Origin of the sequence: Halomonas sp. KG2, from assembly GCA_030440445.1 — a bacterium.
Lineage (GTDB): Bacteria > Pseudomonadota > Gammaproteobacteria > Pseudomonadales > Halomonadaceae > Vreelandella.
Genome location: CP098528.1, coordinates 2,126,671 through 2,184,341, shown reverse-complemented (window position 1 = coordinate 2,184,341; position 57,671 = coordinate 2,126,671). Strand labels below are relative to the sequence as shown.

At 51.4% G+C, this 57,671-nt stretch carries 53 protein-coding genes, 1 tRNA gene and 1 pseudogene (2 of these 55 only partly in view); 22 read left to right on the top strand and 33 right to left on the bottom strand.

Going from position 1 to position 57,671, the window contains the following annotated elements:
* A protein-coding gene (locus NDQ72_10145; protein WKD30277.1) for a TetR/AcrR family transcriptional regulator crosses the window boundary here: on the top strand, positions 1-559 show its 3' portion. It extends 83 nt beyond the left edge of the window; 559 of the gene's 642 nt are visible here — the last part of the coding sequence; its start codon lies beyond the left edge, outside the window; it ends in the stop codon at positions 557-559.
* 14 nt (positions 560-573) lie between these two features.
* On the opposite strand, the gene NDQ72_10140 is transcribed toward NDQ72_10145, so the two are convergent.
* The 6 genes from NDQ72_10140 to nfuA all read right to left on the bottom strand — a co-directional run bounded on the left by NDQ72_10140 (position 574) and on the right by nfuA (position 8,429).
* Entirely contained in the window at positions 574-1,917 is a 1,344-nt protein-coding gene (locus tag NDQ72_10140) for an LLM class flavin-dependent oxidoreductase (GenBank protein WKD30276.1), read from the bottom strand.
* Positions 1,914-2,726: an ABC transporter ATP-binding protein gene (locus NDQ72_10135; protein WKD30275.1), complete on the bottom strand. Its 813-nt coding sequence runs from the start codon at positions 2,724-2,726 to the stop codon at positions 1,914-1,916. The genes NDQ72_10140 and NDQ72_10135 overlap by 4 nt, the downstream gene beginning before the upstream one ends.
* Positions 2,726-3,793: an iron ABC transporter permease gene (locus NDQ72_10130; protein WKD30274.1), complete on the bottom strand. Its 1,068-nt coding sequence runs from the start codon at positions 3,791-3,793 to the stop codon at positions 2,726-2,728. Before NDQ72_10130 ends, NDQ72_10135 begins: the two co-directional genes overlap by 1 nt.
* On the bottom strand, positions 3,790-4,947 hold the full coding sequence (locus NDQ72_10125; protein ID WKD30273.1) for an ABC transporter substrate-binding protein: 1,158 nt from the start codon (positions 4,945-4,947) through the stop codon (positions 3,790-3,792). The genes NDQ72_10130 and NDQ72_10125 overlap by 4 nt, the downstream gene beginning before the upstream one ends.
* 5 nt (positions 4,948-4,952) lie before the next feature.
* Positions 4,953-7,148, bottom strand: a complete 2,196-nt coding sequence (locus NDQ72_10120) for a TonB-dependent siderophore receptor (GenBank protein ID WKD30272.1) — start codon at positions 7,146-7,148, stop codon at positions 4,953-4,955.
* A gap of 669 nt (positions 7,149-7,817) precedes the next feature.
* A complete protein-coding gene (nfuA, locus tag NDQ72_10115; protein WKD30271.1) occupies positions 7,818-8,429 on the bottom strand; it encodes a Fe-S biogenesis protein NfuA in 612 nt (203 codons plus the stop codon).
* Between the two features lie 287 nt (positions 8,430-8,716).
* Here nfuA and metH point away from each other — a divergent pair, with 287 nt between their 5' ends.
* The 4 genes from metH (at position 8,717) to NDQ72_10095 (ending at position 16,057) form a co-directional block, all read left to right on the top strand.
* Positions 8,717-12,412 carry a methionine synthase gene (gene metH / locus NDQ72_10110; protein ID WKD30270.1) on the top strand — a complete coding sequence of 1,232 codons (3,696 nt, stop codon included), beginning with the start codon at positions 8,717-8,719 and terminating at the stop codon, positions 12,410-12,412.
* Positions 12,412-13,728 (top strand): MATE family efflux transporter, encoded by a 1,317-nt coding sequence (locus tag NDQ72_10105; GenBank protein WKD30269.1) that lies wholly within the window; start codon positions 12,412-12,414, stop codon positions 13,726-13,728. Before metH ends, NDQ72_10105 begins: the two co-directional genes overlap by 1 nt.
* Before the next feature lie 138 nt (positions 13,729-13,866).
* On the top strand, positions 13,867-15,525 hold the full coding sequence (locus tag NDQ72_10100; GenBank protein WKD30268.1) for a nitrite/sulfite reductase: 1,659 nt from the start codon (positions 13,867-13,869) through the stop codon (positions 15,523-15,525).
* A complete protein-coding gene (locus NDQ72_10095) occupies positions 15,512-16,057 on the top strand; it encodes a DUF934 domain-containing protein (protein ID WKD30267.1) in 546 nt (181 codons plus the stop codon). The genes NDQ72_10100 and NDQ72_10095 overlap by 14 nt, the downstream gene beginning before the upstream one ends.
* A gap of 117 nt (positions 16,058-16,174) precedes the next feature.
* On the opposite strand, the gene smrA is transcribed toward NDQ72_10095, so the two are convergent.
* Entirely contained in the window at positions 16,175-16,765 is a 591-nt protein-coding gene (smrA, locus tag NDQ72_10090; GenBank protein ID WKD30266.1) for a DNA endonuclease SmrA, read from the bottom strand.
* Positions 16,766-16,886: 121 nt separating this feature from the next.
* On the opposite strand from smrA, the gene NDQ72_10085 reads away from it, so the two are divergent.
* The 3 genes from NDQ72_10085 to NDQ72_10075 are packed head-to-tail and all read left to right on the top strand — an operon-like array spanning position 16,887 to position 18,420.
* Entirely contained in the window at positions 16,887-17,357 is a 471-nt protein-coding gene (locus NDQ72_10085; protein WKD30265.1) for a gamma-glutamylcyclotransferase, read from the top strand.
* Positions 17,358-17,404: 47 nt separating this feature from the next.
* Positions 17,405-18,031 (top strand): NAD(P)H:quinone oxidoreductase, encoded by a 627-nt coding sequence (wrbA, locus tag NDQ72_10080; GenBank protein ID WKD30264.1) that lies wholly within the window; start codon positions 17,405-17,407, stop codon positions 18,029-18,031.
* The gene (locus tag NDQ72_10075; GenBank protein ID WKD30263.1) at positions 18,028-18,420 is read left to right on the top strand and encodes a DUF2069 domain-containing protein; all 393 of its coding nucleotides are present in this window, start codon (positions 18,028-18,030) and stop codon (positions 18,418-18,420) included. Before wrbA ends, NDQ72_10075 begins: the two co-directional genes overlap by 4 nt.
* 29 nt (positions 18,421-18,449) lie before the next feature.
* Here the strand turns inward: NDQ72_10075 and NDQ72_10070 are convergent, their stop codons facing one another.
* On the bottom strand, positions 18,450-19,142 hold the full coding sequence (locus NDQ72_10070) for a cytochrome b/b6 domain-containing protein (protein ID WKD30262.1): 693 nt from the start codon (positions 19,140-19,142) through the stop codon (positions 18,450-18,452).
* Positions 19,143-19,379: 237 nt separating this feature from the next.
* Between NDQ72_10070 and pdxH the strand changes: the two genes are divergently transcribed.
* A complete protein-coding gene (gene pdxH / locus NDQ72_10065; protein ID WKD30261.1) occupies positions 19,380-20,024 on the top strand; it encodes a pyridoxamine 5'-phosphate oxidase in 645 nt (214 codons plus the stop codon).
* A 116-nt stretch (positions 20,025-20,140) separates the two neighbouring features.
* Here pdxH and NDQ72_10060 read toward each other — a convergent pair whose 3' ends face one another.
* Positions 20,141-22,888 (bottom strand): bifunctional acetate--CoA ligase family protein/GNAT family N-acetyltransferase, encoded by a 2,748-nt coding sequence (locus NDQ72_10060; protein WKD30260.1) that lies wholly within the window; start codon positions 22,886-22,888, stop codon positions 20,141-20,143.
* Between the two features lie 106 nt (positions 22,889-22,994).
* On the opposite strand from NDQ72_10060, the gene NDQ72_10055 reads away from it, so the two are divergent.
* Positions 22,995-23,936, top strand: coding sequence for a histone deacetylase family protein (locus NDQ72_10055; GenBank protein ID WKD30259.1), 942 nt, complete (start codon positions 22,995-22,997; stop codon positions 23,934-23,936).
* A 117-nt stretch (positions 23,937-24,053) separates the two neighbouring features.
* Positions 24,054-24,686 carry an XRE family transcriptional regulator gene (locus tag NDQ72_10050; GenBank protein WKD30258.1) on the top strand — a complete coding sequence of 211 codons (633 nt, stop codon included), beginning with the start codon at positions 24,054-24,056 and terminating at the stop codon, positions 24,684-24,686.
* Positions 24,687-24,725: 39 nt separating this feature from the next.
* Here NDQ72_10050 and NDQ72_10045 read toward each other — a convergent pair whose 3' ends face one another.
* The 8 genes from NDQ72_10045 to NDQ72_10010 form a co-directional block, all read right to left on the bottom strand.
* Entirely contained in the window at positions 24,726-25,076 is a 351-nt protein-coding gene (locus NDQ72_10045; protein ID WKD30257.1) for a TusE/DsrC/DsvC family sulfur relay protein, read from the bottom strand.
* Positions 25,077-25,078: 2 nt separating this feature from the next.
* Entirely contained in the window at positions 25,079-25,366 is a 288-nt protein-coding gene (gene tusB / locus NDQ72_10040) for a sulfurtransferase complex subunit TusB (protein WKD30256.1), read from the bottom strand.
* Between the two features lie 36 nt (positions 25,367-25,402).
* Positions 25,403-25,768: a DsrE family protein gene (locus NDQ72_10035; GenBank protein ID WKD30255.1), complete on the bottom strand. Its 366-nt coding sequence runs from the start codon at positions 25,766-25,768 to the stop codon at positions 25,403-25,405.
* A 53-nt stretch (positions 25,769-25,821) separates the two neighbouring features.
* Positions 25,822-26,211 (bottom strand): sulfurtransferase complex subunit TusD, encoded by a 390-nt coding sequence (tusD, locus tag NDQ72_10030; GenBank protein WKD30254.1) that lies wholly within the window; start codon positions 26,209-26,211, stop codon positions 25,822-25,824.
* An 81-nt stretch (positions 26,212-26,292) separates the two neighbouring features.
* On the bottom strand, positions 26,293-26,973 hold the full coding sequence (locus tag NDQ72_10025) for a Bax inhibitor-1/YccA family protein (GenBank protein ID WKD30253.1): 681 nt from the start codon (positions 26,971-26,973) through the stop codon (positions 26,293-26,295).
* A 221-nt stretch (positions 26,974-27,194) separates the two neighbouring features.
* Positions 27,195-27,371: a hypothetical protein gene (locus NDQ72_10020; protein ID WKD30252.1), complete on the bottom strand. Its 177-nt coding sequence runs from the start codon at positions 27,369-27,371 to the stop codon at positions 27,195-27,197.
* 115 nt (positions 27,372-27,486) lie between these two features.
* On the bottom strand, positions 27,487-28,491 hold the full coding sequence (locus tag NDQ72_10015; GenBank protein WKD30251.1) for an aldo/keto reductase: 1,005 nt from the start codon (positions 28,489-28,491) through the stop codon (positions 27,487-27,489).
* A gap of 22 nt (positions 28,492-28,513) precedes the next feature.
* The gene (locus NDQ72_10010; GenBank protein WKD30250.1) at positions 28,514-29,575 is read right to left on the bottom strand and encodes a hydrolase; all 1,062 of its coding nucleotides are present in this window, start codon (positions 29,573-29,575) and stop codon (positions 28,514-28,516) included.
* Positions 29,576-29,876: 301 nt separating this feature from the next.
* Here NDQ72_10010 and NDQ72_10005 point away from each other — a divergent pair, with 301 nt between their 5' ends.
* Both NDQ72_10005 and cydB read left to right on the top strand, forming a co-directional pair.
* Positions 29,877-31,289 (top strand): cytochrome ubiquinol oxidase subunit I, encoded by a 1,413-nt coding sequence (locus NDQ72_10005; protein ID WKD30249.1) that lies wholly within the window; start codon positions 29,877-29,879, stop codon positions 31,287-31,289.
* Positions 31,286-32,284, top strand: coding sequence for a cytochrome d ubiquinol oxidase subunit II (gene cydB / locus NDQ72_10000; GenBank protein ID WKD30248.1), 999 nt, complete (start codon positions 31,286-31,288; stop codon positions 32,282-32,284). The genes NDQ72_10005 and cydB overlap by 4 nt, the downstream gene beginning before the upstream one ends.
* Before the next feature lie 117 nt (positions 32,285-32,401).
* Here cydB and NDQ72_09995 read toward each other — a convergent pair whose 3' ends face one another.
* From NDQ72_09995 to NDQ72_09985, 3 genes are all read right to left on the bottom strand, one after another.
* Entirely contained in the window at positions 32,402-33,571 is a 1,170-nt protein-coding gene (locus tag NDQ72_09995) for an alpha-hydroxy-acid oxidizing protein (GenBank protein ID WKD30247.1), read from the bottom strand.
* 171 nt (positions 33,572-33,742) lie between these two features.
* A complete protein-coding gene (locus tag NDQ72_09990; GenBank protein WKD30246.1) occupies positions 33,743-34,045 on the bottom strand; it encodes a helix-turn-helix domain-containing protein in 303 nt (100 codons plus the stop codon).
* Positions 34,042-35,388 carry a HipA domain-containing protein gene (locus NDQ72_09985; protein WKD30245.1) on the bottom strand — a complete coding sequence of 449 codons (1,347 nt, stop codon included), beginning with the start codon at positions 35,386-35,388 and terminating at the stop codon, positions 34,042-34,044. The genes NDQ72_09990 and NDQ72_09985 overlap by 4 nt, the downstream gene beginning before the upstream one ends.
* Before the next feature lie 194 nt (positions 35,389-35,582).
* On the opposite strand from NDQ72_09985, the gene NDQ72_09980 reads away from it, so the two are divergent.
* Together NDQ72_09980 and NDQ72_09975 are read left to right on the top strand one after the other, a co-directional pair.
* On the top strand, positions 35,583-35,900 hold the full coding sequence (locus NDQ72_09980; GenBank protein WKD30244.1) for a hypothetical protein: 318 nt from the start codon (positions 35,583-35,585) through the stop codon (positions 35,898-35,900).
* Between the two features lie 175 nt (positions 35,901-36,075).
* A complete protein-coding gene (locus NDQ72_09975) occupies positions 36,076-36,855 on the top strand; it encodes a transporter substrate-binding domain-containing protein (GenBank protein WKD30243.1) in 780 nt (259 codons plus the stop codon).
* A gap of 272 nt (positions 36,856-37,127) precedes the next feature.
* Here NDQ72_09975 and NDQ72_09970 read toward each other — a convergent pair whose 3' ends face one another.
* The 7 genes and pseudogenes from NDQ72_09970 to NDQ72_09940 form a co-directional block, all read right to left on the bottom strand.
* Entirely contained in the window at positions 37,128-38,405 is a 1,278-nt protein-coding gene (locus tag NDQ72_09970; protein WKD30242.1) for an IS3 family transposase, read from the bottom strand.
* 209 nt (positions 38,406-38,614) lie between these two features.
* A pseudogene (locus NDQ72_09965) lies at positions 38,615-38,698 on the bottom strand (hypothetical protein).
* A gap of 57 nt (positions 38,699-38,755) precedes the next feature.
* Complete coding sequence (locus tag NDQ72_09960) at positions 38,756-39,253, bottom strand: hypothetical protein (GenBank protein WKD30241.1); 498 nt, start codon at positions 39,251-39,253, stop codon at positions 38,756-38,758.
* Positions 39,254-39,594: 341 nt separating this feature from the next.
* On the bottom strand, positions 39,595-40,002 hold the full coding sequence (locus NDQ72_09955) for a hypothetical protein (GenBank protein ID WKD30240.1): 408 nt from the start codon (positions 40,000-40,002) through the stop codon (positions 39,595-39,597).
* A 90-nt stretch (positions 40,003-40,092) separates the two neighbouring features.
* Positions 40,093-40,386 (bottom strand): hypothetical protein, encoded by a 294-nt coding sequence (locus tag NDQ72_09950; protein WKD30239.1) that lies wholly within the window; start codon positions 40,384-40,386, stop codon positions 40,093-40,095.
* Positions 40,387-40,872: 486 nt separating this feature from the next.
* A tRNA-Ser gene (locus tag NDQ72_09945) sits at positions 40,873-40,963 on the bottom strand.
* A gap of 58 nt (positions 40,964-41,021) precedes the next feature.
* Positions 41,022-42,728, bottom strand: coding sequence for a potassium/proton antiporter (locus NDQ72_09940; protein WKD30238.1), 1,707 nt, complete (start codon positions 42,726-42,728; stop codon positions 41,022-41,024).
* Between the two features lie 147 nt (positions 42,729-42,875).
* On the opposite strand from NDQ72_09940, the gene NDQ72_09935 reads away from it, so the two are divergent.
* Entirely contained in the window at positions 42,876-44,036 is a 1,161-nt protein-coding gene (locus NDQ72_09935; protein ID WKD30237.1) for an ABC transporter substrate-binding protein, read from the top strand.
* 12 nt (positions 44,037-44,048) lie between these two features.
* Positions 44,049-45,434: an exonuclease domain-containing protein gene (locus tag NDQ72_09930; protein WKD30236.1), complete on the top strand. Its 1,386-nt coding sequence runs from the start codon at positions 44,049-44,051 to the stop codon at positions 45,432-45,434.
* 28 nt (positions 45,435-45,462) lie between these two features.
* On the opposite strand, the gene NDQ72_09925 is transcribed toward NDQ72_09930, so the two are convergent.
* From NDQ72_09925 to NDQ72_09915, 3 genes are all read right to left on the bottom strand, one after another.
* Positions 45,463-46,269 carry an alpha/beta fold hydrolase gene (locus NDQ72_09925; GenBank protein WKD30235.1) on the bottom strand — a complete coding sequence of 269 codons (807 nt, stop codon included), beginning with the start codon at positions 46,267-46,269 and terminating at the stop codon, positions 45,463-45,465.
* Positions 46,270-46,323: 54 nt separating this feature from the next.
* The gene (locus tag NDQ72_09920; GenBank protein ID WKD30234.1) at positions 46,324-46,992 is read right to left on the bottom strand and encodes a 7-cyano-7-deazaguanine/7-aminomethyl-7-deazaguanine transporter; all 669 of its coding nucleotides are present in this window, start codon (positions 46,990-46,992) and stop codon (positions 46,324-46,326) included.
* A gap of 162 nt (positions 46,993-47,154) precedes the next feature.
* Entirely contained in the window at positions 47,155-49,071 is a 1,917-nt protein-coding gene (locus NDQ72_09915) for a propionyl-CoA synthetase (protein WKD30233.1), read from the bottom strand.
* 284 nt (positions 49,072-49,355) lie between these two features.
* Here NDQ72_09915 and NDQ72_09910 point away from each other — a divergent pair, with 284 nt between their 5' ends.
* Positions 49,356-49,676 carry a metalloregulator ArsR/SmtB family transcription factor gene (locus NDQ72_09910; GenBank protein ID WKD30232.1) on the top strand — a complete coding sequence of 107 codons (321 nt, stop codon included), beginning with the start codon at positions 49,356-49,358 and terminating at the stop codon, positions 49,674-49,676.
* Between the two features lie 31 nt (positions 49,677-49,707).
* On the opposite strand, the gene sohB is transcribed toward NDQ72_09910, so the two are convergent.
* Positions 49,708-50,754 (bottom strand): protease SohB, encoded by a 1,047-nt coding sequence (gene sohB / locus NDQ72_09905; GenBank protein WKD30231.1) that lies wholly within the window; start codon positions 50,752-50,754, stop codon positions 49,708-49,710.
* A 139-nt stretch (positions 50,755-50,893) separates the two neighbouring features.
* Between sohB and NDQ72_09900 the strand changes: the two genes are divergently transcribed.
* Positions 50,894-51,205 carry an SCP2 sterol-binding domain-containing protein gene (locus tag NDQ72_09900; protein WKD30230.1) on the top strand — a complete coding sequence of 104 codons (312 nt, stop codon included), beginning with the start codon at positions 50,894-50,896 and terminating at the stop codon, positions 51,203-51,205.
* Between the two features lie 23 nt (positions 51,206-51,228).
* On the opposite strand, the gene nudC is transcribed toward NDQ72_09900, so the two are convergent.
* Both nudC and dnaQ read right to left on the bottom strand, forming a co-directional pair.
* Complete coding sequence (gene nudC, locus NDQ72_09895; protein WKD30229.1) at positions 51,229-52,008, bottom strand: NAD(+) diphosphatase; 780 nt, start codon at positions 52,006-52,008, stop codon at positions 51,229-51,231.
* Positions 52,001-52,774 (bottom strand): DNA polymerase III subunit epsilon, encoded by a 774-nt coding sequence (gene dnaQ / locus NDQ72_09890; GenBank protein WKD30228.1) that lies wholly within the window; start codon positions 52,772-52,774, stop codon positions 52,001-52,003. The genes nudC and dnaQ overlap by 8 nt, the downstream gene beginning before the upstream one ends.
* Positions 52,775-52,979: 205 nt before the next feature.
* On the opposite strand from dnaQ, the gene NDQ72_09885 reads away from it, so the two are divergent.
* The 3 genes in view from NDQ72_09885 to NDQ72_09875 are tightly spaced (each overlapping or abutting the next) and all read left to right on the top strand, a layout consistent with a single transcriptional unit that may run on beyond the window.
* Positions 52,980-54,095 (top strand): site-specific integrase, encoded by a 1,116-nt coding sequence (locus NDQ72_09885; protein WKD30227.1) that lies wholly within the window; start codon positions 52,980-52,982, stop codon positions 54,093-54,095.
* Complete coding sequence (locus NDQ72_09880) at positions 54,088-55,719, top strand: site-specific integrase (protein ID WKD30226.1); 1,632 nt, start codon at positions 54,088-54,090, stop codon at positions 55,717-55,719. Before NDQ72_09885 ends, NDQ72_09880 begins: the two co-directional genes overlap by 8 nt.
* A protein-coding gene (locus NDQ72_09875; protein ID WKD30225.1) for a hypothetical protein crosses the window boundary here: on the top strand, positions 55,719-57,671 show its 5' portion. It continues 117 nt past the right edge of the window; 1,953 of the gene's 2,070 nt are visible here — the first part of the coding sequence; its start codon is at positions 55,719-55,721; the stop codon falls past the right edge of the window. Before NDQ72_09880 ends, NDQ72_09875 begins: the two co-directional genes overlap by 1 nt.

Below are 57,671 nucleotides of genomic sequence, written 5' to 3'. Positions count from 1 at the left end.
TGAGTTAATGAACGCTGCAGAAGCGCTGTTTCTAGAACAGGGCGTTCAAGCAACCACTATCAACGACATCGTCAAAGCCGCAGACGTGGCCAAGGGCACGTTCTACCATTATTTTTCCTCCAAAAATGAAATCCTGGTAGCGCTTGGCAATCGCTACACGGAAAACTTCCTTGCTCAACTGGAGAAAGCGCTTGAGGCCTGTGACGAAGGCGACTGGGTTGGACGGCTTCGCGCTTGGATTCGGGCAAACGTCGAAACCTACGTCGACACCTATAGAACACACGACATCGTCTATACCAATCACCATCACCATGATCGCTCCAACCAGGCTAAGAACGCCATTCTTGATCAGCTATTGAGCATCATTGAGGGGGGGCGGTCCGCGGGCCTATGGGCACCTAAAAACCCAAGAGTGGTAGCGCTATTGATCTATTCCGGTGTCCATGGCGCTACGGACGACATTATTGCGTCTCAAACAAGAGACTGCTCGCCCTTTGCCAATAGCGTTTCGGATGTTTGTCTAAACATGCTGACGTCCCCTGCAAAGAATCGTCGGTGAGGTTGACGTCGCGTTTACTCATAATCACTTCCGTTAACACAACGGCGTGAGTAACCATGCGGTGGCGTTTCCAGCCCGAGGTTTTCCCGGAACGAGCGCCCCTCATACCGTCTTCTGAGCAAACCGCGTCTTTGTAGCTCAGGTACCACCTGTTCAACGAACTCAGTTGCCCCACCAGGCAAATGTGAGAACATGATATTGAAACCGTCTGCCGCACCACCCTCGAACCACTGCTGCATTTGGTCCACGACCATCGTCGCCGTTCCAACCATTTCGAGACCCTGATACCCACACACGCGTCGCGCCAACGCAATGATACTCAGGTTTTCTCTTCGAGCGAGCTGGATGACCCGGTCACGGCCACTTTTACTGGCATTACTTTCGGGAATCTCGGGGAGCAGACCGTCTTCATCATACTGGGAGATGTCATGTCCAAGCGCGATAGACAAGGTTGCCAGGCTGCTCTCGTCATCAACTAACCGATCCAGCTGGTGTCTTTTTTCCTGCGCCTGCTCCAGAGTATCTCCCAGCACAACAAACACTGCTGGAATAATTTTCAAGGCACTCTGGCGCCCCGCTGCACGCGCCCGACGCTGCATGTCGGCATAGAACTGCCGAGCGGCCGGAAAATCAGTCTGATAAGTAAAAACCACCTCGGCTGTTTCGGCAGCAACCTGTCGTCCAGCCTCTGACGCACCGGCCTGAACCACCACCGGCCGCGTCTGGACGGGGCGCTCGACATTCAGCGGCCCACGTACTGAAAAATGAGGGCCCCGATGATCAAGCGCATGCACTTTGCTTGGATCAAAAAAGAAGCCACTTGCCGCATTCCGGCAGAACGCATCTTCGTCCCAGCTCTCCCACAATCCGTCCATCACCGAACAGAATTCCCGCGCCCGCCGATAGCGGGCACTATGCTCCATATGCTGCTCGACGCCGAAATTCGCCGCTTCGTTGGAATTACTAGATGTCACTAGGTTCCAGCCCGCCCGGCCACCACTGATGATATCGAGCGAAGCCAAACGTCGCGCAAGCATATAAGGCTCGTTGTAGGTCGTGCTGGCGGTGGCAATCAGGCCGATATGCTGTGTCACGGCAGCCAGTGCAGGCAGCAGCGTCAACGGATCAAGCGTAGCGACACTGTGCCCCCGCGCCAATGCCTCAATCGGCGCTGCCCGAACGGCCAGAGAATCGGGCAAGAACAGCCCATCGAAACACCCTTGCTCCAACGTCTGGGCAAACCATTTCATCTGCTCGAAGCTGGATTGAAAATCTGGCTGAGCGCCAGGGTAACGCCACGCTCCCGAATGGATACTGGGCATCGCCAGCAGAACTATCGACCTCTGATCTCCGTTCATACCGCAGCCTCCTCTGCCTTCGACAACTCCGCCCTATCTCTGACCGAACGATCCACGACCAGAAATGGATACCCTTGGGAACAGTACTCTAGACGCGTCATGACACCGTAGACCTTTTGCATCAGCCCCGGCGCCAAGACTTCACGTGGCGAGCCGGTCGCTTCAACTCTGCCCTGATGGAGAACCACCACATGATCGGCAAAACGCAGCGCATGATTGATATCGTGTATAGCCAGAATCACACACATGGAGCGCTCATGGGCAAGCTGACATAGCAAATCAAGCACCTCAAATTGATTCTGCAGATCGAGGGCGCTGGTCGGCTCATCCAGCAACAGAACCCGAGGCTCCCGAACCAGCGCCTGGGCAATGGATACCAATTGCCGCTGACCACCGCTGAGTGCGGCTAGTTCGCGATCTGCCAAGGCCTGAATACCCAATGCCTGTAGCATGCGGATAACAACATCCATTTCATCGTCATCCACCCCCCAACCGCTACCTTGCTTACTCGCCAGCAGCACGGCTTCGAATACTCGCAGTGACGACACCATCGATATATCCTGGGGGACATGGGCTGGACGATTGCTATGGTATGTCGGCCAGGACTCAACCTCCTGCCCAACCACCTCAACTTTACCCGCCCCTCGCAACTCACCGGCCATCCGGCGCAGCAACGTGGACTTTCCCGCCGCATTGGACCCCAACAATGCCGTAACACTGCCCGCATGCAGAGGGCCAAAGTCCAGATTTTGCAATATCACGCGGGTATCGAATGCAACAGACACTCCTGATACGTTGAGCAGCTCCATCACCGTTTCCTCGACCGTAAGATCAATGCAAAAAACATCGGCACACCAACCAGTGAGGTGACAATACCTATAGGTATGGCTTGCCCCTCCACCAATGTTTTGCTCAGTACCGAAGCAGCAGAAAGCATGCAGGCGCCACAGAGGGCCGAAGCAGGCAGCAGGAAACGCTGGTCTTCCCCCACCAGCATCCGGGCGATATGAGGTGCCACTAGGCCAACAAATCCGATGGTTCCGACAAATGACACGCAGACCGAAGCCAGCAAGCTGCCCAACAGGATTCCCTGTAAACGCAACCGGCCCACGGGAACACCAAGACTTGTTGCTCGCGCATCTCCAAGGCGCAACGCCGTAAAGGCCCAGGCCTGGCGAGCGAAGAACACCGACACAAAGAGCAGAATGGCACTCAGGATGGCCAACTGCGGCCAGCTGGTACGCGACAGGCTACCCATCATCCAGAACACCACGGCGGAAAGCGCCTGATCGGGCGCAATGTACTGCAGTGCTTCCAGTAATGCAGTAAACGTAAAGACCAGAGTGGTACCCAGCAGCACGATCATCTCGGTGGTAATACCCCGCTTTTGGCTCAAGCGGTAGATCACCAGTGCAGCGATCATGGAAACCACAAAGGCATTGGCCGGAACGGCAAAGGCCACGGCCGATGCCGGCAGGATGCTCACCCCCAGAATCAGCCCAAGCGCAGCACCAAAACCTGCCGCCGCGGACAACCCCAGCGTGAAAGGACTTGCCAGCGGGTTACCCAGCACTGTCTGCATTTTGACACCCGCCACAGACAGGCTGGCACCAACTACCAGCGCTGTCAGTGCTACCGGTAATCGAATGTCCCACAGTATGACCCGAACAGCGAGAGGGGCATCTGGGTTCCAGAGAGCGGCCAGTACCTCCCCCGGCGTATAATGAGCTTGACCGATTGAAAGATCGGCAATGAAACACATGAATGTCAGTAAAGCGATACCTACGAGTAGGGCCAGCCTCTGCCTGGTAAGGCCAACATAGAAACACCGACCGCGCTTGAGGACAGTCGATTCGATGATCGTTGTTTCAGTCATGAGGACTCTCCATCCAGGCTGAGCCAATACCCCGGCTGATAGGAAACGGGAAGAAAACGTTCATGCAGTTCGGCAAAGGTCGCGTCGGGGTCGAGCGAGTCGAACAGTTCTGGGTGCAACCATTTAGCTATGCGCTGAAGCGCCACAAAATGATACGGGTTGTCGTAAAATGGGTGCCAGATCGCATGCACCCGGCCCGTTCTCACCGCAGATAACAACCGATAAGCCGGCCGTGCCATCAACCGTTCCAGGCGAGCTTGCCCCTTGGCAATATCAGCGCCGGGCCCAAGGCCAACCCAATCCCCCGCAGGCGAATACAGGGTCCAGTTAGCGCCCGTCACTAGAACAACATCCGGTTCGGATTCAACCACCTGTTCTGGATGCAAAGTGCCAAACAGTCCATGAAGAAACCGAGCTCCAATATTCTCGCCACCAGCGGCAGCAACTAGTTCGCCGAAATTGCCGTCGCCGTAGGTTAGGCAACAATCGTCATATAGCCCGGCGGCACGTTCGATCATGACGCTCGGTTTCGTCCGGACATGCGTTAGCGACTGTGTTACTCGGTTGATCTGTTCCTGCCTGAAGTGCAGAAAGTCCATGGCACGGTCATACCTCCCCAGCAACTCACCAAGAATCTGCACACTCCGGGCAGTGTTGCCCAGTACCTTAGTGCGAAAGTCTACGAACACAATAGGAATACCAACCCGCGCCAAGGTCTGCATCAGCCTGGACGACTCGACTGTCGGCTTTGAACTGAGGTTCATCACGACCACGTCCGGCTCAAGGGAAATCGCGAACTCCGCTCCGATAGAGTCCACAGTCCGGCTTGGGAAGGACGGGATGCTGTCAATCTCGGAAAACGCTCTTTGGTAGGCTTTATAGCCGTCCAAATCCGCCCCCCGGAAGTTATCTCCCCATCCTATGACGTCGCCAAATGGGTCTTCGGGATTCAGCAAGGCCATGACATAAGCCAGGGATCCATCGCCCAGCAAGATACGCTTGATAGGCGAATCGAGGTGAAGCCTGCGCGCGGCAATGTCAGTGATAACTATTGGAGATTGGATGCCCGCGCGCGGACGAGAGGTGACAACAAGCAATCCTCCCGCCAGCATGCCGCTTAGCACATCGCGTCTCGAAAACGTTTTATCGAACACGATGATCACCAACGATAGTTTAGTGTTGCCGTCATCGTCCGGTCTTGTCCGACGAAGCAGTAAAGGCGCGACGTGCAGCTGGCAACATACTGTTCGTCTGTCAGGTTGCTCACATTAACTGCCAACGAAGCCCCGCTCAGATCCGGTGAAAGAAAGCCGAGCTGGTAGGTTAACGCCATATCCAAGAGCGTAGCTGAAGGCACCTCAAAATCATTACTGGGGTCGGCAAAGGTTTTGCCTAGGTAGCGCACCCCTCCGCCAACCTGCAAACCGTAAAGCGGGCCATGACCAAACTGGTAGTCCATCCATGCAGAGGCGCTATGCTCAGGTGTCTGAGTCAGGCTGTTCCCTTGATACAAAGCATCCTCGACCAACTCATTGTCCAGATAGGTATAGCTAGCCATCAGGTTGAGATTACGCGCAAGCTCCGTGGTCGCCTGCAAATCAAGCCCACGCGTGCGAACTTTACCTGCTTGGGTATTAAACCCTAGGTGATCAGCATCACTTGTTTTTACGTTGGTCTGTTCCAGCTGGAATACCGCGGCACTCAATAACGTTCCGGAGCCCGCAGGTTGATATTTGATACCCACTTCTGCTTGCCTGGACTCAACCGGGACGAAGGCATCCCCTTTGTAGTCTGTCCCCAAAAGCGGATCAAAGGATGTGGAATAGCTGATATAGGGCGCTAGGCCGGCATCAAATTGGTAGCTCAAGCCCGCGCGACCACTCCACTTAGTATCATCCTGATTGGTTAGTCGTGCAGTAGGAGAATAGCTGTGCGTCTCATCATCGGTTGTTGACCAGTCATGCCTTACACCCAGTGTCACAAGCCACCGGTCGTAGGCAATTTGGTCTTGAAGATATGCGCCTATGCGAGTGAAGTCTTGCTGTGATTTCCATGGTGCCTGACGACTGGCGGTAAAGTCGGGCATGATATCTGGACGATACTCTGGACCGTAAGGGTCGAAAAGCACAGGTCCGACACTGTATAACTCGTTTTCCAGAGTACCGGATGAGTAATCGATTCCCGCCAGTATGGTATGGGTCGTTGCCTCCAACTCCAGATTGCCACTCAGGTAATTGTCCATGGAGAATGTGCTCACCTTGGCAGGCGTCTGTTCGTAGTAGCCACGGAGCTGCGGTAGACCATCAACCTCCTGGTATCCGTAAACGATCCCTCGCTGGATATCCGACCTGACATCCATGTAGCGTGCGTTACTGGAAAATGTCCAACTGTTGCCAAAATCATATTCGAAGAATGAACTCAGTGAGTTCTGGTCGCGTGAGGAATCCTCGAAATCCATATCCGTGAAGTTTCTCTTCCGATCAATTTCGGGATACGCGCTATCATCCAGCCCTAACACGACGGCCGGGAGGCTGTTGTAGTTGGGCAAATCTGGCTCACGAGAGTGCGTCGCCAAGATCGTCCATGACGTTTGTGAGTTTGGCCGCCAGGTCAGTGACGGAGCCAGATAGAACCGCTTGTGACGAACATCCTCAATCTGTCCCTCGGTATCCAAACCGCTTGCGGTAATGCGATAAAGCAGTGAGCCGTCATCGTTCACCGCCCCACTGCTATCCAACCCTATATGCTTACGGTTAAAGTTGTCGAACTGAAGGCTCACTTCATGCTGTTCAACTTCCTGGGGCCTGCGGCTCACCTGATTCACAATACCGCCGCCTGTACCCTGACCGTATATTGCCGACGAAGGACCGCGCAGTACTTCGATCCGCTCTAGTGAGTAGGGATCGATCTGTGGTAGCCAGCTTCCTGGATTACCAATGATCCGCAAACCATCCAGATAGTAATCCGCGTCAACTCCACGGATTCGGGTGATATCAATATAACTACCATTGCCCCCATATTTCTCGCTCGTCGCTCCAGCGGTGTAGCGCAGCGCAGAGCTACTGCTAGCAGGCTGCTGAATGTCCATCTGCCGTCGAGTGACCACCGAGACAGATTGCGGGATTTCCAGGATTGAGGAGTCGACCCTGGTCCCAATTGTCGATTGCTCAGCCACATACCCTTGGACGGGCCCGTTTCCCATATCCCATTCACTGTCCGCGGTGATTGTCACAGCCGGTAACGTATAAATATTGGCAGATCCATCTGCGTCTTGTTTCTGAAACGCACCGCTTGAGACTTCTTCTGAATGGGCTGAAACGCCACCCGCAATTAGCATAGAAGCGGCAGCCGCCATGCAAGAAGGCACTAAGGGAGCCGAAAATCCCGACCATGATGAGATTGGAAGTTTTTGGGAATGTAGTGATAAGAGGTGGCCCATATTAGTCCTAAGCAAAGAAATCGGATGTATTAATAGCAGGAATAATAATTTGCGACCGACCGTCAGTCAATATGAATGATTCGCATTTTTAACTTGGCCGCGCGTGTCACAACATATAGCAGGCTCACAACAAGGCTTAGCAGATGGACAGCACGTGAACTGCAAGACACTACTTGCGTGCATCACCACAGCCACATGTTGCCTCAGTTACCACTCAACCATGAGCTTCCATGGGCATGAAGTTGAAGAACACGCGCTGGCTAACGTTGACGACGCCAGCATATTGGTTCTGGCTAAACGAGGCCTGAAATGCAATAAAGGAAGGATGTATTCTGAATTCAGCAGAGCTGCTGAAAAATACGACTGCTGATAGCCTTCTACCCAAACAGACTTATCCACGCAGTGCTGATATACCACGTCCTAGCAGCTGGATTGGTCGTAAAAAAACCGCCTCACAATCAGTAGGTTGAACACTTCATCGTATTAATTTTCAACAAAAAAACCCCAAAGGCCGGACAGGGTGTCCAACATTTGGGGCGCCGTTTTGTCAGGCTTTTGAAGCACAAGCTGTACTGCTAAGTCGCGTTAGCGGTAGTAAGCGTTCGTTGTATCCGTGTGATCGGTCACGTCACGGATACCCGCTAGCTCAGGAATCCGCTCCATCAGCGTTTTCTCAACGCCATCTTTAAGCGTTAAATCTACCGCTGCACAACCCTGGCAACCGCCACCAAAGGCAAGGATCGCTACCTTATCTTCGGTCAGCTCTACCAGTTTGATTTCACCACCGTGGGCCGCCAGCCCTGGGTTAATCTCGCTGTAAAGCGTGTAGTTGATGCGGTCTTCCAGCGGGCTGTCCGCATTAACTTTAGGCATTTTCGCGTTAGGAGCCTTGATGGTTAACTGGCCGCCCATACGATCCGCGTTAAAATCAACAACCGCCTCGTCTAAAAACGCCAAACTGTTTTTATCGAGAAATACGTTAATTTTTTCAAGTTCAAGCTTAACGTCAGTCGGTTCTTCTTCACCTGGACGGCAATAGGCTAAACATGTTTCCGCGTAAGGCGTGCCGGGTTGGGTGATAAAAATACGTACAGCAATGCCTTCAACATTCTGCTTTTCGAGCAGTTCAGCAAGATATTCCTGAGCACTGTCAGTAATATCAATACCTTGGGTATCAGTTTCGATAGTCGCGGTCATAAGGGATGTTATCCTCCCGTGGTTGTGGCGTGGCCACATCACATGTCATTTATAACTATTTCATTAACGCCTATGGTAAGCAAAACTGCTCGCCAGCACAATCCCGACCATTTTAGTAGGCTATTGCCTATGTATATGAGCGCGCCTCATTAAGATACTGCAATAACTTCACGCCCTTACTTGCTGCCCTATGGTGTGCCCTTTGTTATGATAGGCGCCGCTCACACTATGACGACGACTATAAAAAATATCCTTTTCGACTGAGACGCTGGAGATTCCCCCCTGCCATGGCTGCTAGTGATTTGACTGCTTCCCTCACCCAACGCCTTGCCCAACGTATCCTGATTTTGGACGGCGGCATGGGCACCATGTTGCAGAACGCCGAACTCAGCGAGGACGATTTCCGTAGTGACCGCTTTCGTGACTGGCCCTCGGACCTTAAAGGTAATAATGACTTATTAGCACTTACCTGTCCGGACTTGGTGGCACGTATTCACCGCGACTATCTAGAAGCTGGCGCGGATATTATCGAAACCAATACATTTAATAGCACCCGTCTTTCCCAGTCAGACTATGGCATGGAAGATTTGGTGCCTGAGCTGAATCGTGAGTCGGCACGTTTGGCGCGTAATGTCTGTGACGCCGTGGCTGCTGAAACGAATATCCCGCGGTATGTCGCTGGGGTACTTGGGCCAACCTCACGCACTGCGTCCCTGTCGCCGGATGTCAACGACCCTTCTAAGCGCAATGTCACCTTCGACGAGCTTCGCGAGAACTATTATGAAGCTGCTAGTGCGTTAATCGAAGGCGGTGCCGATCTTATTATGATCGAGACTATCTTCGACACACTCAATGCCAAAGCCGCTATTTATGCGCTTGAAGAGTTGTTTGATGACCTGAACACTCGGCTGCCGGTGATGATTTCCGGCACCATTACCGATGCGTCAGGTCGCACGCTTTCTGGTCAAACCACCGAAGCTTTCTGGAACTCTGTTCGCCACGCCCAGCCGCTCTCGGTTGGCTTAAACTGCGCCCTAGGTGCTGAAGAGCTGCGCCCTTACATCGAAGAGCTTTCCACTAAAGCCGATACCTTTGTTTCTGCGCACCCCAATGCGGGCCTGCCCAATGAGTTTGGTGAGTATGACCAAACCCCAGAGGAAATGGCGGCCATTGTCAGCGAGTTCGCGGAAAGTGGACTGGTCAATATTATTGGGGGTTGCTGTGGCTCAACCCCTGAGCATATTCGAGCTATCGCTGAAGCCGTCAGCCCAATGGCACCCCGCAAGGTAGCAAAGCGTAGTCATGCGTGCCGACTGTCTGGCTTAGAACCCTTCAACATTGAAGCCGACGCGCTGTTTGTCAATGTCGGTGAGCGCACTAACGTGACCGGCTCGGCGCGCTTTAAGCGGTTAATCGTCGAAGAAGACTTCACAACCGCGCTTGAAGTCGCCTTGGAGCAGGTCGAGAACGGCGCACAAATTATCGACATCAACATGGACGAAGGCATGTTGGAGTCCCAGGAAGCGATGGTTCGCTTCCTTAATTTAATCGCTGGCGAACCCGATATCGCTCGCGTTCCGATCATGATCGACTCCTCTAAATGGGACATCATCGAAGCGGGCCTTAAGTGCGTTCAAGGCAAAGCGGTTGTGAACTCGATCTCGCTGAAAGAAGGCGAAGCCGCGTTTCGCGAGCAAGCCACCAAATGTCGCCGCTTTGGTGCTGCCATTGTGGTCATGGCGTTTGATGAAGAAGGCCAAGCAGATACCTTTGCGCGTAAAACCGAAATTTGTGAACGCGCCTACCGCTTACTCGTCGATGACATTGGTTTCCCTGCGGAAGATATTATTTTCGACCCTAATATCTTTGCTATCGCTACCGGCATAGATGAGCACAATAACTACGCCGTCGATTTCATTGAGGCCACTCAGTGGATCCGCGAGCACCTACCTCACGCGATGATCTCCGGCGGCGTGTCGAACGTCTCGTTTTCATTTCGAGGTAATAACCCCGTTCGTGAAGCCATTCACTCGGTATTCCTTTACCACGCCATTCGTGCAGGCCTCAGCATGGGCATCGTCAATGCGGGCCAATTGGCGGTTTATGATGACTTACCCGCTGAACTGCGTGATGCGGTAGAAGACGTCGTACTCAACCGCCGTAGCGATGGTACCGAGCGGCTGCTTGACCTTGCCGACAAGTACAAGGGCGATGGCAGCGGTGCGGCCAAAAAAGAAGACCTGGAGTGGCGCAGTTGGTCGGTTAATAAGCGTATCGAGCATGCGTTGGTTAAAGGCGTAACGGCATATATAGAAGAGGACACCGAACAGGCTCGCGCCGAGGCCGCTAGACCCATCGAGGTGATCGAAGGTCCGTTAATGGATGGTATGAACGTGGTTGGCGACCTGTTTGGTGCCGGCAAAATGTTCCTACCCCAGGTAGTTAAGTCGGCTCGCGTCATGAAGCAGGCGGTTGCCTATCTGATTCCCTATATCGAAGCTGAAAAAAGCGAAGAGACCAAGGCCAAAGGTAAGATCGTCATGGCCACGGTCAAAGGTGATGTTCACGACATCGGCAAAAACATTGTCGGCGTGGTACTGCAGTGTAATAACTACGAAGTCATCGACCTTGGCGTGATGGTGCCCACCGAAAAAATTCTTCAGGCCGCTCAAGATCACAATGCTGACATCATTGGGCTTTCTGGACTGATTACCCCATCGCTTGATGAGATGGTGCATGTTGCTAAAGAAATGAAGCGCAGAGGCATGGATCTGCCGCTGCTCATTGGTGGTGCTACGACCTCCAAAGCCCATACAGCGGTCAAAATTGAGCCACAATACGATCACCCCGTGATTTATGTAACCGATGCCTCCCGGGCGGTTGGCGTCGCGGGCCGTTTACTGGCACCGAACCTTAAAGCCGCCTACGTTGCCGAGATTCGCGAAGAGTACGAAAAAGTGCGCGAGCGTAACGCCAAACGCCGCCCTAAAGCGGCAGACCTGGACTATACCCAGGCCCGTAAACGGCGCTTCCGCACGGATTGGACCAGCTTTACTCCAGTTAAACCTCAGGTGTTGGGCCTGAAAACCTTCGATAACTACGACCTTGAAGAGCTGGTTGAACGCATCGATTGGACTCCGTTCTTTATGAGCTGGCAGCTCGCTGGCAAATACCCCAAAATCCTTGAAGACAAGGTAGTCGGGGAAGCTGCGCGCAATTTGTTTGCAGATGCCAAAGTGATGCTGCGCAAGCTAATCGACGAAAAGCGCGTTCAGGCGCGCGGCGTCATTGGTCTGTGGCCCGCCAACAGCGTGGATGACGATGTCATTGAAGTGTATGCCGATGAAAGCCGTACCGAGGTCGTTGAGCGTTTGCATCACATTCGTCAGCAGACCACTAAGGGGCGTGACGGGATCTGCTACAGTCTTGCGGATTTTATTGCGCCTAAAGAGAGCGGCAAAGCCGACTGGATTGGTGGTTTTGCGGTTACCACAGGCCATGGGGTTGATGAACTTTCCAAAGCCTATGAAGCGGCAGGTGACGATTACAACGCTATTATGGTGCAAGCGTTAACCGATCGTTTGGCGGAAGCGTTTGCCGAGCGCATGCACGAGCGTGTGCGCAAAGAGTTCTGGGGCTATGTGCCGGAAGAGACGCTGGATAATGACGCGCTAATTGCCGAGAAATATCAGGGTATCCGCCCTGCTCCCGGCTACCCAGCCTGCCCTGACCATACCGAAAAGGCCACGTTGTTCCGGTTGCTTGATGCGACAGAAAATACCGGCTTGGCACTGACCGAAAACTTTGCCATGTGGCCTGCGGCGGCGGTCTCTGGCTGGTACTTCGCCCACCCCCAGTCCAAATACTTCTCCACCGGCAAAATCACCCGGGATCAAGTGGAAGCGATTGCGCAACGCAAGCAGATGCCGCTAGTGGAAATGGAACGCTGGCTATCGCCAGTGCTCTCTTACGACCCTAGCTAATGTCAGCAGTGGGCCGCCGCCAAGGTAAGGTCATGCGCTTAGCCTTACCCATCATGCTGGGCATGCTCTCACAGAGCATGCTCAACCTTATTGATGCTGCGCTGGTAGGCCATTTAGGCCAAGAGGCATTGGCAGGTGTTGGTATCGGCGGCTATGCCATGTTTATGATGACGGCGCTGGTTTTTGGCCTCTCTTCCAGCGTCCAGTCGCAAACCTCTCAAGACCTGGGCGCAGAACACTTCCCGCTAACACGCTCACTTCACTCTGGCTTGCTGATCGCCGTTATGGTCGGCATTCCATTATCGTGTCTCGCGTGGTGGCAAGCTCCCCGGTTAATACAATCAATTACGCCAGCAGATGACGTGACGACCATTGCCGTGGAGTATTTCCGCTGGCGCGTTGTATCGTTAGCCGCGATTGCCCTGACACTTTGCTTTCGCGGTTACTGGAACGGACGGCAGCACACGCACCTTTACCTGCGTATTATCGTCATTGTGCATGTGTTCAATGTGGTCGCTAGTGCGGGGTTAATTTATGGCATTGGTGGCCTTCCGGCGCTGGGTGCCAACGGTGCAGGGATTGGCACGACGCTTTCGCTACTACTGGGGCTGATTATCTGGGCTTGCGTGACGTATAACGCCCGCGCACTTACCCGGCAGAAGCTGACATTGCGCTCATTACAGACCACCCTATTTTTGGCTTTCCCACACTCACTGCAACAAGTATGGTTTGCCGCCGGCTATGTGGTGCTGTTCTGGCTATTAGGTAGGATGGGCACGCAGAGTGTCGCTGTTGGCCATGTGCTAGTGAATCTATCGTTACTACTTATTTTACCTGGCGTCGGGGTGGGTGTGGCGGCAATGAGCTTGGTTGGTGAGGCGTTAGGACGCGATGATCAACAGGCAGCACACCGATGGGGAATCGATGCATTAAGCGTCGCTGGCTTGCTGCTGACAGTGTTGGCACTCCCTATGCTGTTGTTCCCGACAACTGTTCTGGCTATTTTTTTTGAAGATTACTCACTCATTCAGTTAGGCACTCTCCCCTTACAAATTACTGGCTTAATGATAGTGCTGGATGCTGCCGCACTGGTGCTAGCCCAAACATTAATGGGCGCTGGCGCTCAGCGAACAGTGATGTTGCTTACTTTAAGTATGCAGTGGCTAGTGTTTCTGCCACTGGCCTGGTGGGTAGGCATTGAGCTGGAATATGGGCTACTCGGTGTATGGCTAGTGCAGCTCTTCTACCGTGCGCTCAATTCCAGCAGCTTCTTATGGGTGTGGCAGCGTCGACGCTGGCTAGCTCAAACGCTATGACTTACAAACCTCAAATACCATTTAGCGATAAAAAAATAATTATATATTCTTTTGTAGAATATGACGCCCGCGTTAAGGTGGCGGCACATTACCGTCCGTCTCGACGTGACCATTTCGCTTTTAGCAGGATCGTGCCACATGTACCGTTATGATATTCACGACCAAACGTTGGTTGACGAGCGCGTCGCTCAGTTTCGTGACCAAATGGACCGCTACCGCGCCGGACGTTTGGGAGAAGAAGAGTTTCGCCCGCTGCGACTCCAAAACGGCCTGTATATTCAGAAGCATGCGCCAATGCTGCGAATTGCCATCCCTTACGGCATGCTGGCGGGCAAGCAGCTTCGCGCGCTAGCGGAAATTACCCGCCGCTATGACCGTGGCTATGGCCACTTCACAACCCGGCAAAACTTGCAGCTGAACTGGCCCGCATTGGAAGACGTGCCCGATATTTTGGCAGACCTCGCCAAAGTACAAATGCACGCTATTCAAACCAGCGGCAACTGCATCCGCAATACCACCAGTGACCAGTTTGCCGGTATCGCGGGGGATGAAGTGGAAGATCCGCGCCCTTGGTGTGAGCTAATTCGCCAGTGGTCGACCTTACATCCCGAGTTCGCCTACCTGCCGCGCAAATTTAAAATTGCTGTTAGCGGTGCCGCCCAAGATCGCGCCGCTATCCAAGTGCATGACATCGGCCTGCGGCTATGGCGTAACGAAGACGGTGACGTGCGCATCAAAGTGCTCGCAGGTGGCGGTCTTGGCCGCACACCGATGATTGGCGACGTGGTGCGCGAAGATCTTCCCTGGCAGCATCTGTTAACGTATTTGGAAGCGTGTGTTCGCGTGTACAACCAATTTGGTCGCCGCGATAACAAGTTTAAAGCACGTATTAAAATTCTCGTCAAAGCGCTCGGTATTGAAGAGTTTCGTCGCCGCGTTGACGAAGAGTGGGCGCATCTTAAAGATGGCCCGCAAACACTCAACCAAGCAGCGGTTGATGCGGCCAAGATCCACTTCCCTGAACCAGAGCGTCGTCCGGTCGCAGAGAGCGCCATTGCCGATTTCGAACAGTTACGCAACGAAAATCGTAGTTTGGCTCGCTTCGTGACGAATAACGTCACCGACCACAAAGTCCCTGGTTATAAAGCAGTGACCCTTTCACTTAAGCGCCGCGAACACGCACCAGGTGATGTCACAGCGGATCAAATGGAAGCCGTCGCTGACTTGGCCGATCGCTATAGCTTCGGTGAAGTGCGCGTGACCCACGAGCAAAACTTAGTGCTGTCTGACGTTCCCGTCGACGAGTTGGAAGCGCTCTGGAAAGAGCTTGATGCACTGGGCATGGCCAATCCAACCGTAGGTACGCTGAACGATATTATCTGCTGCCCTGGCGGCGACTACTGTGGCCTGGCCAATGCGGTCTCGATTCCCATCGCTCAAGCACTACAGGAGCGGTTTGAAGACCTGGACTTCCTCTACGACCTCGGCCCTCTGGATCTCAATATTTCAGGCTGCATGAACGCCTGTGGGCATCACCACGTTGGCCACATCGGCATCCTCGGCGTCGACAAAAAAGGCGAAGAGTACTACCAGATCTCAATTGGTGGTAATTCAACGGACGATGCATCGCTAGGTAAAATCCTGGGCCCCTCTTTCTTCCGCGAAGACGTGCCAGGCGTTGTCGATAAGGTACTGCAAGTCTATGTGGCCGAACGTCACGAAGACGAGCGATTCCTCGACACCTATCGCCGTATTGGCTTAAAACCCTTTAAGGAGCGTGTTTATGCCCAGCAATGACACTCAGACTGACGCGGTCGAGCTCACGCCGGTACATGTCGACCATCTGATCGCTGATGGTGAACTGGCAGCAGAGAATGCCTGGTGCGTGTCCTATGACGCAGACACGCTCCCTGAACAGCGTCCCGCCTTTGTGCCGCTGGCACTCTGGCAAGCGAATCAGGACGATGCCGAGCTAGCACCGCTGCTGTCAAGTGATACCGAGTTAACCACGGAGCTTGGCCAGCAGCTAAGCAGTACCCGTGCGGTTGCCATTGATTTCCCGGCATTTACGGATGGGCGTGGCTACACGCTTGCTCGTTTGCTTCGCGAACGCTACGGCTATACCGGTGAAGTACGTGCCGTCGGTGATGTGTTGGTCGACCAGTTGGATTACATGCGCCGCTGTGGCTTTACCGCCATGGCTCTGCGAGATGATCAGCATCCAGACGACGCTATCCGTGCGTTGAATATGTTTAGCGTTCGCTACCAAACCGATGTTGAGCAGCGCCAAGCACTGTTCGAACGCCGCCTAGCGGACAGCAAGCAGTAACCGCAAGCGGTATCGAGATAGAAGTAAAAAGATAGAAGTAGAAAGATAGAAACAGAAAGGGCAGCCGAGAGGCTGCCCTTTTGCTTGATAAACAATTACCTAATAAACAATGGCAGGCTAGCCGCGACGTTTTTGCTGGCGCTCACGGTTGTTAGCTTTGGCACGGTCACTTTTACGCAGCATGACCCAGGTAGCACCCAAGCCACCCTCCGAAGGTTGCGCAGAAATATAAGCCTGCACTTCGTCGAACTGAGTAAGCCATTTAGCCAGATAGGAACGCAGGACATTCGCAGGACTATCTATTTCTCGACCTCTCCCATGCACAATGAGCACAGAGCGAAGGTCGTGGAGGTAAGCTTCTTGAATAAACGGGAATAGCATTCTGCGGCACTCTGCCAACGGCCGCCGTAGCAGATGTAGTTGGGCCTGAACACTGTAACCACCATGCTTCAGTTTATCGACCACACCTTGCTGAATACCCTCACGGCGGTATTCAATCGGATCAAAGGGCGGCAACAAGTCGACAAAATCATCAGATAAGAAATTACGCTCTTCCAGACGCTGCTCCGCACTTTCACGACGAGCAAGCTGGGCCTCTGTTGGCCGCTGGCGCTGGGTACCTGTATCTGCGCGGTTATGCTTGGGTAACGGCTTTACATCGCCGACCAACGCACTGAAATCCATCTCATCACGAAGTGATTGATTCATAACAGGCTCCTCTGACAGGGTCTAATGCCCTTATCCTAGCAAACCCGCCGACATTGCTTAAGACTTGTTTTCATTAACATCTAACGCCACGCTGATAGCCAACATAATCAAAGGAGTGGGCATGGTTTGGTTAAAACGTTTGATCGTGTGTAGCGCAGTACTACTAATCGGTGCTGCAGGCTGGCTTTGGCTGACAATGCTGAGCCCGTGGTTTTACGAGCGCCCCTCCCACTTGCCAATCATTGAAGAACGAACCCACAGTGTCTTCGTCTATGGCACGCTGCGCTATCTCCCTGTGCGCTGGGTGGTGATGGGCAGTTCAGGCAACCCACAACCTGCACGTCTTGAAGGCTTTAAAAAACAAGGCCTGGACTTGACTGCCGATACCCATAGCCATGTAGAAGGGTTACGGTTAGAAGTCACTGCGGATCAGCTATTGCGCTTGGATCGTTATGAGCGCCTGGGTATTCGCTATGAGCGGGTCAAACAAACGCTAACGGACGGTTCAACCGCATGGGTTTATCTACGCTTGCCCACGCTTAGCCAATTGCGTAACGCATCTCCTGTACAACCAGTAGCTCTGGTACCATAAGCAGACAACGCAGTGCCCTCTTTACGTCGTTATTTCTAGGATACCTCATGAGTGATTCCACGCCGTTTGTTTTAATTCTTTACTATTCGCGCTCAGGAGCCACTGCGGATATGGCAAGGCAAATTGCAGCAGGTGTCGAAAGCATTACGGGGATTGAAGCGCGGCTGCGCACCGTTCCCCCTGTCTCCACAACCTGTGAAGCCGTTGATCCCGAAATTCCAGCAGAGGGAGCGGTTTATGCAGACCTCGAAGATTTGCGCCACTGCAGCGCATTGGCATTGGGTAGCCCTACGCGTTTTGGCAATATGGCTGCGCCGCTTAAGTATTTTCTAGATACCACCAGCAGCCTATGGATGAATGGCACATTGATTGATAAACCTGCCTGTGCCTTTACATCCACTTCCAGCCTCCACGGTGGCCAGGAAAGCACGCTTCTTACCATGCTCATTCCGTTACTGCATCACGGCATGGTCTACGCCGGCATCCCCTATAATGAAACCGCCCTTCTCAGCACCCAAACCGGTGGTACACCCTACGGGGCTAGCCATGTTGCCGGTGCGCGTAGCGACCGCTCTGTCGACGAGCACGAGCGTGCACTGTGTCTTGCTCAAGGCAAGCGGTTGGCTAGGCTTGCGCGAGCGCTGCATAAAATGCGCCAGGAGGAAGCGGCATGAGGCAGTGGTTAGAAGGTCTCGAGACTCGCCATGGACTCGATAAGCTCACACAGCAAGCAAGGCAGTTAGTACTCGTCAGCTTTGTCATTCTGCTGCTGCTAGTTATCTATCGTGGCTTTTTTATTCAGGGTGACACCTTTAACTGGCGTCCTGTGGTCGCATTTGTGCTGCCACTGTTACTATTCTTACCCTCTATCATTGGTCAGCGAGCCAGAGGCCATGCTTGGTTAGCCTTTGTTAGCCTACTGTACTTCACTCAAGGCACTATGCTGGCAACCCTACCCAGCCAAGGCGTTCGCGGTGTGCTGGAAGCGGTTGTATCACTGGCGCTATTTACTGGCTGTATGGCGTACGCACGTTTTCGCAGTCGTCAACAGCGCCAAGCGTAAGCTTAGCTACCCCCTGTTTGCTAAAAACATCAGTAGGGATAAAACCACAGCCAGCCACAAACGCCCGCCGCAACTAAAAAAGCACCTAGCGCAAACAGGCGGTGCTTAGTTCGGTGGGCAGGTTGTATATCAATCGGTTCACTATTGAAACGTTTGATTCCCGTCACCATCGCCGCGACTAAATTTTCTCCCTGCAGAGCATGCACAATGATGCCCGCAACATGGATGCCTATCAGGATAAGCAGCACATCACTATTGAGTGAATGCAAGCTGGCTAGCTCGCCACTTATGTCTCGGCCCAGCAAACCGTAAAGCGGGCCCTGAAAGAAGATATCGTCACTCAAAAACAGCCCACTGACTGCCTGAAAACTCAGTGAGAGCAACAAAAGAACGACCATCCAACCACCCAGGGGGTTGTGGCTCGCGTAGCGAGGTGCGCGTCGCTTGAGCAGCGCATTCGCATAAATTGCCGTATCTGTTGGCCCATAAATAAACGTACTAAAGCGAGCATAGACAGGGCCTGAGACGCCCCATATCACGCGAAATATCAATAAACCAATAATGAGGTAGCCTGCTTGGGCATGAGCCTCAATCGGAAACAAAAACGGTACACCATCGGTTTTCGCGGTATAAAACGAAATGATCACCGCTGCCAGCAGACACCAATGGAATAAGCGTACAAAGACGTCCCAAACGGCCAGCTGTTTTCTTTCATTCTGCATTACGTTGCCCTTTATCTTCTATTCATACATTTTCTCATTTCTTCAATGTTTCTGATATAACGCATTACAGAGCACAGTCGACGCGTTATACAATCAAGCAACTTTGCATTATTCGTAACGCCATCAACCTCTCGGCTGGGCTTCTAAATAGAGCTTGTCAACAAAGCGTAGAGACAGGGCTTGAGCTTTACCGAAAGACCAGCGACCATGAACAAAATTTAAAGGGAGCAGTATTCAATGACACGCAATATAGCTGACATTAGGCGCGATTATGAAGGTGGCCGCCTTGATGAAGCCCAAGCCCCCGACAATCCCTTTGTGCTGTTTGATGAGTGGTTTAGCCTAGCGCTGGAAGCAGAAGGACAAGACGGTAACGCAATGACCCTTTCTACGGTAGACAGTCAGGGGCGCCCCCATGCCCGTGTCGTTCTGCTCAAAGGGTTTGACGAGCAAGGTATGGTGTTTTTCACCAACTACCATAGCCACAAAGGTAGCGAGCTGAGCAACGTACCTTTTGCGGCTATCACCTTTTGGTGGCCCTCGCTGTCACGGCAAGTTCGCATCGAAGGTCCCGTAGAGCAAGTGGCACAAGAGGAGTCTGATGAATACTTTTCAAGCCGGCCTCGTGGTAGCCAGTTGGGTGCCTGGATTGCTACCCAAAGCGTTGTGATCCCTGATCGCAATTGGATTGAAGAGCGGCAAAAACGCTTTGAACAAGCCTACGAAGGACAAGATATTCCGCGTCCGAATCACTGGGGCGGCTATCGAGTTAACCCTGAAATGATTGAGTTCTGGCAGGGGCAGCCCAGTCGTCTTCACGACCGCCTACGCTTTGAACGGCGTGACGGCGGCGATTGGAGCCGCTTCCGCTTAGCTCCTTAATTATGAAACTCATTAATTTAGTGGCTTCTTAATTTAGACACTGTTTTCACTCGTTTTACCCATCCCATGAATGAGCCTGCCTCTTTTGAGGCAGGCTCATTTGTGTCAGAAATAGCCTAGTCAGGCTGGCTCTCCAACCGGTGACGCTGCCATTCGCTTTCAGGCTCGTTCAACCTAAGCACGGCATCAATCACCTGCTCTTCCATGTTATAGCGACACCTAAAGCCCAAGTGCTTCATCAAGGCGCGCATGGGATGGTTATCTACCATAATTTTGCCGATCATTTCGAGGGTGCCAATGTTGGTGCAGTAATCGATCATCTTGTTCATTAACAGGCTACCAATACCCAGCCCCTGCAAATCGTCACGGATAATGACCGAAAATTCCGTGCGAATATTATCGGGATCATTCCATACCCGAACGACACCCAACATCTCTTTACTCCCGTCATCGTGCTGATGTTCGGCAATAAAGGCCATCTGTCGGTCGTAGTTGATATGCGACAGAATCGACAAATCACGCTGGGTTAGGTTGGATTTATTGTGGAAATAACGAAAACGAATGCTCTCCTCTGATAACTGTCGGTGGAACGTCGTAATCAGAGGGGCATCTTCCGCGCGGATGGGGCGAACCTCTACCCGCCATCCATTTGTCAGCGTTACCCATTCACGTAGCTCTTCAGGGTAAGGCATGATGGCAAAACGCGCCGGTGGGCCTAAGTCCATGGCAAAATCCACTGCTAACATCCCATCACGGTTCAGCAGTAAAGGATTGAGTTCAAGCCCCCTCAAGTCGCCCAAGTCAGACGCCATTTGGGATAGTTTGACCAACAGTTGGCAGAGCCGCTGGATATCTCGTTCGGGGTCAGCCGAATGCTCGCGAATCAATGAAGCCGCATGGGTTCTACCCACCACGTCAGCGGCCAAACTCATGTTCAGCGGTGGTAGCGCAATCTGACGATCCGCTAGCACGTTCACTTTATAGCCACCTATCCCGAACACAATCAGCGGACCGAACACAGGGTCACGCGTGATCCCGGCACAGATCTGCATTGAGTGTTTACCACGTTGCATTGGCTGCAAACAGTATTCGCGAATAGCATACTCGGGGAATTTCTCGCGCACCTTGTCGCCTAGCTGACGGATCCCTTCGGCCACTTGCTCCGGCGTTTCTAAATCTTGCAGTAGACCCGCGGATATTTTATGGGGGTGTTTACGGTAGCGATAAGGGCGGCAATTGCCCTCGTGAATGACTTTTAGCGCCTTAGGACCTGGAAAATGATCCGCCATCGCTAAGGCATCTTCCGGATTAGCCAAATAGACACTCGGTGCGGCAGGAATGCCATAGGCTTCTAGCACCTGGGCCGTTTCGGAATGGGTCAACGTTTGTCGCCCCTCCGCTTTGGCATTTTTAATCAGCGCGCGACACTCCGCACGAATCTCTGCGCTGGTGGAAAAAGGTAAGCTAGGCGGAATTTCATGCAGCAGCGCCTGAACACGCTGGTAGTCCACCATATGCATAAATGCTTTCACTGCCTTTTCTGGCGATGTATAGGTGGGTATCCCCGCCAAATTACACACATGTCTAGCGTTCAGGGCTTCTTTCAGCCCCATCCAACTCGTCAGCAAGTTACGTTTAAATGTTTTTCGATGATCAATCAGCGCCTGAGCGGTGGCCAATGAAGGCGCTAAACGCGTGGGCGCGTGAACCACCAGTACGGCATCCACATTTGGGTCGGCCGTGACAATTTTTAGCGCTTCTACAAAACGCTCTGGCGTCGCGTTGCCGCCTAAATCCACTGGGTTCTCACCGGGCTTACTCATATCTACCTGGCTTTTATGCAGCACACGCTGGGTCTCTTCGCTAAACTCCGCCAGTTTGCCGCCCGCACTTATCAGTTTATCGATCGCCAGCATGGCGGGCCCTAAGCCATTGGACACAATAGCCAAACGGTCGCCGCGAAGCGGCTTCATGCGCGATAAGGTTTCAAGCGCATCCAGCAATTCATCATAATCATTGACGCGAACAACGCCCGCTCGGGCGAAGGCCGCGTCAAAAACCACATCACGATTAGCAATACCTGGCGTGGGGGCCATACCCGAAATATCTGACTGCGGCGTTCGGCCACTCTTGATGGCAACGACCAAGCGGTTACGCGATGCATCACGCACGGAGGTCATAAAGTGCTGAGCATCCATCACACGCTCAAGGTGCAGCAGAATCGCTTGCGCTGGAGAAAACTGATTCACATAGTCAATCAAATCTGGCAGTAGCACATCAACGCTGTCGCCTACCGTGATCAAGTGCGAAAAGCCAACATCGCGGCCAGCAGCCCAATCGATCATGGCATTTGCCAACATGCCCGATTGCCCTAAATAGGCCACCTTGCCTGCTTGAACCGGCTGACTGGCATAAGAGGCATTCAGTTTTTTCCCAGGCACAATCAGTCCCATACACTCAGGCCCTAATACCCGGATACCCGACTCAATCGCCGACTGCAACATACGTTGCCGAATAGAGCCCTTATTACCCGTCTCACGATCAAGGTAAGCACCACCGGAAAGCACCAAAGCAGCTTTAACACCAAACTGGCCAAGTTTTTTGATAAGACTAGGAACACCATCGATTGGCGAACAAATAACTGCTAAATCAGGAATTTCAGGCAGTTCATTCACGGTGCGGACGCAATCTACGCCGAAGACTGTGTCATAGCCTTTCAGATTGACCGCCCATATTTTCCCCCTAAAACCGCCCTCTTGAAGATTATTGAGTACCAAACCACCCAACGAGGCTGGCTTTTCAGAGGCACCGAACACAGCCACTGTGCGCGGTTCGAAAAAATGATGCAAAAAACGTGTGCTCACGAATGCGTCTCCCCTGAAATTAATAACCACTGTGTACGACTTATTGACACTGTCGCGCAAGCCCCTGAGACGATTAAGGTGGCGATATTGTCTTCGGAGCGCTTGCATGATTACTGCCTACCTTACTCACCCAGACTGCGCATTGCACCATATGGGGCCTGAGCACCCTGAAAGCCCTCAACGGCTTGAAGCGATTCGTGCGCGCCTATCTCTAGCAGGCCTTCTTCAACAAACCATGCAGGCGGATGCCAAAGAGGCGTGTGACGAGGCGTTAGCAAGAGTGCACCCAACCAGGCACCTTAATGCGTTAGAGAAGTGCCTGCCGAAAGAGGGCATCGTTACACTCGATAGCGACACAATGATGAACCCTGATAGCCTAAAAGCAGCAAGAGTGGCCGCAGGGGCCGTCATTCGCGGAGTTGATCAAGTTTTTAAGCGCCAAGCTGACAACGTATTTTGCGCAGTACGACCGCCAGGGCATCATGCTGAAGCGGCTGATGCGATGGGGTTTTGTTTCTATAACAACATTGCCGTCGGCGCGGCCCATGCAAAAGCAAAATATGGTGCTAAACGTATCGCAATACTCGATTTTGATGTTCATCAATGCAACGGCACTATTGATATCTTCAAAAATGATCCAGAAGTACTGGTATGCACGAGCTTCCAGTATCCGTTTTACCCATGGCGTTATTTACGCAGTGAATGGCAGAATGTGGTCAATACGCCGCTGGAAGTAGGTACTGATAGTAAAGAGTTTAGACGCATTATCGAACGACAGTGGCTTCCCGCGCTCCATGCCTTCAAACCAGACTTGGTCATGCTTTCTGCAGGCTTTGATGCACATCGCGACGACCCTATGGGAGATATCTGTTTAGAAGATGAGGATTTTTATTGGATAACCCACTTAGCAATGGAGATTGCCGCCCTCTATGCAGAAAACCGAGTAGTTTCAGTACTTGAGGGGGGATATAACCCGAAAACGCTCGCTAGCGGTGCAGAAGCTCACTTAAAAGCGCTATTGGGTTTGCCTTTTACGGATGTTCCATGACGTATGCCACTCGCTATTGTGAAACGTCATGCGACGTTGCTTGAAAACTGCGCGACCTTGAGACAAGGCGTCTGTGATAACATGCGGTTTTATTGACGTTTACTCACGTGGCTTTTTATGACCGCTACTACTGAAGAGCATGCTGCGCTGCGCATAGCCTCTGGGCGAAAGCCCTTTGTCGAACCTTTACGCCTGGGGGAACGTTTAAAACAGATTCGCCTTGCTAACCAGTGGACATTGGAAGACGTCAGCCAGCGCACAGGCTTAGCACGTTCAACACTCTCCAAGATCGAAAATGACCAAGTGTCGCCTACGTTCAGTGTGGTTCAAAAACTTATTACCGGCCTGAACATCGACCTACCTCAGCTATTTACGCCGCCAAAGCGTGAGCGCTATACCATGGGGCGTAGAGATCTTACCCGTAAGGGCAAGGGCCAAGTGCACCCTACCCCTACCTACGAGCATGAACTGCTAGGGCATCAGCTTGCTCAAAAGCGCATGATTCCCTTCAAGACCATTGTTAGAGCACGCAGTTTTGATGAGTATCATCAGTGGGTTCGACACGACGGTGAAGAGTTTCTGATGATTTTAGAAGGCGATATTTTGTTATACACAGAATTTTATGCGCCACTCATGCTCGCCGAAGGCGATAGTATTTATTTTGATAGCGATATGGGGCATGCCCTTGTTTCTACCAGCCCAGAAGATGCGGTCGTACTTTCTGTTTGCACGCGGGGCGACTCGGTCTAACGCCCAGATCTCGTATCGCTCAAAATAACCACAAAATAGCTATAAACAGTTTGTGGGCTTAGGAAGGCCAGCGATGCGAGCAATACGCTTTGGCGGACTACCCGGAAACAGCGTCATTAAATAAATTGAATTCCCCTTCTCATCGCCCAGCGCCTGTTTTGTGGCTTTCACTAAGGGCCGCATTGCGGGCGCCATTTCATACCGACTATAAAAATCGCGCACCAGCCGAATAATTTCCCAGTGTTTTTCTGTGAGGGTTAACCCTTCATCCTCAGCGAGCAACTGAGCAACCTCATCGCTCCACTGATCCTGCTTAACCAGATATCCCTCAGGATCTAGTTGGACTCTTTGCGATGAATCAAGATAACGGTATAAACTTTGATTACTCATATTCAATACCAGGAAATGATCTTTTCATTTTGCTCGGTCAACCTAATAAAGCCGTCCATTTCTATCAAAGGCAGCCCATGGCTTGTGGCAACAGAGTGAATCCCTCTCGAAATAGCATCTTCAGCTAGCAAAAAAATCGATGCTGTATTGGCTGCCCAGCCTTGCCATTCAGGATAGAGCGCAGCCTGCACGCCGTCTTCTATCAGCACAACAGAATCGCCATTGCTGAGAGCGTTAAGCATTTGCACAGCAGCATCGCTATGGGGAGGTTTATTCAGAATATGCAGCATAGTTATTGGCTACTCTGCTAAAAATTGAGCGCAAAATTAAAAATTAAGAACATAATTATAACGCTGGAATAGGTCTGACACGTCTGAAGCTGGGACTAGAGTAACTCCCTCAACCAGCTGATCAGTGGCTATATTGAAGGCTTGTAGCGTCTCTGTAGGGACTAAGATGTTTTCTATATCGTACATTTCTAACATATTAATTGTCGGTAGCGTGGCTTTTTGGCCAGGCGCGCCAACCCGTTGATCTTTGAGTAACGCGAATATCCCCTGTCCTAAAAACAGCAGATCAACCGCTTGCCCAAAGGCAGCAGACACTAGCGCAACATCCAGCCCTTCCCGCAACTCATTTGAGCTATAGGGCGCATGTCGTATAACGATAAGTCGCTCATTTGCTTCAGCCATCTTAGTCCTACCTATCAACTCTGGTCGCCCTGTTTTCAGCCCTGTTCTCAATACTAAGCAAACGTAATCAAACGATCACAGCGCTGCTGTAGCTCAAGCAGTTGCCCTAGCCCCGTTAATTCAAAAGGTGGCTCAAGATTGAAGTTCACGTGCCCGTGCCGCTTTGCCTCTGCTTCACTCACCATGCCACGGCGTAGCGCCGCCGCGATGCATACATCTAATGCCACCCCGTGCTGATGATGCAGGTCAACCCAAGCATCTCGCATATTCAGCTCATCCTGTGGAGGAGACATTAGTCGGGAAGCATTATGAACGCCATCTTGATAGAAAAAAACGCCCTTGATGTGGTGTCCTTCATTTAGCACTGCTTGGGCAAATCGCAGTGCGGAATGCGGGGCGGCACTACTGTACGGCGCCCCCATGACCAATAAGCCATACTCCATCGTATTATCTCGATACAGTCCGCCCTAAAAAAAACAGACCCTAGCAAGTAGGGTCTGTCGCGATAGTACTGCAGGGGGTGATCAGTCGTTGCTCATAATGCCTAAAATCGAGAGCAGACTGATGAACAGATTATAAATGGAAACATAAAGCGTAATAGTTGCGAGGATGTAGTTGGTCTCTCCCGCCCGGTGAACAATTTCACTGGTTTGGTAGAGGATCGCCGCAGATGCAAACAGCACAAAACCAGCGGAAACCATCAATGAAAGCGCAGGAATGTTGAAGATCAGCCCGGCTACCATGGCCAAAATCAACACAATGGCACCAGCCATTAGGAAATTACCTAAAAAGCTGAAGTCTTTCTTGGTGGTTAATGCAACCGCAGAAAGGCCGATAAACGTCAAGCCAGTCATTGCCAATGCATTCATTATCAAAGCGCCACCGTTAGGCAACGTAAGATAAGCGGAAATGATTGGGCCAAGCGTGAAGCCCATAAATCCGGTGAATGCAAAAGTCGCCAACAAACCAGCTGCCGAATTGGCCGTTTTGTGAACCAGGAACATCAGCCCGTATGCACCGATAAAGAACACAAAAATGTTCATTTGTTGGATGCCCATTGCGACAGAGGCACCAGCGGTGACCGCAGAGAATAGCAATGTCATGGCCAATAGCGCGTAGGTGTTACGCAGAACTTTATTAGCGCTAACACTACTTACTTCGCTGCGCGTTTGCGCTCTCGCCGTGTTCGAATCGTTAAAAGCCATTTATCTATGCTCCCTAATGGTAATACTAACAACGGACAAGGATGCCGTTACCAAGTTCCAGACGCAAGTATTTGTCTTCCACGCAAGCAACTGCTTTTTAAGGCACTTGCTCCTCAAGCGTTGACTATGCTTAACATTCCACACTGTTTTGGACATAGAAATGCGCTATAAAATTCCCCTGGCCGTGCCACATTTGGCGTGATTATCTTCGCCTCTTCTGCTTACAGCTTCACTGCTGGCGGTGAAACGTTATCGTCGTCTTCTTCCTTGTGAGGTAAATGCTGCACTGTCGCTGCTTGACGCGCATCCTGAGCGTTATAGAGACGTGCATCGATCACGTTCAGCACCGCCAACTGTGCAAATAGCACGGCAAAGCAAATAATCAGACCTTTTAACATGGCAGTATTCCTTGGTGGGCTAACAACATCGTCGTTAGTAGCGAATAATAGTCCTAGGCGGAAAGAAAGCAACGGGGTTGGGTAAAATCACCATTCGCCCTGTCAATCTACTCTATCAATCCGCAAATTCTTCAGTATCAACATCAGCTTGTTGCGCGTCGCTATAACGAGCGCCAGCAACTTGGCTCGGCAACAGCATACCGTTGAGCTGAGTCACTGTTGCGTCATCCAACACGACCGTTTCAGCGCGTAAGTTCTCGCGTATATGCGTCACTGAGCAGGAACCAGGAATAGGAACAATATGATGCCCCTGGGCGTTTAACCAAGCTAGCGCCAGCTGTGCGGGTGAGATCTCAAGACGCCTAGCCATTGTCTTAACGTCATCCAACAAAGCTATATTGTGAGGTAAATTGTCTTTACTGAAGCGAGGCATTCCGGCGCGCATATCCCCTGTCGAAAACTGGGTACTTTCTTCCACTGCCCCCGTCAGAAAACCGCGCCCAAGTGGACTAAACGCCACTAAGGCGGCACCGAGCTCCGCACATACATCCTTCAGAGCAATGTCGGGATTACGTGTCCAGAGTGAGTATTCTGACTGCACTGCTGCGACTGGATATTCCGCATTACCTTTACGAAGTGTTTCTGCCGATACCTCAGATAAACCAACCGCGCCAATTTTACCCTCTTCCACTAGTCGGCCCAGCGCCCCAACACTCTCTTCAATAGGAACACTACGATCTAGGCGATGCAGGTAGTAAATATCCAAATAATCCGTTTTCAGTCGCGACAGACTCTCTTCACACTGGCGACGCAATGTGTCGGGGCGACCATCGATAATGCGCTTCCCTGTTTCAGCATCCAATGCCATTCCACACTTGCTGGCGAGAAACAGCTGGTGCCTTTTTGTTTTTAAAGCAAGTCCTAACAACCGCTCATTGGCTGTCCCACCATAGAGCGTCGCCGTATCAAAATGGCGGTATCCCATCTCAAAGGCTTCTTCCAATACCCGAAGCGCCTCTGTTTCTGGCACATACTGCCCATAGCCATGGGAAAGATTCATGCATCCCAAGCCAATACGAGGAGACGAGACACCGTTTAATCGGTCAAAGAACGCGGACATAGCAACCTCTGGGTGATTGACGTTAATTGGATCGTAGTGCACTAGTGTTATGCGTTTTGCCCTGGCTGCAAACCTGCGACTGCAGCCAATTAGGCAATCGGTGTTCAAGATAATAACGCGGCCGCCACGGAGGCCCCTCTATAAAGCCCACATGACCACCCGAGGCATGAAGCTCCAGGGTGACATGGCTTGGCAGAGTTTCCGCATTAGGAACGCTCTGTGGGTAGATAAAAGGGTCATCTAGCGCATGCACAATAAGCGTTGGAATACGAAGGTGCTCCACGAAGAAAGCACTGCTACAGCGGTGATAATAGTCATCGGCGCTTTCAAAGCCATGCAGTGGCGCAGTAACGCGGCCATCGAAGTCCCAAAACGTCTTCATACCTTGTAATGTTTCAAGCGCCGCTAAACGTTCCAGTTCTTCCCTTCGCCCTTGGCGTACAAACGCCTGCTGTTTATGTTCAACATACTGGCGCAGGTCTCGCAGGAATCGGGCCTGGTAAATTCTGGAGAAGCCTTTACTTATTCGGTCTGCGCAGTGGTCCAGTCGAAACGGTACCGATACCGCTGCCGCCGCCTTCAACGGCGTATTGCCACCCTCTTCGCCCAAATACTTGAGCAACACATTACCACCCAATGAGTAACCAACCGCGGCAAACAATTTGTTTGGATAGCGTAACGTTAGTTGATTCACCACATCCGCCAAATCCTCACTCGCGCCAGAGTGATATCCCCTGGCGCGATGGTTTGGCTCACCAGAGCAGCCACGCCAATTGACAGCCACGCTCTGCCAGCCGCGCGCCGCTAACGCCTGTTGTTGCCCTAGTATATACAGTGAAGAAGAGCTGCCAGTTAGGCCATGAAGCAGCAGTACGCAATTCGCCGACTCGCCCCCAGGCCCATACCAATCCACATCGATGAAATCACCATCTTGAAGCGTCATTCGCTCCCGCCGACGCTGTAATTGCGGCGATGTCCGCCATAGCGGGCTATAGAGCGTTTGAAAATGTCCGCCAGGCAGCCAACGCGAAGACCGAAATGGAGGCATAGGTGAAGACAGGATTGAAGACGGGGCTGAAGACATGGAGGAGAAGCGCCAGCAAAAAAACAGCTAAATAGCTTAGCAAAATTTATAAGCAGATTTGGTTGTGACAGAAATATCGACTTGGGGCTGAAACTCGCTCGCCTAAAGCAAACGCCTCTTGTATGCAGCGTTTTCATAGATGCGACAATACGCCCTGCATCATTAGATACTTTAAAGTTACGTCGTAGAGTGGTTTCAACTACTATTAATAAAGAAATATAGCCATAGCCTTTAAGAATATAGCTCCTGCGACAACTACTGATTTTCAATACTTTCATGCCACACGATCTAGGAGGTCGCCATGGAATTAGATCCTCTGTTGCTTTCCAGGCTACAGTTCGCTTTTGTTGTCTCCTTTCATGCCATTTTTCCGGTGTTTACTATCGGTCTGGCTTCCTACATCGCGCTACTGCATGGTCTATTTTACAAAACGGAAAACCCCGCTTGGGATCGCTTGGCGCTTTTCTGGACAAAAGTGTTTGCCGTTGTGTTTGGCATGGGCGTCGTATCAGGCATTGTGATGTCGTTTCAGTTTGGTACTAACTGGAGCAACTTTGCCTACGCAACATCTAACTTCTTAGGCCCTGTCCTCAGCTATGAGGTAGTAACGGCCTTTTTCCTAGAAGCTGCTTTTTTAGGCGTGCTGTTATTTGGCCGCAATAAAGTACCTGAAGGCGTACATTTATTTGCTGCCATTATGGTTGCTGTGGGCACGTTTATATCTTCTTTCTGGATACTTTCTGCCAACAGTTGGATGCAAACCCCGGTAGGTTACGAGCTGATCGACGGTCGGTTCCATATCACTTCCTGGATGGAAGCACTCTTTAACCCCTCCTTCTGGTATCGCTTTGTTCATATGGGCATGGCTTCTTTCCTAACCGGCGGGTTCGTCGTTGCAGGGGTTAGCGCCTGGTTCTTACTGCGCAAGCGTGATGTTGAAGCTAACAAAAAAGCGCTATCCATGTGTTTGTGGTTACTGCTGATTTTAGCGCCCGCACAAGCAATAGTCGGCGATTTTCACGGTCTGAACACCTTGGAGCACCAGCCAACGAAAGTAGCCGCTATGGAGGGTAACTGGGAAACGCAAACCAATGTGCCGCTTCTGCTGTTTGCTATCCCTGATAAAGAAGCCCAGACCAATCATTTTGAGATTGGCATCCCCAACCTCGCCAGCTTGATTCTGACGCACCATGTCGATGGTGAAGTTCCCGGGCTTAACGCAGTACCGATAGAAGAGCAGCCACCAGTCATCATCGTATTCTGGGCTTTCCGCGTCATGGTAGGCATTGGCGTGCTAATGATTGCTGTTGCGCTGACTGGGTTGTTTCTGCGTCGTAAAGGGCGTGTCTATGAAAACCCGCTTTTCTTGAAAACGCTTACCGTCATGATTGCATCCCCCTTCCTTGCGGTCCTGGGTGGCTGGATTGTTACCGAATCAGGACGTGCGCCTTGGTTAGTGTATGGCGTCATGACTCACGCGGAAGGGTTAACGCCGTCCCTTACTGGCGGCATGGCGCTGTTTACCTTGATTGGCTATATCGCTGTTTACAGCGTGGTGTTTTTAACCGGTATTTATTATCTAACGCGTGTTGTGCGCAATGGTATGAAAGAAGAAACACAGGCTGAAGTTGGAGGCGAGGTTGAACGCCCGAAACGCCCCCTATCCGCAGCACACACCCCCTTTGATGATGATTTGGAAGGAGCCAACACATGAGTATTGATCTTTCACTCATCTGGGCTGCCATTATTGGCTTTGGCGTCATTATGTATGTCTTGATGGATGGCTTTGATCTAGGGTTGGGGATTTTGTTTCCCTTCGCCCCTGATGAAGAGTCACGCGATGTGATGATGAACTCTGTTGCTCCCGTGTGGGATGGCAATGAGACGTGGCTAGTACTGGGGGGAGCTGGTCTGCTCGGCGCCTTTCCTTTAGTTTACTCCGTGTTTTTGCCCGCGCTCTATATCGGTGTTTTCCTAATGCTGGCTGGCTTGATTTTTCGCGGTATCTCGTTCGAGTTTCGCTTCAAGTCTAAGAAAAACCGCCGTTGGTGGAACCGTGCATTTTGTTGGGGTTCCGCCGTTGCCACCTTCGCTCAAGGCGCTGTCGTCGGCGCTTACATCCAAGGCTTTGCTGTCGAAGACTTTCGCTATGTCGGTGGCGCACTGGATTGGTTGACACCCTTTACTGTATTGACGGGGCTTGGACTAATGTCAGGCTACGCATTGCTTGGCTCTACGTGGCTGATCCTGAAGTCAGAAGGCCATGTCCAACAGTGGGCTTACCGAATCACACCAAAACTGCTGCTAGCAGTGCTGGTCGTGTTTGGCATTGTCAGCCTGTGGACACCGTTGGTTAGTCCAGAAGTGCGTGACCGCTGGATGAACCAGATTCACCTAATTTGGCTGTTCCCTATTCTTGCCATGGTCTGCGCCGGTACTCTTTATCGTGCCGTTAAACGCCAGCAGGAAGGCTTACCGTTTGTCGCGACGCTGGGCCTATTTATCTTCACCTACCTTGGTCTCATCGCCAGCAAGTGGCCGGTTATCGTACCGCCTAACTATACAATTTGGGATGCCGCTTCAGCACCGGAGTCGCAATTGTTTTTGCTGATCGGCGTGCTGTTTGTAATCCCTATCGTATTGGCCTACACCGCCTGGTCTTACTGGGTATTCCGCGGCAAGGTAAAAGTGGGCGAAGGGTATCATTGAGGCTTTACCAGTTAATCTGTTGATTGCTTGTCACAAATTGCTTGTAACAAAAAAGAAGGGTGCCATTTGGGCACCCTTCTTTTACTGCTTTGGATGTAAGACCTCACTGAGTGCGTTCTAAAGCTTGATAGTAGGATCAGCAAAACCATTGGGCACATAAAGATTATGAGGGCCTAAGCGGCTAACGTCTGTTTCTCCACATAGCGCCATTGTGGTATCGAGCTCTTTATGAATAATCTGTAGCGCCCTGGTGACGCCCTCTTCACCGGCAGCCCCTAACCCATAGGTAAAAGCACGCCCAATGTAGGTTCCCTTAGCTCCCAGCGCCAACGCTTTCAGCACGTCCTGGCCCGAACGGATACCAGAATCGAGATGGACTTCTATCTCGTCACCCACTTCATCCATAATACTTGTCAGCATCCGGATTGAGCTCATTGCTCCATCAAGCTGACGTCCGCCATGATTAGAAACAATAATGGCATCAGCGCCTATCTCTACGGCACAGCGCGCATCCTCAGGGGTCATAATGCCCTTCACAATCAGCTTACCGCCCCACCACTCTTTAAATTGCGCAATACGCTTCCAGTCCAGCGATATATCGAAGGCCTCTGCTGTCCACGCTGACAATGAGGAAGGGTCAGTAACCCCTTTGGCGTGCCCCACAATATTGCCAAATGAGCGACGCTTGGTTTTCAGCATCTCCAGACCCCAAGGAATTTTCGTCGCCATGTTGGCAATCGATTTTGCGGTCAATTTAGGGGGTGCTGAGAGTCCGTTTTTAAGATCTTTGTGGCGCTGCCCCATCACTTGCAAATCGACAGTGACCACAACAGCTGAGCAGTTAGCCGCCTTAGCACGCTCAAACAAGCGGCGCATAAAATCATCATCTTTTAAGGTATACACCTGGAACCAGAACGGCTGAGTCGTGTGTTCTGCGACGTCTTCAATCGAGCAAATCGACATGGTCGAAAGCGTAAACGGGACACCAAATTTTTCAGCCGCCCGTGCTGCTTTAATTTCACCATCTGCCGATTGCATTCCCGTTAGCCCTACGGGCGCAAGCGCAACCGGCATAGCCACATCTTCGCCCAGCATAGAACTTCGCGTAGAACGCCCTGACATATCGACCGCAACACGCTGTTTTAAATGAATATGCTGGAAGTCGCTGGTATTTTCACGGAAGGTTTGCTCTGTCCAACTGCCCGACTCGGCGTAGTCATAAAACATTTTTGGTGTACGGCGGACGTAATGGCGACGAAGGTCTTCAATGTTGGTATAGATCGGCATAACACTCCCTCAATAGACATTGTTCTCATTAACATCTAGAACAGACGACCTCTATATTGTTCTTCAATACTGCACAAGTAAACGTCCTGTTCCGCTCTCTTTACTCAGCAAGCTATTTCAGCATGACCGGCAGTGATTTGCGGAAATGGCAGGGTATTAAAATGAAGCAAGTTACTCGGTGAATGCCAATATCTGCTCCAACAGAACACGCTTACGCGGCAGTAAGCTCACTTCTAACCCTAGCGGACGGAATACACGATTCTTAACCTCTAGAGTGACATTGTTTTTATCGCCTTCCAGATCCGACAACGTTCGTCGACTGATGCCCACCAGAGCGGCGTAACGTGTTTGGTTCAACCCCAACACATCGCGGCGTAACGCACGCAATAACGCACCATCGGTGATTTCCCCCGCATAGAAGCGTTTTAACAGAGCCACCAGGGCTTCCTCGCGATCATCAGCATAGCGCTTCATAGCAACCCCCAGCGCTTGAGTCGAGTATTGATAGTGCGTAGGCCGACTGCAGGCATATCAAGAATTCGAGCTGGAACCCCACGGGCAGCCAAGCGTTCATCGACGCCCTCTAGATTCAATGCCAGCGCACGAAGCTCTTCCATCACTCGTTCTGGATCAATAACGTCTGCCAGGGTGTCAGCAATTCCTTGCCAATCGTACTCCCCGCCAACTTCCAGGGGCGTTCCCCATTGCGTTGTTCGTGTCACCCCCTCGGGGTCAGCCTTCATCGGCGCGAAGTCATATACGGGGGCAAGCCCAATGCCTTCGGGGCGCTTCAATAACGCCGTATTCCGGCCATGATTATCAGAGTTGCCGAAAGCGATATTCAACAAATCACGCTTAACCCACTCCAACGTAAAGCGCTCGCTATCGAAAACGGCGCCTTGTTCTTGCACGCGATATTGAGCCCTCAGCAAGCTAATCAGTTGGCGAATTGTTTCGCCATGATGCAGGAAGGTGCCCGGTGCGGCGCCTACCAAGGAGTAGACCGACTCCAGGCCATAGCGAACCCAAGTGCCGTCGAGGTACTGCATGTCGAAACGGGGTAACCACAGGGACGGGTAACGCTCTCCCTCCACCAAACGCATCTGTTCGGTATCTATCGTGGCCACCCCTAACGATGCAAGCTCTTGATAGTAATGATATTCAGCGCGCAAGATGTCGCAATCGTCAGTTGAGCGTTGACCGCGCGGAAATTTCACCAGCATGGGTAGGTCAGGTCGATGGTTTTCATCCTGCCAGGTATCAATCCAAACCTGGTCATCGTTCGTCAATCTGAGCAGCAATTTTGGCGCTTCACCACCTGCGCCAGTGGCACCGCCACTGGCTGCCCCCATCTGCTGGGCATACTCTAAAAAGTCCACCTGACGCTCTACAACGCTTTGCAGCGGAAAACGTCGCTCCTCTATGGCTTTCTTTACGGAGTGATCAGGCACTGATTGTTTGATTCGTAAGTTACCGACCGGCGCGATAGTGCCACGTGCCAGTAATTCAGCGTCCTGCTGCCCAACCGGTAAATCGTGAAGCCCTAGATAATTCACCCAAAAACGTCGGCTAGCCCCGGCCGGCATAATGTCCTCCAAGAAACCGAACCAGTGTGGCGATTCATGGGTCAGCATTAACTCGATAGGCAACCGCATACTGCAAGCGTGCAAGTCATCTTGAAACAGCCACTCAACGGCATAGTCAGTCGCATAGCGCAGCCGAGACTCCCCGCGAGTACCCTGCTCAGGGTTAGGCAACGACAATTCAGCCGCATCATGCCACGCTTGTTCAAAATGAACCTGTATCGTTAACTTCACGAATCACCCATGTCGAAAGTCGCTAGTATCAAAGCCGCTGATGCCCGAAATCACTAATGTGCAGCAAAGCGCTCAAAAACTCTTCAGCCGATTAATTATGAGCAGTTTAGCGCACACAATTACGACAGCAAAGAATTAATGAGCATTATAGTGCACACTTAATTATCCACACGAGCGCCATATGGGAGCCTAATGTGAATATTACCCATTTAGAGCATGTGTTTATCGCGCTGCTGATTCAAATGGCTCTGCTTCCTTTTGCAAACGCAAGAGTCACCGGCACCATCGCGGTAGCACTTCTGCTTGGGCGTGAGATTGCACAACATGAATACAGGCTAGCCGTTCAACGTGGTTGGGAATGGGGGCAAACATTACCGGTGGGCATATTTGAAGGTGTTTGGCGTGGCTGGACGTTGGATTCGGTATTAGACGTTGTTTTACCTGCCCTAGCATGCACAGTGGCGGCCATTGCGATCAACCTTATAGCCAAACGGCTAAATCGCGTAAGCTAAGCGCCTAGGAACGACAAAAGCCTCTGATTCTTCAGAAGCTTTTACAACGGATACTGAGCACACCTATTGATACAGAGACTTTTAACAAGCCTCTATAAAGCACTTTACCTATTACGCGAATCATGCAAAATTGCTTAATCAACACCTTATATAAAAACGAAAAAAGGAAAGTACTATGGCCCGCAGCCACATAGGAATAGCAACGGCACTTACCTCACTGCTATTTGCCGTTCCAGCCTACGCCGACGATCCACTTCGCCTCGCTGTTGATGTTCCCTTTGAGCCTTTTGAATATCGCTTGCCCGACGGCACCCTAACAGGCTTTGAGGTGGAGCTGGGTGAAGAAGTATGTCGACGCATCGAGCGTGAGTGCGAATGGGTAGAGCAAGGTTGGGACGGCATTATTCCCGGCCTACTAGCACGCAAGTACGACGCCATCATGTCCTCAATGGCAATCACCGATGCGCGCCGCGAGCAAGTGCTGTTCTCAGAACCCTACTACAGCAACCCTAGTGTCTGGGTGACTCAGGAAGGCAACGAGATCGATATTGAGGATCGCGACGCCCTTGAAGGCATATCGGTAGGCGTTCAACGTGGCACCATCCGCGATGAGTACATCACCGACACCTATGGCGATCTCGTTGACGTACGGCGCTATGCAACAGGCGAAGATCTCGCGGTAGATATTAGAACAGGCCGCTTAGATGCAGCGTTTATGTATTACCCACTGGCGCTGTCATCGCTTGAAGTTAACGCTGAAGGCAGCGGGATTGTCACCAGCTCGCCACTGATCCGCGAGCCCAAGCACTATTTCGGGCATGGCGTAGCAGCAGCCTTCCATCCTCGCAATGAAGCCCTGGCCGAGCAGTTCAATGAGGCACTGCGCGAAATCAAGCAAGACGGCACCTACGACGAGTTAATGAACAAATACGTCGACTACGACATCAAGATCTAAGCTCTGTCACTATCTCGCCAACGGTAACCCCAGGGATAGCACGCGACGCTTAACCCTGGGGTCGCTGTATTAAGCAGAGGACAACCTAAATCTAATTCCGAGACAGTGCTTCATTAAGAATGGGCACTTGTACCCTACTCAGCCCAGCTAATCGCCACGTCTCAACGGGCTCGCTATCTTCTGCCCCCTGGACTGAGCCCCAAGCCACTCGAATCGACGTTGTGTAAACAGCCCCGCGGTGATTTTCAACCCAGTTGTCCAAATGGCTGCGCTTAAGCAGCCTGTTGATTACGCTCGATTTCGTGCATTTTTCCCGGGTTAAGCGAGACTGGGCCGGTGACTTCCCAGTTTCGAGTGTGGCCCGACCAGCGTTGCGGATGTCGCTGCTTCGCACGTTGGTATACCGCGTTCCGGCGTTCCAGGCGCTCTTGGTCTACGCCGCGATGACGGTCCGCTGGCGTGACATACTGGATGCCACTGTGCAGGTGCTGTTCGTTGTAAGCCCGCTCGAACGCTAGCATCCATTCTCGTACCGCGCCCAGCGATGCGAAGCCCTTGGTGGGCCACGCTGGACAGTATTTGACGGTACGGAACAGCGCTTCCGAGTAAGGGTTATCATTGCTTACTCTCGGCCGACTGTAAGACATCAACATGCCCAGCTCTGTTAGCCTCGCTTTGAGCGTATAGGAGGTCATCGGTGCTCCGTTATCAGAGTGCAGTACTGGCGGCTGATGCCAGCAACCTTCTCGCAGCAAGGCACGTTCCAAAAGCTGTTTAGCCAACTCGCCCGATTCCGTGTCGTGGACTTCCCAAGCAATGATTTTGCGGCTGTAGATATCCATGATCAGGTAAAGATACCAGTGCTGACCTCGCACAACGGAGGCACAATAACTGATGTCCCAGCTCCAGACCTGGTTTGGCCCTGTAGCCGTAAAGCTAGTCGGCTCGGGGACTGAACGACGTGGTTTCATACGGCCACGATGGTGCTGCTGATGATGCTTTTTCAAGACCCGATAAAACGACGATTCGGAGGCCAGATAGACGCCTTCGTCGGCCAATAAAGGAACGATTTGAGACGGCGGCAAGCTCTGATACTCGGGGCGATGGCACGTGTTCAAAATGGCTTGCTCTTCCTCATGCGTCAGCTGATGCGGCTGCCTGTGTTGCCCTGCATGTGGACGCTGATCCTCGACAATAGCGCCGCGCTCAGATCGCCACCGCTTCAGTGTGCGTTCGCTTATGCCGATCACGGCAGCCGCTTGATAACGGGACGCGCCACCCATAACCGCTTCGTCAAATAGCGCGATGAGCCTTGCACGTTCCTTTAGAGGCGTTAGTCGTCCTCGCCGCTGTCCGGATCCTCGCCGTACAAGGCTTCGAGCTTTTTTGAAAGCACCAGCAACGACGTTGTTTCTGCCAGCACCTTGTCTTTGCGCCGTACTTCCGCTTTGAGCTGCTTGATGGTCTTTCGGTCTTCTTTGCGCTGTTTCTGCGCTGCTTTTGCCTGCTCTTCTTGCCGACCAGCTCCTTCGAGACAAGCGGCTTTCCATTGCTGGATTTGCTCGGGATAAAGGCCTTTTTCACGACAGTAAGCGCCAAGCTCTGTTTCTGACATCGTCGCGGTTTCGATGACAACGGCTAGCTTGGCGTCAGGTGACCATTCGTTGTCGCCTTGGGTGTAACCCGGCACAGGCACTCCTTTTTCTCGACACTGTTTTAACCAACTATACAGCGTCGCGTTGGAGATGCCTTCTTCCGTTGCTACCGACGCCACACTGCGATTGTGGGGCGGCAATAACTTTTTCAGGATGGCGGCTTTACGCTCTTCAGAATAACGTGGCACATGAATTCCATACCGCTCCCTCTGGACTGAGTTTAGGCGATATCGCCAACCGGACAACTAGGCTGACAGAGGGGGCCCGTCTCCCATCACAATATTCGCGTCAATTAAATACCGCCGCTTCTGCTCTTGCATGACGTCATCATCGAAATCCGAGGTTACTTCAATCTCCGCAATACCCGCATCGTTACACGCTTCATGGAAGAGAGAAAATTTCTCTTCATAATAGGGGTCCGGTTCAATTTTCCGTTGATGCATTCCAAGGTGCCTTTCTATATCGCCATCGCAGATTGCTTGAACAACGAGCTCAACCATCCCTGTTGCCGTCTCGCTATACACTCCATTAGCCTCACTAGCCTCACTAGCCTCACTAGCCTCACTAGCCTCACTAGCCTCACTAGCCTCACTAGCCTCACTAGCCTCACTAGCCTCACTAGCCTCACTAGCCTCACTAGCCTCACTAGCCTCACTAGCCTCACTAGCCAGCGTAGTGGAAACTAGCAGCAGAGAAAGCGCCGCAGCGGTCGAAATAGAGAATAAATTGCTTTTTTTAAACATGCTTACTTCCCTTTTTTAGCGCTACTCAACGTGAACTTGAGGTCGAAACCAGCCCATCGCAATCACTCACAATCCTTAAGATGACAGTAGCTTAGGAAGCGAAACCTGTCACAAAAAATTACCCAACAAAAAAAGCGCTTGAGAGCGCTTCGATGGAACGTTATGAGCGAATAGGCCGCGGAGAGTAGTGAGCGAGGCCTCGGGTTGCTTAAGCGAGGATAAGAGCTAAAGGCAGTTAACGGCCAAGAGCGGTCTTTGAGGTAGTGCTGATATAACGCCCCGCGCAGCGGGAAAATTTTAGCGACGAAGGAGCGGGAATTTGATCCACCTGCCGCGGCTTGTTATAACTCAACACACACTTCTACCGTTTTGCTTAAATTTTTGAAGCCGGTGCTCTCATACTCTAGAACCCATATGCTTTCTAAAGTTAGAGGCATTTTACCTTCTGAGATTTCACCAAACCTTATACATGTGACATCTATTGGGTTGTGAGCTGCGAAAAAGTATATAGATCCGTCAATATACCCAGGTTCAGGGTTTGTGGGGAAATTGAACTCTTTTCCTTCGAGTTGCTTAGGATCAACCGGAAGGTTAATTGAATCTAAGCGAATAAGTGTGTCTACGGACTCCGAATATTCATCCAGCTCCAAATCAAAAGGTTCTACAACAACTTCAATAGAAGCGTTCCCATCAGCACCACTTATTCTTGCCGTAGTAAACGATAGTTGTTCTATTGGAAATTCTTCCATACTTCACCTTAAGTTATCACCGCCAACAGCGGCCTAGCATAGCGAGGTCCAGCCCCGAAGGGGCGATGCTGCTTGGCCTTGTTAAAGTTTTCACACCCATTGCTCAAAAAGCTTCCCGGATGACAATGCCTCCATAAACGCCTTTTGCTCATTAGTAATTAGCGAACGAGGCGTGGACCCATGCTCATCGGGCTCAGCCAGCAGCCTTGATTGAGCTTCTTTTGCAACTTCGGACAAAGCTCGTTTTTCTTCATCTGTCATTTCTGCGAAATAATCTGGGAGACTCTCTTGAATTTTTACTGAGTAATCTAGATCGATTATTTCCTCACCCTCGAACATGTGAAGCCACATATATTCGAACGACAACTCTGCTAGTGTTTTCATGTCCGATATTACCTTTGAGTTTTAACTGTGTATTAGACGGCGCGCTCTATGATTGAATGAACGTGCTTGCACTTTTTCCCGGTAAATGCAGCCTGCTAGGTTCTTCTAAGTATATTATTTTTAAATAAATTAATTTTAATTAGGAAGAATGTCCAAAATTCGCGCGCCTACTGCATTTCCTGGCATGTCCGCTCAGGGTCGACACCAGCCCACCACAATCTCTCACAATTATTAAGATGACACTAGCGTAGCGGGCGGTCCTGTCACTCTTTCGAGTCAGCAAAAGAGCACGAAGGATATATAGGCTAGAATAAGATCAGCAGGAATCCCGCCGGTCGAAGCGGCTCAAGATTCCCAGACACAATCTGGACACACTGAAAGACCGGTGAATTTTATAGAGGGCTTGCTAGGAAGGAAGGAAGGAAGGAAGCGCAGAGCATAGAAACGAAAAAAGCCCCTGACGAATCAGGGGCTTTTCGAGATAAGTGGCGGAGGGACAGGGATTCGAACCCTGGATAGGCTATTAACCTATGCCGGTTTTCAAGACCGGTGCATTCAACCGCTCTGCCATCCCTCCGGCTTATGGGTGCGTATAATAACAGCTTTCCCTTGGAAGTCAACGCCTTTCCGATTAATTAGTAGAGCCTTAAGCCAACACGAGTAATGTTCCCACCTTCCATTTCACTAACCACCCAGTGAATACCATGCCAGTCGACATCGTCGCCTACTACTGGGTGGCCGCCGACGCGTAGCGAGATAAACTCCGCAAGCGTCATGTCCTGCTCACCAGGGCTTAAGGTTAAACCGTAGGCTTGGGCAATATCCTGCATTTGCGCTTCGCCATCCAAGGTAAAGGTACCAAAGAAGGCCCGCTCTTGTTTGAGCTTTGCATCGCCGTTGAATAGGCGATTGAGCGCGACGAGGTCTTCGGTGCGGCCAATGACACAAATGACATCATCAAGCTTTAGCCGCGTACTCCCTTTGGGGTGAAGCATCACGTGGTTGCGAAATAGCGCCGAAATCAAAGCGCCCGAAGGGAAACGCAGTAGCCGGATAGGAACATCTTCTAAGTCTTCATTTTCGACCACGTAAACAAACATCTCAAAATCATTATCCGGCATTATGCCTAGCGGCCCTCGGCGGTTCGGCGTGGTACCTACTGGCACTTCTACTTTCAACCATCGCGCCATAAGTGTTAGCGAACCGCCCTGAATAAGCAGCGACATCAGTACCACCGCAAACGCTACGTTAAAGTACAACGAGGCGTTTTCTACCCCGCCGATTAACGGGAAGATAGCCAACACAATAGGTACCGCGCCCCGCAGGCCAACCCAGGCAATAAAGAAGGTTTCTCGCCAGCGGAATTTGAAAAATGGCTTAATGGTGATCAACACCGCCAGGGGGCGCGCAACAAAAATCAGTGCTAGCGCAACGAGTCCTGCTGGCAATGCCACGTCCCAGAGCTGGCTTGGCGTGACGAGTAAGCCCAGCACCAGGAACAAACCAATTTGGCTCAGCCAAGCCAACCCGTCGTGTACTGGAAGAATAAAATTAAGGTGGCGCCCAGGCTGATTACCAATCATCAACCCTGCTAAATAAATGGCCAGGAAGCCGCTGCCGCCTAGCACGCTGGTTAACCCAAACACGCTAAACCCAAGCGCCAGCGCTAGCATGGCATAAAGGCCCGGGGCTAGATCTAACCAACGCAGCAGCTTAGCGCTGATCCAGCCACCACCAATACCAACAACTAAACCAATACCAAACTGGGAAATAAAGAACAGCAGTGTTTCGCCAATGCCGCCAATATCGCCAACCAGCAGCTCGACCAACATCAGCGTGAGGAAAATGGCCATCGGGTCGTTGGTACCCGATTCAATTTCCAGCGTGGCCCCTACCCGCTCGTTGAGGTTAACCCCACGGCCGCTAAGCATCGAGAACACGGCTGCGGCATCGGTGGAGCCAACAATTGCCCCAACAAGCAACCCTTGTACTAGGGAAAGATCAAACACCCACATGGAAATGACACCAACAATAGCGCTGGTAATAAAGACGCCAAAGGTGGCTAACGAGAGCGCTGGCCTAAAGCCGACACGGAACGTTTTTAATCGAGTGCGAAGGCCGCCATCCAACAGAATCATTGCGAGTGCTAGATGGCCAATTGTGAACGCCATGGTGTAATCGTCAAACTCAACCCCTAGCAGGCCCTCTTCTCCCGCCAGCATGCCAAGTCCTAAGAAAATCAGTAGCAGCGGCACTCCCATCATTGAAGAAAGACGGCTCGCTAAAATGCTGAGCGCCATCAGGGAACCGCCTACTAAGAAGAACGTGTAAATTGCGTCCATGTCTCTCCGTCTCACCATTAATGCCGTTCTATTATTACATGCCGCTGTACAATTTACTGAGCTTGTTAGGCTTGTCGCTTACAGGGGCTAGCCAGATCCTTCATCTCACAGCTAAACTCCGGCGTCATACCATCGGGAGTTAAGGTTATGTTGAACGCTTTTTGGCGTGTCGGTTCACTTGTATTCTTTACATTAAGCATTTTTTTATTATTTTCAATTTCAGCCACTTACGCAAATGAAGACAGCGAAACAGTTAGTAGCAGTGAGCCGCTTACGCTTGAGAGCGAGGTATCATTGCCCATTGGGCTATGGCCACCTATAGACAATGACGCAGCAGAAGATGAGCCGGAAGAAGCGCCCAGTATGGCGCTTATACCACCACCGCCATTAGAGCCGCCCCCCTTAAAGCAGCTTCGTCTAATGCTCGATTGGTATGTCAGCCCTCAGCACGCAGCCTTAATTGTGGCGAAGCAGCGTGGCCTGTTTGCTGCCCAAGGACTTGAACTTGAATTATTAACCCCCGCAGACCCATCCATCGCGATCAAACTGTTGACGGCGGGAGAAGTTGATCTGGCGTTAACGCGTCAGCCGTTGTTGCATTTACACGCTCACGATGGAGCCACAATTACCCGTATTGGTACGCTGATTGAGACGCCACTCAATGCTGTCATCGTGGCAGGAGACGCCCCAACAGGCGAAACTACCGATCAACTTGCCGGCTTGCACTATGGCTTTTCAACTCGCGAAGGGCGTGATGTGCTGGCGGACCAACTGGTGCCTACCTCATTTCGCCAAATCGACGATTTCGCCCCGCCGGAAAGCGTCCACTTTGATGCTGCCGGCGCCCTGCGAGAAGGCCGTGTTGATGCCATCGCCGATGGTTTTTATCACACGCTGCCAAAGCAGCTGGCGTCAGATGGCATCGTCACCCATACCGTGCGTTACAACGATGTTGACGTGCCGCGTCATGATGGTTTGATACTGCTGGCACATAGCGACACAGTAACAAAACAAGCAGCTACCTGGTCACGTGTTCTTGTGGCCTTGGAAGAGGCGAGTAATTGGATTATTGAAAACCCGGATGCAGCATGGTCGTTGCTGATTAGTAGCTACCCTGCTCTGGATAATGCGATTAACGAAGCCGCCTGGGACGACCTATTACGCCGCATTGCCATTAGCCCGGCGGCTCTTGATGCCCGACGCTATGCATCATTTGAGCACTATCTTGAGCAAGCAGGTATTATCGAAACAGCATTGCCGGTTTCCCGACTAGCCGTCAACCCTCATACGTTGACCGATGTACGCTGAAACGAAAGCACCATGAGTAACACGCCACTGATATTTATTGATGTTGAGACAACGGGAACCCGTGCGACGCGTGACCGCATTACCGAAATCGCGGCATTAAAGGTAGTCAATGATCACATAACGGATCGCTGGGTCAGCCTGATTAATCCCGGCACCGGCGTGCCTTCTCACATCAGCCAGCTCACCGGCATTTATGATGATATGCTGATTGATGCGCCCTCTTTTCAGGCCATTGCGCGCAGCTTGCGCGAATGGCTCGGTGAAGACTGTCTTGTCGCCCACAATGCACGCTTTGATGCCAGTTTTCTGCGCAACGAGTTCAAGCGTGCCGACATTACCTATCAGCCGCACCTCCTCTGCACACTGCGCATTTCCCGCCGCTTAATGCCTGAACTGCCCAAGCACAATCTCCGCGCCTTATTGGCGCATTTCAACATTCCACAAGTCCGCCAGCATCGGGCAGAGGATGATGCCACTGCGCTTTGGCAGCTGTGGGAAACCTGGCAACAACAGTATGACGCTGACAGCTGGCAAGCCGCCCTTGCCGATGAGCAGCGCCACCGAAGCCTGCCCGCACATTTACCCAGTGAGCAGCTAACCGGGCTTCCTGCTTCACCCGGGGTTTATTTGTTTTATGGTCACAATCGCCTTCCCTTGTACGTTGGCAAAAGCGTTAATTTGCGCAGCCGCGTGCTGGGCCATTTCCAGCGCGACCACCAGGACGACAAAGAGATGCGCCTTGCCCAGCAAATACAGCATGTTGAGTGGGAAGAAACCGCTGGCGATTTAAGCGCCCAACTGAGAGAGGCTCAACTGGTCAAAGAGCTGATGCCGATTATGAACCGACAGTTACGCCGTCAGGGGCATTTAAAAACGTGGTATTGGCCAACCGATCAACCTTGCCCAACACTGGTCAGCGGCAAAGCCATCAGCCAGCCTCAGCCAGGAAAGCTATTTGGGCTGTTTCGCAGTGCCAAAGAAGCTAAAGATGCGCTGCGCAATATTGCTGAAACACATCAGCTTTGCCCGCAGGTGCTCGGAATAGATAAGGGAACAGGACGGTGTTTTGCTAATCAGTTAGGCAAGTGTCGAGGCGCCTGCTGTGGACAGGAGCCACTTGAAAACCACACGCAGCGCGCTCAAGAAGCACTAGCATCTTTTCAAGTAAAAACATGGCCTTGGCCGGGGCGAATTATTATTCGCGAGAAAAGCCGTAAAAATGGCCCAACTAGCCATCATGTGGTCGATCACTGGTGCTATTTAGGCAGCGCCACGACCAGACAGCGTGCCCTGGGGCTAAAGGGAGTCGCTGCCAAATTTGATGTGGATACCTATCGCATTCTAAACCGCTTTTTACGCGAGCCAGAGCGGCATAACCTGACGGTGTCGCCGCTCTAGCTCTACGTTACTTAGCGTTGCCTTCAGGCTACGCGTGGGCGGCCATAAATGCATCAACGGCTTGTTGGAATGCTTCTGGCTGATCGGCGTGAAGCCAATGCCCGGCGTTTTTAAGTGTTACTACTCTTGCCCGTGGCAGTACTTCGCGTAGCGCTGGTAGCATGTCATCGGCGACGTAGTGCGAATCAGCGCCTTTAAGCACCAGTGTCGGCCCTTCAAAAGCACGATCACCATCGGGTTTGCCAATAATCGCCTCATAACCACGTTGAATTTCATCCAACCCAACGCGCACCTCCATCTCACCCTGCTCATTGCGCACTAAATTGGTGGCAAGAAACAACCGAGTTGGACGGGAGTCAACATGCTCGGCCAATAAGGCATCGGCTTCACGGCGGTTAGTGGGTTTAGCCGCTTTTACTCGTTCGAGTGCAGCAAACACATCGTCGTGACCGTGCTGATAAGCCACCGGAGCAATATCTGCCACCACCAGTGACGCGCAGCGTTCAGGGCTCATACGCGCCAGCGTTATAGCCACCTTACCGCCCATTGAGTGACCCAATACATGCGCGCGTTCGATCCCAAGCTTATCGAGCGCCGCCAACACGTCTTGGCTCATCGCGGTATAGCTCATACCTTCTGTATGAGGTGAACGACCGTGGTTGCGAAGATCCACAGCAATAACCCGCCTACTGCGCTGCCAAATCTTTAAATGCGAACGCCAGTTATCGGCGCTACCCAATAAACCGTGGATCACCACAAGAGGTAGTTGATCGTCGCTACCTGATTCGTCGGGCAAATCGATCACATAAAGATCAACACGGGCATCATCAGTCATGCGGGCTCCTCAGTCGTAACGCTTGGATGTATGCTTGGTCGTTAAGCCTAGCCGTTATGCGGTTCGGGGGCATGCGTCAGTTTGCCCTGTCCACACGACTAGCCGACGCGTTAGCCACGCTAGCAACAGGCCATATAAAGGCAGGAAGAATAATAGACTAATGCCAAGCTTAATGGCGTAGTCGACCACGGCTATTTCTACCCAATGTTCGGCCATAAAAGGGTCTGGGCTGTTATAAAATGCAGTCGCAAAGAAAGCAAAGGTATCCGCTAGATTGCCCAATACGGTAGAACATACGGGAGCTACCCACCACGCCCACTGACGAAGACGATCAAACACTTGAACATCGAGTAACTGGCCTAGCACGTAAGCAAGGAAACTAGCCAACGCGATACGGGCAACAAATAAATTCCATTCCCCCAAGGCTTCGATACCGACAAAGCTTCCTCGTGGAAAAATTACCGAAATAACGTAGGAGACCACCAACGCCGGAAACATGACGCGCAGTATAATTGAGCGAGCCGGCCCTTTGCCGAACAGGCGAACCGTTAAGTCAGTTGCCAGAAAGATAAAGGGGAAACTGAATGCGCCCCAGGTGGTATGGAAACCAAACAGAGTAAATGGCAATTGAACCAAGTAGTTACTGGCGGCAATAATACCAATATGAAACGCGACCATTATCAGAAGGCAACGACGGTGCTGGGTGTCGGTTAATGCAAACATGCAGGTTGGCCTTTTTTTGCAAGTCCGAGGGGTTAGGGAACCCTCATATAATAAGCGCGGTTAACGCCACTGGGGCGCGCATTATACGCCTTCTGTTAGGTAATTAAAGTCGCCCACCTGCCCGGGCGACTCTATTCATCACGCTATTAGCAGCGTTTTAACCTAAACGTCTAGCGACTTGGCTTGATCAGATGCGCCGACAGAACGCTCACGCATCGCCGCATGGACGTCTTCTAAGCTAGTCGGATCATCAATGGTTGAGGGAATGCCGAACGACTTACCGTCGGCAATATTACGCAGCAACTTGCGCAAGATTTTACCCGAGCGGGTTTTAGGCAAGCGATTGACGACCAACACCTGCTTAAAGCAAGCAATCGGCCCAATGTGCTCGCGTACTCGGCTAATTAGCTCTGCCTCAAGCGTTGCCTCATCGCCATCGAAACCATCTTTAGTGATCACCAGCCCGATCGGCAGTTGGCCTTTTAGCTCGTCGTGAATACCAATCACGGCACACTCAGCCACCGCAGGGTGCGCACCGACGATTTCTTCCATTTCACCGGTAGAAAGACGATGCCCGGCAACGTTAATCACGTCATCGGTTCTACCCATGATGAACAAGTATCCCTCTTCATCAAAGTAGCCACCATCGCCAGTCAGGTAATAACCTGGGTAGGCTGCCATATAGGCACTATGAAAACGCTGGGGATCACGCCAAATACCGGTAAGGCAGCCAGGCGGAAGCGGTTGCTTAATGACCACGCTGCCCTGCTGCATCGGGTCTGCTTGCTCACCGTCACGATCCAAAATTTGCACGTTAAAACCAGGTACAGGGAAGGTAGCCGAGCCTGCTTTGGTGGGCGCAGATTCAATGCCCGGCAAGTTTGCTGCAATAGGCCAGCCGGTTTCAGTTTGCCACCAATGATCGATGACCGGCACATCCAGCAGGTCATCGAGCCAATGAAATGTCGGTGGGTCTAAGCGCTCACCCGCTACATAGAGGTGTTCGAGACTGCTGATATCATAATTAGCTAGCAACTTGGCATCAGGGTCTTCTTTTTTGATGGCGCGGAAAGCAGTCGGTGCAGTGAAAAAGCTTTTAACCTTGTACTCGTCAATCAACCGCCAAAAGCCGCCTGCATCAGGTGTTTTAACGGGTTTCCCCTCATACACGATTGTGGTGCATCCTCTCAGCAGCGGCGCATACACAATATAAGAGTGTCCTACTACCCACCCCACATCCGATGCGGTAAACATCACATCGCCAGGATTCAGGGCATAAATTGCTTCCATCGAATAGGCTAACGCTACCGCGTATCCGCCTGTGTCTCGCATGACCCCTTTGGGCTTACCTGTCGTGCCCGAGGTATACAGGATATAGAGTGGGTCGGTCGCTTTTACTGGAACACAATCCGCAAACGGCGCATCCGCTACCAGTGCTTGCCAATCATGGTCACCTTGATGGAGTTCCGCACGATGGGCTTCACGTTGAAAAATGACGCAGGCATCCGGTTTAAAGCTGCTGAGTGTAATGGCTTGATCAACAATAGGTTTGTAGGGAAGCACTTTATCCACTTCTATGCCACAAGAAGCAGCAATCACTACTTTTGGCTCAGCATCTTCAATGCGCACCGCCAGTTCGTGGGGTGCGAAACCTCCAAACACAACCGAGTGAACCGCCCCTAATCGGGCACATGCATACATTGCGATGAGCGCCTCGGGCACCATCGGCATGTAAATGACCACTCGGTCCCCCTTAGTTACACCAAGGCGCGCAAGTCCTCCGGCAAACTGCGCGACACGATCACGCAACGTTTGATAGGTAATGACTTGCTTTGATTGGGTAACGGGAGAATCCCATAGGATAGCGGGCTGGTCGCCTCTGCCCTGCTCGACGTGGTAATCGATCGCCGCGTAGCAAATATTCAGCTCGCCATCGTCAAACCAGCGTGCATGCTGCTGATCGTCATAGCTAAGAATTGTGGAAGGAAATTTGAACCAAGGCAGTCGCTTGGCCTGCTCAGCCCAGAATGTTTCGGGGCTTTCGACAGAGTGCTGATACGTTTGCTGATAGAGGCTCATGGTGGGCTTGCCTTTATTGTGTCAATGAAAGCGATCGATTGTTGACACTTTATAAAGAAAACAGCCGCCACACCCTCATACTATGGGATAAATCGCGACTAAAGCGCTACACACCCAGCACCATTGTCGACAAAACGCCACGTCACTACCATTGATAGAGCGTTAAACCAGCGTTTGGACAAATACCGCTAAATTACTGATCATTCAACAACTGATCCTCGCGACGCGACGATGCCTAAATAACCTATAACAATGCTCACAACCGTGTAGGCAAGGAGATCCTCATGTCTGCTTCTACTAGCGCCGCTGCCCGTTTACTGGAACATGATTGCCACGCCATTGAGGCGGGCACTAATCTACTTAAAGCATTGGCAAACGAAAAACGTCTTCAAATACTCTGTCTGCTGGCAGAAAAAGAGCTCTCAGTCACTCAAATCAACCAGCAATTGGAGCTAAGCCAGTCAGCGTTAAGCCAGCACTTGGCAATTTTGCGCCGCGATCAGTTGGTCGACACTCGCCGCGAATCGCAAACCATTTACTACTCATTAAGTAGTGAAAGCGCCAAGGCAATTATTGACACCCTGGCGCACCACTACGCCGTCTAACTGCCAAGCAGCTATTAACAGTAGCTATCGACTATCGACGCTGCCAACCCGCCGCATCGATTAAACCAAGCCCTTTAACAATGGCTTGCTCGACGCCCGCCGACACAGCCAAGCCTACCTTACGGCTGAGGGTTTTCGGCGGTTCAAGCTTCACGCAATACACCTGAGCCTGCGCCATGCGCTCTACCAAATACGCCTCACTGGTACCAATGCTGTCGGTCAGTTTCTGTTCTAGCGCTTCGCTGCCGTACCAGATTTCACCCGTTGCTAGTGCATCAATGTCCATGTCAGGACGATGCTGAGAGACATACTCTTTAAACAACCGATGGGTATTTTCTAAATCATCAATAAACTTTTCACGACCCTCTTCGGTGTTTTCCCCCAGCACGGTCAGGGTTCGTTTGTATTTGCCCGCCGTCAGAAGTTCAACATCGATATCATTGCGCTTTAGCAAGCGATGAATATTAGGCACCTGAGCCACAACGCCAATAGAGCCAATCACCGCAAACGGCGCAGCTTTAATATGGTTAGCTGTACACGCCATCATATATCCACCGCTGGCGGCCACTTTGTCGATACATACCGTTGTGGTTAAACCTGCCGCTTGAAGACGGTCAAGCTGCGCTGCCGCTAAGCCATAGGCATGCACGAGCCCGCCCGCCGACTCTAACCGCACGACAACTTCATCCTCGGCTGCGGCAACATCAATAAGCGCAGAAACTTCTTGAGCAAACTGCTCAGTTTGTGACGCCTTGAGATCACCATGAAAGTCCAATACCCATACCTTCTGAGCGCTCTGAGCCTCTCCTTTACCTTGCTTGGCGGCCTTGTGCTTTGCTTTCTCTTCTTGGCGAAACACTTTTACCAGTTTTTTCCGTGCACCTTGTTCTGTCGTGGCAACGCGCAGCCTGCGGCCACGGGAACGCCGCTGGTCATTAAGCGACTCTACGCTGAGCTTAAGGCTATTATCCCCACTCTCCTTATTACGCAATATTAGCGCCAGCACGATACCTGCCATCGCCATCAGCAAGCTGGCTTGAATCAAAAACGTGCCCATCTCTACCATCCAGTCACTCATACCTTCTCTCCTACTCGACAATCTAGCTTGATTAAAACACTTGTTTAAAATAACCTCGTTAATAGCGTCGTGAGAAACTAACTCACCTAACGCCTTACACCTGCTTGGTTAACGACCAAATAATCTTTGGGAATTTATAATGTCATCGAACACGTTAGATAAACTTCAGTCGCGCTTTAATCCAGAAGCCGCCAAAGGCATGGATGAGGTATTTCAATTTCATTTCTCTGACGCGGGCAGCCATTACATGGTTATCCAAGATGGAACTCTGGACGCACACGAAGGTGAGCACGACGACCCTTCTGTAAGCCTAAGCATGAGTTCAGATACGCTTAAAGGCATCATGAGCGGAGACGTCAACGGCATGACGGCTTTTATGACGGGTAAGCTGAAAGCTACCGGCAATGTCATGCTGGCCACTAAGCTGACCAGCCTGTTTCCCAGTAAATAATGCCCGTTCTCGCCCGCGAGCACTTAACGCCAGCGGGCGAGATGCGCTTCGATAAGTTCACGTGAAATTGAGTACGGCGGTGGCAATGAAGGTAACTGCCTTGGCGAAAACCAAGCGGCATCACTAATCTCCACACCATCGATATGAATGCGCCGCGTCGTCGCTTCTGCAAAGAACCCAAACATTAGTGAATGCGGAAATGGCCACGCTTGGCTTTGGTGGTAACGAAGGTTTTCCACATGTACGCCCACCTCTTCGTATATCTCACGATGTACCGCTTCTTCAGCAGACTCTCCAGGCTCAATGAAGCCCGCAAGCGTCGAGTAACGCCCGGGAGGGAATCTTGGGCTTCGTGCTAACAGCATCGCTTCCCCACTGGTGACTAGCGTGATAATGCAGGGTGAAATGCGCGGATAGTTACGATGCCCACAGGCATGACAGTGCATCGCAAACTCAGCTTCCAACTTGGTTGCCTTCTCACCGCAACGCCCACAAAAACGATGGTTCTCTAACCAAGCACCGACCTGAAGCGCCGTCGATAGTAGGCTGAACCAGGAAGCAGTCAACTCCCCTAGCCACTGCCGTCCATCTATCCAGTCCTCACCCGGCTTACTTTCCACTAACAGCGCCACCGGCTCATCGTGCCAATAACACAGCGGCTGCATCCGCTCGTCCCACGGTTGAGTCGGCTGTAACGGCGTCAACTCACCGCCTTCAGCCAACGGTGCTGGCGCTAGATGACTTCGGGACACGCGGATAACACGACCTTCTCGCGCATAATGGGGAATTTCTCGTCTAAGCATCGGCACTACTACCTTCAGACCAACCACCATCAAACCAACGTAATTGATGCGCCTGACATTTAGCCTGGTGAGCGGCGCGCTCTTCCTCACTAGGCCGGACGACCCTCAACTGCCCTGGCGTCAACGCTAAACGCTGTACCGACAGCCCTTCATTGGCTTGATTATTTTGCTGCTCACCGGACGATGCTTCTGAATCAAGTGTCAGCGCCGTTTGCCCGCCGGTCATCGCCAAATAGACGTCGGCTAGGATCTCGGCATCAAGCAATGCGCCGTGCAACACGCGATGACCGTTATCAATGTCGTAACGCTTGCATAACGCATCGAGACTATTACGCTGGCCTGGGTGCATCTGACGAGCCATCACCAACGTATCAAGAATGCGGCAATGCTCACTAACAGGACCTAACGCGGGGGACCGTCGCCGCTGGTTTAACATGGTCAGCTCGTGACCAATAAACCCTACATCGAAGGGGGCGTTATGAATCACCAGCTCGGCGCCTGCTATAAATGCCCAGAAGTCATCGGCTATTTCGGCAAACACCGGTTCATTGGCCACCTTGGCGTCATCAATACCGTGAACCGCCACGACTTCAGCATCAATATGCCGTTCAGGATTGATATATTGATGATAGGAGCGCCCTGTAAACCGCCGGTTAATCATTTCAACGGCACCAATTTCCACTAATCGGTGACCATCTTTTGGGTCGATGCCGGTTGTTTCCGTATCCAAGATTACAGTACGGTAACCCAATGGATGTAAACTCATAAAATATAAATCTCTGTAAAAGACTGTTTTTTAAAGAAATTTCAATAAAAAGAAAAGAAATATCGCTCAAAAAAATGTAAACTGTCACATTGCTTCCATCACACTAGAATAATATGTAAACATGTCATTCATAATAAAGCACTTTACATCCTCAGATGGTGAGCGTTTCTCGCAGCTGTACAATACAGGTGGAGAAGGGTTTCCATTGTACTATCCAACAGCTTATATCGCCCGCTCTGTGCGCCCCTCTACTACACATGGGACACAGCTAGTTTATCTAGAGTCAATTAAGAGGGTGTGTGAGTGGGAGGCAAATCAAGAAGTCGTTCTTGCAACCCGTTTTCAGCGCCGTGAATTCCTCACACAATCTGAAATTGATTGTTTGGTAAGGCGTCTCACGGTTAGCCGCAAAGGTGGCAATGGAAATGTCATCAGCCGTCAAAAATCCAACACATATATCGTATATGCAGCCAAATATTTGCGTTGGCTTGCAGTTGAAATTATCACCGAGGTAAATGCTGATATCAAAGCTTCTATTGATGGACAACATGAGGCATTAATGTCCTCAGTAGCACGCAAGAGCGGCTCCTCGTCAGCTAGCAAGCAGCGCATCTTAGCTAAGCGGCTATTGGGTGAGACGACAAGAATCTTATTGGAACTGTTCAATCACCCTCTCCAAGCCGTGATGAAAAATGGCGACAAAGGGCCGCGCATCAGAAATATCATCATGCTACGAATCCTTTACGAAACAGGTATGCGTCGCGGTGAGCTGTTGAGCCTGAAGATCGAAGACTTTATGGAGGCTATAGGGAGCGCTAGCTCGCAATTACGGATCAAGCGTAACCACCACGACAAATTCGACTCAAGGGTACGGCAACCTGTCGCAAAGACGCTTGGGCGCATCGTGAATATTTCAGTAGAGGCTGAGCAGCAGCTAATTGACTACCTCGGCAACTGGCGCCCTAGCACTGGAAGTGAGTTTTTATTTGTGAACCACCGTTTGGGCCGTTCGCATGGAAATCCTGTCACCGAAACCGGATTCAACTCAGCCCTGGAAAAACTGAAAGAGGCATTCCCCGCCCTAGAACCATTGCATCCTCATCTATTGCGTCACGATTGGAACTACAGGTTCTCGCAGAAAGCAGACCATGAGGGATTGGATTTTGAAACAGAACGAACAATTCGCGAAATGCTGATGGGCTGGAGGCCAAATTCTGAAATGTCTTTACTGTACAACCAGCGACATATCCAAGAGCATGCTAATACCTTTGGTAGGGTCATCGCATCGGACACTATGAACTGGGATAATAGAAATGACTAAGAGTCAAACTCAAGCAGAAGATCCCAATACCAACACCGAGCTTCAGCGAACTAAGCGCCTTGAGCAACCACCTTTGGATTATATATGGAATCTGGATGTACTTTGCCATGTCGGGTACAGGAATATAGATATGACGGTGGCACTATCAGCATTTAATCCTACCCTAAAAACATCATTCAAGCATGCTGCGCTGCATGTTGCCAACAAGGGCGATTATTCACCAGCCGGGATCATTGGCATATTTGGCTCAATTAACACATCTCTGAAACGTTACCCTGCCAGCTCCTTCGACATATCATGGGTTGCTAAAGCCTTAGAATTCTCGTCATTCATAAACAGTCTCGGAGCTATTAAGAAATTCTTTGTCTTTTGGAAAGCTCGCACCCCCCAGGCGATCAGCGATGAAGCACTGCAACTGCTTGCAAAAGCAAAGCGTCCTCATAACCCAAAACGCAATGTATTGTCAGACGACCCTGAGAAAAGTTGGCTGAGTAATGATGAGTACGAGGCCCTGGTCGTCAGTGTTTGGCACCACTACGAAGACGGTACTTTTTCCACAAGCCGCACCTTCATGTTACTGCTAGCATTGCAGTATGCACGTCGTCCCGTGCAGTTGTCTCAGCTAAAGATCAAGGACTTTCGGGTCGCAGCCCCTGATGATATTTCGGGGCTAAGCGGACCAATGGTGAGCTTTCCCGGTGTCAAGGATTTGGAAGCAAAAAATGGATTCCGCGATAGTAAGTCCGAGCATCATCCTCTGCCAGAACATCTCTGGAATCTATTCGAAATTCAGCGCAACGAGGTTCAAGACCTCTTCAAGCTTAAGCTTGGAATTCACCTATCCGATTCCGAAACTGAGAAGCTGCCAATCTTTACAACGTCACTTCGTATAAAGCAAGCCGTCACCAAACTGACAGGCCACTATCGGATCGACTGGCGCGCTCAGCTCGACCACCAATTATTCCATCTGAAGCCAGCGTGCGTTTCACGCACCCTGGCCTGGCGGCCGAATGGGAGGCGAGATATCGACCCACCGCTTAGTCATCGCACAGGCAAGCCAATCGTAGTGAGTGCAGTTCGCTTCCGACACACCCGCGCTCGCCAACTGGCTCGCAAGGGTGTACCTCTGCACGTACTCTCCTATTGGTTGGGACACACCAGTGAGAACACACTACAGGCTTACTACAATGACCCTGCCGAAGATGCACGTAAACTTGATGAGGCGATGGCGCCTGCACTTCTACCTCTGGCTATGGCCTTCGCTGGCAATCTGATAGACAATCAGGAACATGCTAGCCGCTACAATGATCCGACAAGCCGGCTCGAATTTGCCAAGGACGGCGAACTGAAAAATGTCGGCAACTGCGGCAAACAGAGCTTTTGCACCACCACATCTGTACCTATCCCGTGCTACCGCTGCCGCCATTTTGAGCCATTGATAACAGCTCCACACCAGGAGGTGCTTGAGGCGCTGAGAAACAGGCAAGAAGATGAGGACCAGGCACTACGCATCGGCGGGGCCAAAAATCTGCTTGTGCCCATCGATCTATCCGCCGATATCCTCGCTGTACAGACCTGCATCAACCGCTGCAATGCCCGCAAGATAGAACTGGGGATAGCTTAATGGCCCAGCTAATCCAATTCATACCATTGAAGAAATTGACAGCTCAGAAAAACCTGCAAAATCTGATCGAGCTGTCTCGGGACCATCTAGTTCTTTGGGCCGACCAACCTGACTTCGGCTGGGAGAACAACAAGTGGCCTGTGACAGGTATGAGAATCCGGTTCACTAATCATGAGCATAGAGCCTTACATCCGAGCAAGACGCCCGAGTCCCACCAACTAATGCATCCAGTATTTGCTGAATTCGCTAAGGCTTATCTCCGTTACCGACATACTGTCAATCCGCATAAGAATATAGATCGAGAGATGTCTGGACTGCGCATCTTGGAAATGGTGCTTAGGCAGGAAATGGCTGTTCCCGATATTACCAAAATAGATCAACGCCATTTCGATCGTGTAATGAATGAACTACGGCTGGAAAAGCGGAGGCAGTTCATCGCTGGCGAATTGCTAAACATTCTCAAAACACTCGCTGACTTTTGTATTGTGACAAGCAGCGCGCACTATTGGAAGCACCCGTACGTTGGAACGGCTTCATACGATTTTGCCAATGGCACCTATGCAGATGCCGAGACAAGATTATCCAAGCTACCCGATCAAAACGCTTTGCTGGCAATCGCCGAGGTCTTCGGGCGCGGCCACACACAAAAGCTTGAAGATGTTGATATTATTATCACCAGTATTACTTGCCTCTTGCTGAGCGCGCCAATGCGGATCGGTGAAATTCTGAGACTGCGGATAGACTGCCTTCGTCAGGAGGCCGACAAGAATAACCATATACAGCACCACTTCAACTATTGGACGCCAAAAATCAAGGAATTTGTTCCGAAGGCTATACCCTCCACAATGGCACCCCACACAGTGGTAGCAATAGATAGGCTAATACGAATCACGGAAGATGGACGCCAACTGGCCCGCCACATGGAAAGTAATCCAACTAAATTCTATCGCCATAAGAACTGCCCTGACGTTCCTGATGACCAACTTTTGACGAAAGATCAGGCAGTAGCCGCCCTGGGATTTTTGAACTATAGGTCTTGTCAGAATTTTATCTATAGGCACACCAACAGTTACGCCTTTACAGGCATCACGCTTGATTTCCTCTGGCAATTCGTACTTGCAGAGCATCGACAGCTAAACCCTTACTTTCCCTATCAGGAACCTGTCGACAGCAGGAGCAATAAGCCGCTAAAAATGTCGGAGTCATTAATATGCTTTCGCCGATTTCAATTAGGGGTTCGTTCTAGCACAAGTCCCGTCCTGTTAGCCTCCTTCAGCAGAGACTATTTCACAAGACGTCTAGAAGCATCCTCCAACGGGCGCAATAAAAAAATTTGCTTTTTCACCCGTCATGGTTTTAAAGCAATCAAGTTGAAGTCACATAGCCTACGCCACCTACTCAGCCGCCTTGCACGGCGCAGCGGGGTTTCTATCGATACAATAACCACTTGGAGCAGCCGCGCCTCTTCTCATCAATCTCTCACCTACCTAAACGATGACCCTCAGGAAGCGGCGAGCAAAGGCGCTACATTGTTTGGAATGCAGCAAGAGCAGACACATAAGACACCGATCACCCATGAAGAAGCTGAGATTCTTAGCCAAGGTCCATTCCATAGAAGCCGCTATGGTCTGTGCCGGCGATCCTGGCGTACTGGGCCATGCAACCGCTTTGCTGACTGCCTCAACTGTTCAGAGCTGCTGATATGCAAAGGTGACAAACTTGCAGCTGGGACTGTAGCCAAAGACCGTGAGCATTTGGTTCGAACGTTCAATGCAGCCAAGGCGGCTGTAGACAACGGCGAACGTGCTGCCTCGCGCTGGATGCAAGTAGCCGAGCCTCAGATTGAGCGCCTGAATCAGCTTCTAAACATCCTAAATGACAAGCGCATCCCCGAGGGCAGCCCTATCGAGCTAGCTGACAGCTCGAACTTTAGCCATGAAAAAACGGTTGTC

Bases quoted from the DNA above. Each gene is read 5' to 3' on its own strand.
- NDQ72_09930 (WKD30236.1), top strand. From the start codon at position 44,049: ATGAGTAACACGCCACTGATATTTATTGATGTTGAGACAACGGGAACC.
- NDQ72_09970 (WKD30242.1), bottom strand. From the start codon at position 38,405: ATGGAAAGCCGCTTGTCTCGAAGGAGCTGGTCGGCAAGAAGAGCAGGC.
- tusB (WKD30256.1), bottom strand. From the start codon at position 25,366: ATGCTGCATATTCTGAATAAACCTCCCCATAGCGATGCTGCTGTGCAA.
- NDQ72_09900 (WKD30230.1), top strand. From the start codon at position 50,894: ATGTCATCGAACACGTTAGATAAACTTCAGTCGCGCTTTAATCCAGAA.
- NDQ72_10085 (WKD30265.1), top strand. From the start codon at position 16,887: ATGGTTTGGTTAAAACGTTTGATCGTGTGTAGCGCAGTACTACTAATC.
- nfuA (WKD30271.1), bottom strand. From the start codon at position 8,429: ATGACCGCGACTATCGAAACTGATACCCAAGGTATTGATATTACTGAC.
- pdxH (WKD30261.1), top strand. From the start codon at position 19,380: ATGACACGCAATATAGCTGACATTAGGCGCGATTATGAAGGTGGCCGC.
- metH (WKD30270.1), top strand. From the start codon at position 8,717: ATGGCTGCTAGTGATTTGACTGCTTCCCTCACCCAACGCCTTGCCCAA.
- NDQ72_09955 (WKD30240.1), bottom strand. From the start codon at position 40,002: ATGGAAGAATTTCCAATAGAACAACTATCGTTTACTACGGCAAGAATA.
- NDQ72_09920 (WKD30234.1), bottom strand. From the start codon at position 46,992: ATGTTTGCATTAACCGACACCCAGCACCGTCGTTGCCTTCTGATAATG.
- NDQ72_10010 (WKD30250.1), bottom strand. From the start codon at position 29,575: ATGTCTTCAGCCCCGTCTTCAATCCTGTCTTCACCTATGCCTCCATTT.
- tusD (WKD30254.1), bottom strand. From the start codon at position 26,211: ATGGAGTATGGCTTATTGGTCATGGGGGCGCCGTACAGTAGTGCCGCC.
- NDQ72_10005 (WKD30249.1), top strand. From the start codon at position 29,877: ATGGAATTAGATCCTCTGTTGCTTTCCAGGCTACAGTTCGCTTTTGTT.
- wrbA (WKD30264.1), top strand. From the start codon at position 17,405: ATGAGTGATTCCACGCCGTTTGTTTTAATTCTTTACTATTCGCGCTCA.
- NDQ72_09975 (WKD30243.1), top strand. From the start codon at position 36,076: ATGGCCCGCAGCCACATAGGAATAGCAACGGCACTTACCTCACTGCTA.
- NDQ72_10140 (WKD30276.1), bottom strand. From the start codon at position 1,917: ATGAACGGAGATCAGAGGTCGATAGTTCTGCTGGCGATGCCCAGTATC.
- smrA (WKD30266.1), bottom strand. From the start codon at position 16,765: ATGAATCAATCACTTCGTGATGAGATGGATTTCAGTGCGTTGGTCGGC.
- NDQ72_10035 (WKD30255.1), bottom strand. From the start codon at position 25,768: ATGGCTGAAGCAAATGAGCGACTTATCGTTATACGACATGCGCCCTAT.
- NDQ72_10070 (WKD30262.1), bottom strand. From the start codon at position 19,142: ATGCAGAATGAAAGAAAACAGCTGGCCGTTTGGGACGTCTTTGTACGC.
- NDQ72_10095 (WKD30267.1), top strand. From the start codon at position 15,512: ATGCCCAGCAATGACACTCAGACTGACGCGGTCGAGCTCACGCCGGTA.
- NDQ72_09995 (WKD30247.1), bottom strand. From the start codon at position 33,571: ATGCCGATCTATACCAACATTGAAGACCTTCGTCGCCATTACGTCCGC.
- NDQ72_10135 (WKD30275.1), bottom strand. From the start codon at position 2,726: ATGGAGCTGCTCAACGTATCAGGAGTGTCTGTTGCATTCGATACCCGC.
- NDQ72_09910 (WKD30232.1), top strand. From the start codon at position 49,356: ATGTCTGCTTCTACTAGCGCCGCTGCCCGTTTACTGGAACATGATTGC.
- NDQ72_09990 (WKD30246.1), bottom strand. From the start codon at position 34,045: ATGAAGCGCTATGCTGATGATCGCGAGGAAGCCCTGGTGGCTCTGTTA.
- NDQ72_09935 (WKD30237.1), top strand. From the start codon at position 42,876: ATGTTGAACGCTTTTTGGCGTGTCGGTTCACTTGTATTCTTTACATTA.
- sohB (WKD30231.1), bottom strand. From the start codon at position 50,754: ATGAGTGACTGGATGGTAGAGATGGGCACGTTTTTGATTCAAGCCAGC.
- NDQ72_10015 (WKD30251.1), bottom strand. From the start codon at position 28,491: ATGTCCGCGTTCTTTGACCGATTAAACGGTGTCTCGTCTCCTCGTATT.
- NDQ72_10025 (WKD30253.1), bottom strand. From the start codon at position 26,973: ATGGCTTTTAACGATTCGAACACGGCGAGAGCGCAAACGCGCAGCGAA.
- NDQ72_09915 (WKD30233.1), bottom strand. From the start codon at position 49,071: ATGAGCCTCTATCAGCAAACGTATCAGCACTCTGTCGAAAGCCCCGAA.
- NDQ72_09880 (WKD30226.1), top strand. From the start codon at position 54,088: ATGACTAAGAGTCAAACTCAAGCAGAAGATCCCAATACCAACACCGAG.
- NDQ72_10100 (WKD30268.1), top strand. From the start codon at position 13,867: ATGTACCGTTATGATATTCACGACCAAACGTTGGTTGACGAGCGCGTC.
- NDQ72_09950 (WKD30239.1), bottom strand. From the start codon at position 40,386: ATGAAAACACTAGCAGAGTTGTCGTTCGAATATATGTGGCTTCACATG.
- NDQ72_10105 (WKD30269.1), top strand. From the start codon at position 12,412: ATGTCAGCAGTGGGCCGCCGCCAAGGTAAGGTCATGCGCTTAGCCTTA.
- NDQ72_10055 (WKD30259.1), top strand. From the start codon at position 22,995: ATGATTACTGCCTACCTTACTCACCCAGACTGCGCATTGCACCATATG.
- NDQ72_10075 (WKD30263.1), top strand. From the start codon at position 18,028: ATGAGGCAGTGGTTAGAAGGTCTCGAGACTCGCCATGGACTCGATAAG.
- cydB (WKD30248.1), top strand. From the start codon at position 31,286: ATGAGTATTGATCTTTCACTCATCTGGGCTGCCATTATTGGCTTTGGC.
- NDQ72_09960 (WKD30241.1), bottom strand. From the start codon at position 39,253: ATGTTTAAAAAAAGCAATTTATTCTCTATTTCGACCGCTGCGGCGCTT.
- NDQ72_10045 (WKD30257.1), bottom strand. From the start codon at position 25,076: ATGAGTAATCAAAGTTTATACCGTTATCTTGATTCATCGCAAAGAGTC.
- NDQ72_10120 (WKD30272.1), bottom strand. From the start codon at position 7,148: ATGGCGGCTGCCGCTTCTATGCTAATTGCGGGTGGCGTTTCAGCCCAT.
- NDQ72_09925 (WKD30235.1), bottom strand. From the start codon at position 46,269: ATGACTGATGATGCCCGTGTTGATCTTTATGTGATCGATTTGCCCGAC.
- NDQ72_09940 (WKD30238.1), bottom strand. From the start codon at position 42,728: ATGGACGCAATTTACACGTTCTTCTTAGTAGGCGGTTCCCTGATGGCG.
- NDQ72_10130 (WKD30274.1), bottom strand. From the start codon at position 3,793: ATGACTGAAACAACGATCATCGAATCGACTGTCCTCAAGCGCGGTCGG.
- NDQ72_10050 (WKD30258.1), top strand. From the start codon at position 24,054: ATGACCGCTACTACTGAAGAGCATGCTGCGCTGCGCATAGCCTCTGGG.
- NDQ72_10020 (WKD30252.1), bottom strand. From the start codon at position 27,371: ATGTTAAAAGGTCTGATTATTTGCTTTGCCGTGCTATTTGCACAGTTG.
- dnaQ (WKD30228.1), bottom strand. From the start codon at position 52,774: ATGAGTTTACATCCATTGGGTTACCGTACTGTAATCTTGGATACGGAA.
- nudC (WKD30229.1), bottom strand. From the start codon at position 52,008: ATGCTTAGACGAGAAATTCCCCATTATGCGCGAGAAGGTCGTGTTATC.